This window comes from Rhizobium quercicola (assembly GCF_021168455.1).
Taxonomy (GTDB): Bacteria; Pseudomonadota; Alphaproteobacteria; order Rhizobiales; family Rhizobiaceae; genus Ferranicluibacter; species Ferranicluibacter quercicola.
Map to the genome: position 1 here is coordinate 1 of NZ_JAJOZR010000007.1, position 55,376 is coordinate 55,376.

At 60.1% G+C, this 55,376-nt stretch carries 57 protein-coding genes, 1 tRNA gene and 2 pseudogenes (1 of these 60 running past the window's edge); 13 read left to right on the forward strand and 47 right to left on the reverse strand.

Translation table 11 applies throughout. The annotated features are described in order from the left end of the window. Positions 1-135: 135 nt before the first annotated feature. A pseudogene (locus LRX75_RS23410) lies at positions 136-738 on the forward strand (DUF6236 family protein); the annotation flags it as partial. 138 nt (positions 739-876) lie between these two features. On the opposite strand, the gene LRX75_RS11660 reads toward LRX75_RS23410, so the two are convergent. The 15 genes from LRX75_RS11660 to LRX75_RS11730 all read right to left on the reverse strand — a co-directional run bounded on the left by LRX75_RS11660 (position 877) and on the right by LRX75_RS11730 (position 16,009). Then, positions 877-1,839 carry an SDH family Clp fold serine proteinase gene (locus tag LRX75_RS11660; RefSeq protein WP_231814544.1) on the reverse strand — a complete coding sequence of 321 codons (963 nt, stop codon included), beginning with the start codon at positions 1,837-1,839 and terminating at the stop codon, positions 877-879. 483 nt (positions 1,840-2,322) lie between these two features. After that, entirely contained in the window at positions 2,323-2,766 is a 444-nt protein-coding gene (locus LRX75_RS11665; protein WP_231814546.1) for a hypothetical protein, read from the reverse strand. After that, complete coding sequence (locus tag LRX75_RS11670; RefSeq protein ID WP_231814548.1) at positions 2,763-3,044, reverse strand: hypothetical protein; 282 nt, start codon at positions 3,042-3,044, stop codon at positions 2,763-2,765. Before LRX75_RS11670 ends, LRX75_RS11665 begins: the two co-directional genes overlap by 4 nt. Before the next feature lie 117 nt (positions 3,045-3,161). Then, complete coding sequence (locus LRX75_RS11675) at positions 3,162-3,407, reverse strand: hypothetical protein (protein ID WP_231814550.1); 246 nt, start codon at positions 3,405-3,407, stop codon at positions 3,162-3,164. Beyond that, positions 3,404-3,736, reverse strand: coding sequence for a hypothetical protein (locus LRX75_RS11680; protein WP_231814552.1), 333 nt, complete (start codon positions 3,734-3,736; stop codon positions 3,404-3,406). Before LRX75_RS11680 ends, LRX75_RS11675 begins: the two co-directional genes overlap by 4 nt. Then, a complete protein-coding gene (locus LRX75_RS11685; RefSeq protein WP_231814554.1) occupies positions 3,733-4,569 on the reverse strand; it encodes a glycoside hydrolase family 108 protein in 837 nt (278 codons plus the stop codon). The genes LRX75_RS11680 and LRX75_RS11685 overlap by 4 nt, the downstream gene beginning before the upstream one ends. Positions 4,570-4,699: 130 nt before the next feature. Further along, positions 4,700-5,272 (reverse strand): DUF4376 domain-containing protein, encoded by a 573-nt coding sequence (locus tag LRX75_RS11690; protein ID WP_231814556.1) that lies wholly within the window; start codon positions 5,270-5,272, stop codon positions 4,700-4,702. Position 5,273: 1 nt separating this feature from the next. Then, on the reverse strand, positions 5,274-6,071 hold the full coding sequence (locus LRX75_RS11695; RefSeq protein ID WP_231814558.1) for a gp53-like domain-containing protein: 798 nt from the start codon (positions 6,069-6,071) through the stop codon (positions 5,274-5,276). A gap of 12 nt (positions 6,072-6,083) precedes the next feature. Continuing rightward, complete coding sequence (locus tag LRX75_RS11700; protein ID WP_231814560.1) at positions 6,084-8,315, reverse strand: SGNH/GDSL hydrolase family protein; 2,232 nt, start codon at positions 8,313-8,315, stop codon at positions 6,084-6,086. Positions 8,316-8,384: 69 nt separating this feature from the next. Beyond that, positions 8,385-8,807, reverse strand: a complete 423-nt coding sequence (locus tag LRX75_RS11705) for a hypothetical protein (protein ID WP_231814562.1) — start codon at positions 8,805-8,807, stop codon at positions 8,385-8,387. Then, the gene (locus tag LRX75_RS11710; protein ID WP_231814564.1) at positions 8,804-11,035 is read right to left on the reverse strand and encodes a phage tail protein; all 2,232 of its coding nucleotides are present in this window, start codon (positions 11,033-11,035) and stop codon (positions 8,804-8,806) included. Before LRX75_RS11710 ends, LRX75_RS11705 begins: the two co-directional genes overlap by 4 nt. After that, on the reverse strand, positions 11,032-11,448 hold the full coding sequence (locus LRX75_RS11715; RefSeq protein WP_231814566.1) for a DUF6950 family protein: 417 nt from the start codon (positions 11,446-11,448) through the stop codon (positions 11,032-11,034). The genes LRX75_RS11710 and LRX75_RS11715 overlap by 4 nt, the downstream gene beginning before the upstream one ends. A 21-nt stretch (positions 11,449-11,469) precedes the next feature. Further along, complete coding sequence (locus LRX75_RS11720) at positions 11,470-12,072, reverse strand: hypothetical protein (RefSeq protein WP_231814568.1); 603 nt, start codon at positions 12,070-12,072, stop codon at positions 11,470-11,472. Next, positions 12,072-12,818 (reverse strand): hypothetical protein, encoded by a 747-nt coding sequence (locus LRX75_RS11725; RefSeq protein WP_231814570.1) that lies wholly within the window; start codon positions 12,816-12,818, stop codon positions 12,072-12,074. Before LRX75_RS11725 ends, LRX75_RS11720 begins: the two co-directional genes overlap by 1 nt. Positions 12,819-12,820: 2 nt before the next feature. Continuing rightward, a complete protein-coding gene (locus tag LRX75_RS11730; protein ID WP_231814572.1) occupies positions 12,821-16,009 on the reverse strand; it encodes a phage tail length tape measure family protein in 3,189 nt (1,062 codons plus the stop codon). 59 nt (positions 16,010-16,068) lie between these two features. Here LRX75_RS11730 and LRX75_RS11735 point away from each other — a divergent pair, with 59 nt between their 5' ends. Then, positions 16,069-16,275, forward strand: coding sequence for a hypothetical protein (locus LRX75_RS11735; RefSeq protein ID WP_231814574.1), 207 nt, complete (start codon positions 16,069-16,071; stop codon positions 16,273-16,275). Positions 16,276-16,465: 190 nt separating this feature from the next. Here LRX75_RS11735 and LRX75_RS11740 read toward each other — a convergent pair whose 3' ends face one another. The 16 genes from LRX75_RS11740 to LRX75_RS11815 all read right to left on the reverse strand — a co-directional run bounded on the left by LRX75_RS11740 (position 16,466) and on the right by LRX75_RS11815 (position 26,167). Further along, the gene (locus LRX75_RS11740; protein ID WP_231814576.1) at positions 16,466-16,825 is read right to left on the reverse strand and encodes a hypothetical protein; all 360 of its coding nucleotides are present in this window, start codon (positions 16,823-16,825) and stop codon (positions 16,466-16,468) included. A gap of 3 nt (positions 16,826-16,828) precedes the next feature. Further along, complete coding sequence (locus tag LRX75_RS11745) at positions 16,829-17,260, reverse strand: phage tail tube protein (protein WP_231814578.1); 432 nt, start codon at positions 17,258-17,260, stop codon at positions 16,829-16,831. A gap of 61 nt (positions 17,261-17,321) precedes the next feature. Continuing rightward, positions 17,322-17,726, reverse strand: a complete 405-nt coding sequence (locus tag LRX75_RS11750) for a DUF3168 domain-containing protein (RefSeq protein WP_231814580.1) — start codon at positions 17,724-17,726, stop codon at positions 17,322-17,324. Next, positions 17,726-18,214 carry an HK97 gp10 family phage protein gene (locus LRX75_RS11755; protein ID WP_420851188.1) on the reverse strand — a complete coding sequence of 163 codons (489 nt, stop codon included), beginning with the start codon at positions 18,212-18,214 and terminating at the stop codon, positions 17,726-17,728. The genes LRX75_RS11750 and LRX75_RS11755 overlap by 1 nt, the downstream gene beginning before the upstream one ends. Next, positions 18,211-18,564 (reverse strand): head-tail adaptor protein, encoded by a 354-nt coding sequence (locus LRX75_RS11760; RefSeq protein WP_231814584.1) that lies wholly within the window; start codon positions 18,562-18,564, stop codon positions 18,211-18,213. The genes LRX75_RS11755 and LRX75_RS11760 overlap by 4 nt, the downstream gene beginning before the upstream one ends. Next, a complete protein-coding gene (locus LRX75_RS11765) occupies positions 18,548-18,724 on the reverse strand; it encodes a hypothetical protein (RefSeq protein WP_231814586.1) in 177 nt (58 codons plus the stop codon). Before LRX75_RS11765 ends, LRX75_RS11760 begins: the two co-directional genes overlap by 17 nt. Further along, positions 18,706-19,068 carry a head-tail connector protein gene (locus tag LRX75_RS11770; RefSeq protein ID WP_231814588.1) on the reverse strand — a complete coding sequence of 121 codons (363 nt, stop codon included), beginning with the start codon at positions 19,066-19,068 and terminating at the stop codon, positions 18,706-18,708. Before LRX75_RS11770 ends, LRX75_RS11765 begins: the two co-directional genes overlap by 19 nt. A gap of 23 nt (positions 19,069-19,091) precedes the next feature. After that, on the reverse strand, positions 19,092-19,379 hold the full coding sequence (locus LRX75_RS11775) for a hypothetical protein (protein WP_231814590.1): 288 nt from the start codon (positions 19,377-19,379) through the stop codon (positions 19,092-19,094). A 1-nt stretch (position 19,380) separates the two neighbouring features. Next, positions 19,381-19,680: a spike base protein, RCAP_Rcc01079 family gene (locus tag LRX75_RS11780; RefSeq protein ID WP_231814592.1), complete on the reverse strand. Its 300-nt coding sequence runs from the start codon at positions 19,678-19,680 to the stop codon at positions 19,381-19,383. Between the two features lie 50 nt (positions 19,681-19,730). After that, on the reverse strand, positions 19,731-20,930 hold the full coding sequence (locus LRX75_RS11785) for a phage major capsid protein (protein WP_231814593.1): 1,200 nt from the start codon (positions 20,928-20,930) through the stop codon (positions 19,731-19,733). A gap of 9 nt (positions 20,931-20,939) precedes the next feature. Continuing rightward, positions 20,940-22,061, reverse strand: a complete 1,122-nt coding sequence (locus LRX75_RS11790) for a S49 family peptidase (RefSeq protein ID WP_231814594.1) — start codon at positions 22,059-22,061, stop codon at positions 20,940-20,942. Positions 22,062-22,104: 43 nt separating this feature from the next. Then, the gene (locus tag LRX75_RS11795; RefSeq protein ID WP_231814596.1) at positions 22,105-22,281 is read right to left on the reverse strand and encodes a hypothetical protein; all 177 of its coding nucleotides are present in this window, start codon (positions 22,279-22,281) and stop codon (positions 22,105-22,107) included. Next, the gene (locus LRX75_RS11800) at positions 22,274-23,494 is read right to left on the reverse strand and encodes a phage portal protein (RefSeq protein WP_231814598.1); all 1,221 of its coding nucleotides are present in this window, start codon (positions 23,492-23,494) and stop codon (positions 22,274-22,276) included. Before LRX75_RS11800 ends, LRX75_RS11795 begins: the two co-directional genes overlap by 8 nt. Next, a complete protein-coding gene (locus tag LRX75_RS11805; RefSeq protein WP_231814600.1) occupies positions 23,494-25,389 on the reverse strand; it encodes a terminase large subunit in 1,896 nt (631 codons plus the stop codon). Before LRX75_RS11805 ends, LRX75_RS11800 begins: the two co-directional genes overlap by 1 nt. Then, positions 25,355-25,720, reverse strand: coding sequence for a hypothetical protein (locus LRX75_RS11810; RefSeq protein ID WP_231814602.1), 366 nt, complete (start codon positions 25,718-25,720; stop codon positions 25,355-25,357). The genes LRX75_RS11805 and LRX75_RS11810 overlap by 35 nt, the downstream gene beginning before the upstream one ends. Before the next feature lie 159 nt (positions 25,721-25,879). Beyond that, entirely contained in the window at positions 25,880-26,167 is a 288-nt protein-coding gene (locus tag LRX75_RS11815; RefSeq protein WP_231814604.1) for an HNH endonuclease signature motif containing protein, read from the reverse strand. A gap of 104 nt (positions 26,168-26,271) precedes the next feature. Here LRX75_RS11815 and LRX75_RS11820 point away from each other — a divergent pair, with 104 nt between their 5' ends. Further along, complete coding sequence (locus tag LRX75_RS11820; protein ID WP_231814606.1) at positions 26,272-27,075, forward strand: hypothetical protein; 804 nt, start codon at positions 26,272-26,274, stop codon at positions 27,073-27,075. Positions 27,076-27,436: 361 nt separating this feature from the next. On the opposite strand, the gene LRX75_RS11825 is transcribed toward LRX75_RS11820, so the two are convergent. The 7 genes from LRX75_RS11825 to LRX75_RS11855 all read right to left on the reverse strand — a co-directional run bounded on the left by LRX75_RS11825 (position 27,437) and on the right by LRX75_RS11855 (position 34,325). Further along, complete coding sequence (locus LRX75_RS11825) at positions 27,437-28,588, reverse strand: hypothetical protein (protein ID WP_231814608.1); 1,152 nt, start codon at positions 28,586-28,588, stop codon at positions 27,437-27,439. Next, positions 28,575-28,985, reverse strand: a complete 411-nt coding sequence (locus LRX75_RS11830) for a hypothetical protein (protein ID WP_231814610.1) — start codon at positions 28,983-28,985, stop codon at positions 28,575-28,577. Before LRX75_RS11830 ends, LRX75_RS11825 begins: the two co-directional genes overlap by 14 nt. 257 nt (positions 28,986-29,242) lie before the next feature. Continuing rightward, positions 29,243-31,486, reverse strand: a complete 2,244-nt coding sequence (locus LRX75_RS11835; RefSeq protein WP_231814612.1) for an AAA family ATPase — start codon at positions 31,484-31,486, stop codon at positions 29,243-29,245. After that, positions 31,464-31,739, reverse strand: a complete 276-nt coding sequence (locus tag LRX75_RS11840; RefSeq protein ID WP_231814614.1) for a hypothetical protein — start codon at positions 31,737-31,739, stop codon at positions 31,464-31,466. The genes LRX75_RS11835 and LRX75_RS11840 overlap by 23 nt, the downstream gene beginning before the upstream one ends. Further along, complete coding sequence (locus LRX75_RS11845; RefSeq protein ID WP_231814616.1) at positions 31,739-32,173, reverse strand: hypothetical protein; 435 nt, start codon at positions 32,171-32,173, stop codon at positions 31,739-31,741. The genes LRX75_RS11840 and LRX75_RS11845 overlap by 1 nt, the downstream gene beginning before the upstream one ends. 133 nt (positions 32,174-32,306) lie before the next feature. Further along, the gene (locus LRX75_RS11850) at positions 32,307-32,516 is read right to left on the reverse strand and encodes a helix-turn-helix transcriptional regulator (protein WP_338110309.1); all 210 of its coding nucleotides are present in this window, start codon (positions 32,514-32,516) and stop codon (positions 32,307-32,309) included. 627 nt (positions 32,517-33,143) lie between these two features. Next, positions 33,144-34,325 (reverse strand): tyrosine-type recombinase/integrase, encoded by a 1,182-nt coding sequence (locus LRX75_RS11855; protein ID WP_231814618.1) that lies wholly within the window; start codon positions 34,323-34,325, stop codon positions 33,144-33,146. Between the two features lie 388 nt (positions 34,326-34,713). Between LRX75_RS11855 and LRX75_RS11860 the strand changes: the two genes are divergently transcribed. Both LRX75_RS11860 and LRX75_RS11865 read left to right on the forward strand, forming a co-directional pair. Then, a tRNA-Cys gene (locus LRX75_RS11860) sits at positions 34,714-34,787 on the forward strand. Positions 34,788-35,544: 757 nt separating this feature from the next. After that, positions 35,545-35,877, forward strand: coding sequence for a hypothetical protein (locus LRX75_RS11865; protein WP_231814620.1), 333 nt, complete (start codon positions 35,545-35,547; stop codon positions 35,875-35,877). A 105-nt stretch (positions 35,878-35,982) separates the two neighbouring features. Here the strand turns inward: LRX75_RS11865 and LRX75_RS23300 are convergent, their stop codons facing one another. From LRX75_RS23300 to LRX75_RS11880, 4 genes are all read right to left on the reverse strand, one after another. Beyond that, complete coding sequence (locus LRX75_RS23300; RefSeq protein WP_269456177.1) at positions 35,983-36,105, reverse strand: hypothetical protein; 123 nt, start codon at positions 36,103-36,105, stop codon at positions 35,983-35,985. 61 nt (positions 36,106-36,166) lie between these two features. After that, positions 36,167-36,406, reverse strand: a complete 240-nt coding sequence (locus LRX75_RS11870) for a hypothetical protein (RefSeq protein WP_231814622.1) — start codon at positions 36,404-36,406, stop codon at positions 36,167-36,169. A gap of 320 nt (positions 36,407-36,726) precedes the next feature. Beyond that, positions 36,727-37,443: a transcriptional repressor LexA gene (lexA, locus tag LRX75_RS11875; protein WP_231814624.1), complete on the reverse strand. Its 717-nt coding sequence runs from the start codon at positions 37,441-37,443 to the stop codon at positions 36,727-36,729. 273 nt (positions 37,444-37,716) lie between these two features. After that, positions 37,717-38,259, reverse strand: a complete 543-nt coding sequence (locus LRX75_RS11880) for a single-stranded DNA-binding protein (RefSeq protein WP_231814626.1) — start codon at positions 38,257-38,259, stop codon at positions 37,717-37,719. 285 nt (positions 38,260-38,544) lie between these two features. On the opposite strand from LRX75_RS11880, the gene uvrA reads away from it, so the two are divergent. Beyond that, positions 38,545-41,466 (forward strand): excinuclease ABC subunit UvrA, encoded by a 2,922-nt coding sequence (gene uvrA / locus LRX75_RS11885; RefSeq protein ID WP_231814628.1) that lies wholly within the window; start codon positions 38,545-38,547, stop codon positions 41,464-41,466. A gap of 39 nt (positions 41,467-41,505) precedes the next feature. Next, a complete protein-coding gene (locus LRX75_RS11890; protein WP_231814630.1) occupies positions 41,506-42,303 on the forward strand; it encodes a DUF72 domain-containing protein in 798 nt (265 codons plus the stop codon). A gap of 162 nt (positions 42,304-42,465) precedes the next feature. Here the strand turns inward: LRX75_RS11890 and LRX75_RS11895 are convergent, their stop codons facing one another. Further along, positions 42,466-43,953 carry an NAD(P)H-hydrate dehydratase gene (locus LRX75_RS11895; protein ID WP_231814632.1) on the reverse strand — a complete coding sequence of 496 codons (1,488 nt, stop codon included), beginning with the start codon at positions 43,951-43,953 and terminating at the stop codon, positions 42,466-42,468. A 366-nt stretch (positions 43,954-44,319) separates the two neighbouring features. On the opposite strand from LRX75_RS11895, the gene LRX75_RS11900 reads away from it, so the two are divergent. From LRX75_RS11900 to hspQ, 3 genes are all read left to right on the forward strand, one after another. Next, entirely contained in the window at positions 44,320-44,658 is a 339-nt protein-coding gene (locus tag LRX75_RS11900; RefSeq protein WP_092933760.1) for a P-II family nitrogen regulator, read from the forward strand. A gap of 58 nt (positions 44,659-44,716) precedes the next feature. After that, complete coding sequence (gene glnA, locus LRX75_RS11905) at positions 44,717-46,126, forward strand: type I glutamate--ammonia ligase (RefSeq protein WP_092983739.1); 1,410 nt, start codon at positions 44,717-44,719, stop codon at positions 46,124-46,126. Positions 46,127-46,321: 195 nt separating this feature from the next. Continuing rightward, complete coding sequence (gene hspQ, locus LRX75_RS11910) at positions 46,322-46,651, forward strand: heat shock protein HspQ (RefSeq protein WP_062474500.1); 330 nt, start codon at positions 46,322-46,324, stop codon at positions 46,649-46,651. Positions 46,652-46,735: 84 nt separating this feature from the next. Here hspQ and LRX75_RS11915 read toward each other — a convergent pair whose 3' ends face one another. After that, the gene (locus LRX75_RS11915) at positions 46,736-47,365 is read right to left on the reverse strand and encodes an invasion associated locus B family protein (RefSeq protein ID WP_113151668.1); all 630 of its coding nucleotides are present in this window, start codon (positions 47,363-47,365) and stop codon (positions 46,736-46,738) included. A gap of 503 nt (positions 47,366-47,868) precedes the next feature. On the opposite strand from LRX75_RS11915, the pseudogene LRX75_RS11920 reads away from it, so the two are divergent. Then, positions 47,869-49,668: pseudogene (locus tag LRX75_RS11920) on the forward strand (extracellular solute-binding protein); the annotation flags it as partial. Between the two features lie 74 nt (positions 49,669-49,742). Further along, complete coding sequence (locus LRX75_RS11925; RefSeq protein WP_231814634.1) at positions 49,743-50,408, forward strand: DsbA family oxidoreductase; 666 nt, start codon at positions 49,743-49,745, stop codon at positions 50,406-50,408. A gap of 15 nt (positions 50,409-50,423) precedes the next feature. Here LRX75_RS11925 and LRX75_RS11930 read toward each other — a convergent pair whose 3' ends face one another. The 3 genes from LRX75_RS11930 to LRX75_RS11940 form a co-directional block, all read right to left on the reverse strand. After that, entirely contained in the window at positions 50,424-51,032 is a 609-nt protein-coding gene (locus tag LRX75_RS11930; protein ID WP_231814636.1) for a hypothetical protein, read from the reverse strand. Positions 51,033-51,121: 89 nt separating this feature from the next. Continuing rightward, positions 51,122-54,625 (reverse strand): transcription-repair coupling factor, encoded by a 3,504-nt coding sequence (gene mfd, locus LRX75_RS11935; RefSeq protein ID WP_231814638.1) that lies wholly within the window; start codon positions 54,623-54,625, stop codon positions 51,122-51,124. After that, entirely contained in the window at positions 54,622-54,942 is a 321-nt protein-coding gene (locus LRX75_RS11940) for an FAD assembly factor SdhE (RefSeq protein ID WP_113151673.1), read from the reverse strand. The genes mfd and LRX75_RS11940 overlap by 4 nt, the downstream gene beginning before the upstream one ends. 155 nt (positions 54,943-55,097) lie before the next feature. Here LRX75_RS11940 and recG point away from each other — a divergent pair, with 155 nt between their 5' ends. Continuing rightward, positions 55,098-55,376, forward strand: partial view of an ATP-dependent DNA helicase RecG gene (gene recG, locus LRX75_RS11945; RefSeq protein ID WP_231814640.1) — the beginning only. Its footprint extends 1,827 nt past the window's final position; the window shows 279 of its 2,106 coding nt (coding positions 1-279); the start codon lies at positions 55,098-55,100; its stop codon lies beyond the right edge, outside the window.

Consider the following 55,376-nt stretch of genomic DNA (forward strand, 5'->3'; position numbering starts at 1 on the left):
GACCGCCGAACGATCGAGGAGGCTTGGCGCGAGGTCGGAAGCCTCCTCACTCACTTCAGCCCAACAGAATGCGCCGCGTACCTGCGACACGCAGGGTATGGTGCAATAACAGCCTGACAGACTCTAGTTAAGGCATACACTCAAGTGTTTGAAGATCTTAGCGCCAAAGAGCCAGGAAGGTGGGCGATGGCCCACGGTGAAAATTCGCTGGTGCTACATGGACGTGAAGGCTTGAAGAAGCCTGGCACCGCTATTGAACTCTACCACGCAGTGCCAGTACCGGATCGGGACGTACCCTTAGGGGAAATACTCAAATTTAAAAGATCACGTCGTGATGAGCTCGTGACCCTAAGAGCCCATCTAGATAGCCTTGCTTCCGTGATTTCCACATCGCCTGACCCGGCGCAGGAGTTAAACTCTCAGATTAAGTTGATCGACGCTGCTTGCGCAGACGTCCTACGCGTCAGCAGCGAATGGCGGTTCCCTGTCCGAATGTCTTCTCTAAAGGCAAACGTTGAGTTGCGCCCAATGGTGACTGGGGCGGGGGGTGTTGCCGCCGCTCTCGGTGCACAATATCAAGGCCTGCCATTAGCAACCCAGATTATTAGCGGCGTCATTGGCGCAGCTATGGCAACGGCACCTGCCCTCAAGATTTCAGCCGATCTTGGATGGGCTGGCTTGAGAAAACCCCAGACACCGTTCCGATACGTATCCGCATACCATAACGAGCTCTTTTAGTTTCTACGAATATACCCGAGCAGGCTTAAACCCATCCTTTGCCCTAGGGGCAGCCGCAGAAGCTAGCCCCTTTCTGTCGAACGGTCGCCCCACCCCGTGGAACAAAACGCGCGGGGTGGCTTCGAGCCCTGACGTAACTCAATCGCTATCTACGCTAGGGGGAAGATAGGCGCCTTGAGGCTGCACCATCGGGACAAAATTAACCGCGACTTGTTTCACTAAGGCCCGGCCCATATGGTTTTCAACTATTTTGAGGGCAGCTGTATTTGACAGCGTATGCATATAACAATGATGTATTGTCAACACTAGATCTTGCAACGTTTGGTCGCTCTCCAGCTCCTCAATCTTCAAGCCCAGCTCTGCGCACCTTTTAGCAGGAATGTGCGTGTTGTGTGCTTTGCCAATATTGTTGGCAAATACATCTATGATATTTTCGACCGCAGTATCTTGCTCGGGTTTAGCCAGACTACTGAGCATATTGTCTCTAAGAGTCTCATCTAGAAATTGATTAGAATCCTCAATTGCCAATTCGCATCGCTCGAGGAACGAAGGCGTAATTTTTGAGAGTATGGGATTCCAAAAAAGAGATGCCCCTGGGTTTGCCAATATCTCTGTTTTGGCTCGCTTGACCTCGGCTAATAAGTTTGCTGCTGCAACCGAACCAAACTGAGGATCCACTGGACCTAAACTTGAGTGCTTGCCCATAACAATTGATTTGCAAGAACAAGCGATCATAGTTCCAGCGGACATTGCGAGCTGAGGGACGATAGCGCGCATATCGCTACCAAACATACTCCTCAGGTAGTCCACCAGCGAAAGGGTCGCATGAGCGTCCCCACCTGGGGTGTGAAGAATGAGGTCAAGTCCTTTGCTTCGATCGAGTTCATTGATGCAGAGCATGAACGCGTTCTTGTCTTCGTCGTTGACTTCAATACCCTCAGCTCGCTTATTGAGAAATCCCGAATAGTAAGCAATTACATTTCGATCAGTGTGGTCGAATAGTTTTTGAAGATAACGACGGCGTATTACATCATGCGGAAATACCGTGGCAGTCGCCTGCTCAATCGCAATTTCGTTAAGAACGTGACTCCAGTTTGGCATAGATGCTAGTTCCACCATTGTCAGGCACGGAGTACGTGCCATAGGTTGCAATGGTCGGCATGTATGGCAGCTCTCCAGGCATGCGTAAATCCTCAATATTGGCATTATCCGGACTGGGGGTAATATGACCCTGTGAAATCATGTCCCTGAACATTTCCGTAACTGCGAGGTGTCGTTGCATGCTTGCGTTCTCCCGTTTTTGACGCGCCCTGCCGCCGCTAGTGAGCGCTGTTTTCTATACCTCGTGGCTTGCTCGTACCTCAACGAACGAATGAAATCCATCCTCGTTCCTTTCGATCATAGCAGTTGTAATCCTAACAAAGTGATGCTGGGGCGAATCTTGGTTTACAATCAATCAGCCACCGTGTTTGCGTCATAACGGTGCCTTGGGGAAAACTTGAGCAAGCTTGCTCGATTTTGACAAAGGAACAGCAAAAAACCCACGTGCCATCGAATCACTTACGTGAGCCTTGGCCGCACACCCTACCCGACAATCTCAAACTCGACCGGCGGCGAAACCACCGTCGTCGGGCCGACAAGCTTTTGGAGAGGATTGCAGGTGTAGTCCAAGACCACCTCATAGCGAGCAGGACCAAGCGCCGCAGAGGATGGGATGGTAATCGAGCGGCGGTAAGTCTCGCGACCCGCCGTCAGATCGGCGCCAACGGTGTATTGCGGCACGGAATGCCGCTGACCTGCCGCGTCGTACAGCCAGCGCTTGGCGACAACCGGGCAGATGCGCGTCCGGACAACCTTGTATTCCACCTCGATAGTGCCGCCACGCTTGACGGTAGGCGTGACCGCGTGGGCGTCCTGATACGAAATCGGTGCTTCGCGATCGACCACCATCACGGCGATATTGAACGAGCTGACCGCAGTAACCGCGGCGATGACGCCCGCGGCAAAACCATAAAGAATACGCTTCATGCTGACGGCACTCCCTTGATCCAAACCCAGACCTTCAGAACGTTTTCGTAGAGCGCGACCGTGGCGATGAAGATCGCGACCGCGCCGTAAATAAGCCAGCGCAGAAATCGTGTGACGGTACGCAGGTCGCGCACCATCTTGAATCCTTCCCGCACATCCTCGGCTGGCATTTTGACGACTTCTTTGAGGGTCTTGAGCTCGTCTTCGCGGAGGTCGGCCAGCCAGCTTCGCGTGTCTTCCGAGAGCTCGACGAGGCGGCCGGGGACGTTTTCGGTCATGGCTTGACCCCGCAGAGCTTCGCGAGCTTTTCGTTTTCCGTCAGGATCTGGCGCTGCGTCTCCGGCGTTAAGGAGTCGACGACCGACGGCCTGATTGCTCGCGCGACATCGCAGTAATTACCGCTTGCCGTCGCGCATCCAGTCATCAAGACGGCGCTCGACAGCACGATCATCAAGACCGTTGACTTCATTTTCGACTTCCTTGGATTGCGTTCTGGCGCGCGCGTTGGCTTTTTGCTGCTCGGCTTCAGCGTCTTGGCGACCATCAGAGCGGCCATACAGAAACGCTGAGATGATGATGCCAAGCACGACGCCAGCCGCTGCGACGTAGCCCTGCAGGCGGGCCGATAGGGTGGCGATCATTGCGCAAGCTCCACAGTTGTGTTTGTCTGGATTGACGCAACCGGAGCCTCGCCATGTTTGAGACCAAAGAGATCGGAATCCCCTGCCCTAAGTGCGACCACAAGACGAGCAAGAGCGTCGCCTGGATAAAGGCGAACGATAAGCTCACCTGCGAAGGGTGCGGCGCGACCATCAATGTCGAGGCGGAACAATTCATCGCCGGAATCGATGAGGCCGAGAAGGCCATCGCGAAAATGCGGAAATCTTTCGGCAAGATCGGAAAGCGCAGATAGGAGGTCTTGGCTTGCTGCCGTATCGAATAACAGCGAGATACTTTCCTTGGCGATCATGCCTCACTCCTCACACGCCGGACGAAGTACCAGACGCCAACGAGAACGCCCGCTACAAGCGCGATAGCAAGCGCCCACTGCAATGGCCCGCTGCCAGCGGCAATCGCGCCACCGGCCGACAGTAAGCCGCCTAGAGGGCCCCAGGCTTCAGGCTTCTTAAGGATCTCCGGCAAGCCAGTGCTCTTGGTGTCAGCCTTTGCCGAAGCCTCGGCTGGAGCCTCCACAGCAATCGGAGCCGGACCCTTTGTGGCCGTAAGGCGCAGGGCATTGCCCACGACACCCGGCTGGTCTTTCCACTTCTTCAGCGGATCCTTGCCGGTCACGCGGATCGTCCAGCCGCGTCCGTTCGGGCCGAAGCCCGTTGCGCCGCCTAGGCTGCGCAGATACTTCATGCGCTCGTCGCAGTAGGCGATAATCAGCATACGAACGCCGCCGGGATAAGCGTCAACCGCCGCAAGCGTCTGCTCACCGATGTGGCCGTCGATCTTGCCCTTGTAGACATTCGCAGCCGCAAGCACGTCCTGCAGTTTCTTGATCGCGGTCACGGGGCCGGAATTCACGCCGAAATCGAACGCCGCATAGTCCAAGCCAGCGGGCAGCAGATCGCCGCCCGACTGGGTCCAGTAGGACTTCTGGTAAATCGCGATGGCCTCAGCCAGCGTCATCGCCTTAACCTGGGCGGCAGTCACGGACTTTAGCCCGCGGTGGGCCGCCAGCGTCTTGTGCGTGATGCCGTACTTGGTCGGGCCGCCGCTGTCCGTCTTGGCATTCGAATAGCCGCCCTCGTGACCGAACATAAGGTCGAGGGCGACGGAAAGGGTTTCCCGCGCCATGGCGTTCTCCTGGTGGTGTGGTGGTGGTGTGGTTATGGACGGCCGACCTGGCCACGGCGCTGCAGCTCGGATTGGATATCCAAGGTGGTCGGCGTGGCGATGTGCTTTGAGATTGTCCGGAGGCTACGTGTCAGACGCCCCAGAGAGCGTCGTCGGATATGTCCAGCGTCTCGCCATCAGCGAGGCGGTCCTTCAGCGAGCGTCCGACCATCGTCAGACGCCCAACGTGAGACATGGCGGCGCGGCCGAAACCGATCATGTCGACGACATCCATCGGCACGATCGTGTTGTCGGCCGCAATCCAGCCGAAGTCGCTGTCGCCGCCCTGCCAGCGCAGATCGCCGGGTTCAGCACCCTGCATTAACGCCAGCGCCGCACCGGTGGCTGCGCCATTGATGTTGCGTAGGTCTTGCTCTCGCGCCTGGTAGAGATTGCCGCCGAAGGTGAACCCGGCTGCGATGCGCCGGTCTCGTTCCGCGTCGATGTCTACAGAAGTCAGCATGACGACCGGCTCGAACGGCTGGATCTGGCCATTGATCAGCTTGCGGCGCCCCGGGTTGGAAATTAGCTCGGCGTGCTGGTCCTCAGTAATTTGAACCGCTGCGGCAGGAATGGTCGAGCCATCAGAGCCACGCTTCCCGTGCAGCTCCTCATCGTAAAAACCGGCAGGAAACTCGTCAGCCAGAATAACAAATATTGCCATCTTAGAACCCTACCGCGACAAAGAGGATGAAGGAGGATGCGCCACTGACGACGCCGCCGCTCGTCTTTCGCACCTCGCCGACGAAGCTGCCGGCGGCGACATCTCGAACGCAGACGCTGAGCGTTTCTGTTGCCGCAATCGTAGCCTGGGGCGTTGCGACGACAGCAGCACACAGCGTCGGAAAGGTTGTCGGGAAAGGGAGCGTCGCGTCCCCATTAACGGTAGCGTAGCCCCATTGGACAATCAGTCCATTAGGCAACTTCGTGCGCCCTGGCGTCGTGTAGCTGATGCTTGACAGACTGTCCGTCCATACGCCGCCAAGCCAAGCAGGATTGCCGCTGGTGAAACCAAGAAATTTTCCATCCTGTCCATCTGCCGGCACCCCTGCCCCCGGAGCACCCGGAGTTGGCATTGTGCTTTGCAGCGTCTGGCTGGCGTTAATTGCCGTCACGACAGCTTTGAACGCGCTCGACATGCCCCACTGCGTATCGGCCGTCCAGTTGGGCGACTGGTAGCTGTAAAGATCGTTGTTCGCGTTCGTCGGGTCCGCGAACACGACAGCCGCCACATAGGGATCACGGCTGCTGTCCGCGTTCATGTTGGCGCGGGTCTGGTAGCCGTAGACCGTGGTCAGCCACCGGCCGCGCCGACTGATGCGCAGCGCGAGACGAGGAAGAGATCCTCCGGAAAAAGACTCCAGCTCCGCGTCGACTGACACGTTATCAGGGTCGTCACGAAACCCTTGCGTCTCCCACTGCAGGAGGAGGCGGCGGGCAATATTGAGGTTCTGGGGGAGCAAGGTCGCCTCCTGTCAGATGATGGATGTGAGGGCGGCGGCGGTAAACAGCCCGCGGAATTTTAGTTCCGTGAAGCCGGGATGGTTCGAGGTGTTGGCCTCGCAGGCCGTCGTCGTGGAAAGGCCCATGGCGCCCTCGCGGCCCGTGCCGGAGAACAGCGTCGGATCGACGTAGGCAACACCCTCGTCGTCGCAGGCGCGGATGCCCTCCTGCACCTGGAACAGCCACCAGTCCTGCGTCGTGCCCCCAAACTTGTTCGGCAGAGGGCAGAGATGCACGATGACGATGATGCCGGCCGCCTTGAACGCCTGGATCAGGCTGCGCATTTTGGAATAATAATCGACATCGAGACGCTGGTTCATGCCGAAGTGGATCTCGACTACGTGCGGCTTCAGCGCAATCGCTGCATTGAGGCGCTGCGGATTAAGCGCGTTCGGCTTGCCGTCGCCCGTCGTTCCCGTATCAACGAGCGTGCCGCCGATCGACATGTTGACGACATCGAACATGCAGCCGTAGTGCTTCTCCAACTGCTCCAGCATCCACCAGTGCGAAGCGATCTTGGCGTGACCATTGACGCCATTCGGGCCGTCAAAGCGCGGCACGAGAGCCCGCGCGTCGGCGCCATAGCCGAACAGATACTCGATCCGATCGCGGTTGGTGCCGTTCGGAACCAGCCAGTCGGCCGTCTCTCCGTTGGAGATCGCCTGAATGCTATCGCCATACGTCATGTAGCGAATGGCGGAGCTCGACCGCATAAGGCCGAGGAACGGGCCAAGCCGGTTTCGGAACATGGCCGCCCACGCCGCAAACCGGTCTTCCTCACCACGACGAACAAAACCATTCCAGTCGTTCGTCGGAATGAACTCGACGCCGGCGCCGGTGACAAAGAAATAACCGAGGCGCGCAAAGCCGGTGTTATCCGGACGGAACATGGAGGCATCGCCAGATCGCTCCGGGCCGGCATATGTCAGGATATCCCCCGTGACAGGAGAGAGCGACACGACGTCATAGCGGAAGTTGTTCGCGTTCGAGAGCTTCGCGATGCCCAGCTCGACGAAGCCGCCGCGCGTGTTCGCCAGCGGATCGGGCCAGAGGTCGATCGAGGGCTTGGGCATGATGAAGCGCCAGGCGCCGTTGACCGTGTCGGCCTGAAAAAGCTTGGGCGGGCCATCAAGCGCAACACGGTACGGGTTCGCGCGAACGCCGTTCCCCGCCCCCGGGTTGCCGTCTAAGAATGTCGCTTCCATGATGGCGTGCGCCAGCATGCCACCCGACACGACTTCACCGCCGGCCGTAATCGACGGATCGCTGGAGTAGAGGCCACGCTGCCAGAGCGGGTTGACGTCGGCATTCACCGGGGTCGCTCCGTAGGCAATGCCCTTGATGTCAACGAAGGCGCCGGCAGCATTGCGCGCGTAGAGCTGCGAGAAGTAGATGAAGCCGGGAGACCACCGCTGCTGTTGGTTTGCGTAGCGGACAACAGCGGCCTGGAACTGATCGGTCGTGCCGGGGTCCTTCAACACATCCTTGATCGGAGACCATGTGATCGGCTGCAGTGTCCTGTCGCCAGAGAGCACGCCCGGAAAGACGACGCCTGTCGGGCTGCCATTGCCGTTCGCAAGCGGCCGGCGGACGACCCGCATGCCGATCTCGGTCGCCGAGGGGTCGACGCGGATCCATCCGACGAAGCAGCCGGGGTTGAACTCGCGCTCGAACGTGTCACCGACCGCATAGGTCTTGATGCCGCCGGGCTCGTGCACTCCGCCGAAATACTTCTGATCCCGCTTCAAGCCGGTGACCATCTTGTACCGGACAGCCTTCTGACCGGCGAGCGCGGGGATCTTGTCGTTCACTCCGGCGACAGAGACTTCCAGCGCATCGATGTCGCCCTCCGCCTGCGTCAAACGGTTGTCGAAATTCTCGATCACGCTGATCCAGCGCCATTTGCTGGTCGGTGCATACCAAGCGTAGTTGCCCCGGTTCGGGACCGTTCCGCCAAGGACTGTATCGGTGTGCGTTCCAGCGTCAGGGCCCTCGACGCGACCCGGCTGACCATTGCGCGTGCCGACCTTGGTCTGCAGTTCGGCCCAATCCCACGCGAGCACGAGACCTGCGGTTGCTCCAACAAGAGCGCTTTCGATCGCGGGCGCGAGCTCGTTCCGGATGCGCGGCTTGCTTGGCTGCGTCGGGTTCCCGAGAGGGCCGTCTTCCCAGATCGACTTGATGATGTCGGCAAGATAGCCCATGCGGCTGTTCTCCATGCGAAAGCGACCCGCCAGAGGCAGGGTGCAATAGGTTCAGATTTGTTCGGTTGGTCAGGCCGCCGGAGGACGGAAGCCGCGAAGGCGAATAGGCATTGAAAGCTGCCCGGCGACGGCCAAGGTGGGCAGCGCATAGCTCACGTCCACAACACCCTTGGATGACACAAAGCCGGTTGACTGCAGAACGAGACTGCCGAGCGTCACGCCACCGATTGTCGGGCGCCCCCACGGATGCACCTGCACGAGGTCGCCGAGTTCAGCCTTGGCGGCGGCGACGGGGAGGCGCTGCGTGGATGGAGCCAGCGCAACGGTGAGCGCCTGCGTGACGGTAACGTAATATTCCCAGACGAGGTCTGCAGCCTTCATGGATTTGTCGACGGCAGCCGCCAAATCCTGCGCGGCTTTAGCCGCTGTCTTTGCATCGGCGGCGACCTTATCAGCCGCCGCCACCATTGCTCTTTCGTCAGTTTGCGTCATGGAACAACCCTGTCGATAAAGGATGTCGGGCCAGCCACGCCAGAAGCGTTTTCAGGCTGCACCCAAAGACGACGGGTTGCACCAGCCGCAGAGACGGGCTGGACATAGCGAACATCCCCCGGAGCTGCGGCTAGCTTGTTGATAAGCGTTGCGGCCGCAAACGTTTGCGACGTAGTGCCAACCTTGAAGGTCAGGTAGGTTGTGCGGCCTTGCGATGCGGTTGTGTTTGCCGCTCGAGCGCTAAATGTCGGCGCTGTGAAGTCCAGCGCCTCGGCGGCATCTGGCGCAGTTCCGTCCACCGTTGATGTCACCGTCGCGGTCAACGACCAGTCGCCCGTATTCTTCGACGTCTTGTAGGCGGCCTGAACCTCAATGAGCTTGCCAGACGGCACGACAGTGGTGTTCAGTTTGATAAAGCCACCGGCAGGTGTCGCGTCGGGATATTCCTGATCGATCCATTCGCCGGGATTGCCAGAGCCATCGTCCGCAAGCCTGTAGCGCGTTATCGGGATGAGACTATCGTCATCCGGGTCGATGATGTCCACCCGGATATACACGCTCGATCCATTCGATTTCGCCCGCACCAAATTGATGACGGGCGTAGCCAAGCCATCCTTGTTCTGCTTTGGCGGGATAGGCGGCTGCATTCCCTCGTCTGTCGCGGGCGCCCAGAAATCGATATTCTCAGGGTGCGCCTTAATATCCATTGAAAACCCGCCCTTAGTCAGGGCAAGCACAGATCGTCTGTTTTCGACAATCGTGCCGTTTAGCTTTGGAATGAGGAAAGGCGTATCCAGCCTTACCCACCGGCTGTATGCCGCGTTGATTCCGGAATGACGGACATCAATTGAGCCGTTTACTTTCTGCTGAATGCGAAGCCATTCGCGCTTTGCCAGACGGCGAGCCTGCCGCCACTGCTGAACCCATGTGTATTCAGCCTCCTGCGGAAGAACGCGGCCCGCCTTCAGCTGCGCGGCCGTGTCCTCAAAATAGTCCGTGTCAGCCGTCGCATAATCGATCGCAGGATACGTGAATTTCGGGATAAGGCGATTGACCTCATCTTCAAACAGCACGTCGTACTGGATTGAATGTCCGCTAATATCGGCATCGGACAGCGTCGAGCACCGGCTTTCGCGGAACTTACCGACGGTAAGGATGCGGGCGCCATCGCCGCGGACAACCAAATGCCCGTCGCAAGTAGCCAGGATGGCGTTTAGACCAGCCTTCGGGCTGTTCTCAGCCGTGTCCCAGCCGTTGCACTCATAGCGCTTTTCCGTGCCGCCGCCATTGAGCGGAACGTCTTCGTCGCAGATATCCGCCTCTTCCTTCCAAAGGTCGATGACCGGAAGGATGGCTTTCGTGTAATCCGCGCGCTCTCCAAATTCACTAAAGCAAAGATGCCAAGCCAAAATAAGCGCGGAGTTTTTCGTGAACGTCCACGTCGCCGGATTCGTTGGGCTCTGCGCTGGATTGCGGAAATCCCAGCACTTGGCGCCGTCGATCTCAGCCGTCAGGTTAGGGACGCCGTAAGGAAAACGCTGCTGCTGTTTCGTGGCCTTTGTCGCGCGAGCGATCATGGCCATGGAGGCCTGGCCAATGCCAAGGTGATCCGGCGTCCAAAGCCTTTCCGCGAGCGGCTTTTCCGCAAAGCGGTCAATGATGTTCTGGTAAGGCAGGTCCGCCAAGCTCTCGGAGCCTAGCCGCCTGAATATGTAAACGCCGTCCGCGTAGGGGTTGCTATCCCCCATCCGCTGGCCAGTGCTATCAAGTTCGGCAAGCTCGACGACATCGTCGTGCAGCCAGAACTTCTTGAAAGCGGAAACCGGGTGTCCGGCGACTGCCTGAACTGCGAACAGCTTGTTGCCGGCCGACTCCCAAAGCATGAAAGCGCCGGATAGCCTATTGGTGCCCACGCACCACTGACGGTAGGGAACGGCCTGCGTCTTTGGCGCCTTGCCGTCCTCCGGCTTTGGAGGTTTCGGCGCCATCAGCATCTGCAGGCCGAACGTCAGCGCAGTGGTCGCGATTGCCGAAGCAATCGAAGCGGTCGTGATTGTCGTGCCGGCGACTACGCCGGTAAAGCCCGCCGCAACAAACAGTGGCGTAAAAATGGGATCGTATGACGGCGGAGGAGTCTTCAAGCTTGTGCTCGAATGCCAGTCCATCTCCGTAACGCGCCTGTAGACCTCGTAGGAGGGCATGTCCTCGTAATGCGTGCGCAGGCTCATGCAATTCTCCAGGCAGCGCTATGCGTCGCCTGCTTTGCAACAGGGCCGCGCGCCGACATCGCCAGCCACAGGGGGCCGAAGCGGATGGCGGGGATCTGTTTTTGAGTGATGCCAGCGACGTCAAAGCCGACAGGTGCGGAGATGAGACCGATGTCGCCGGGCTGCGGGCTCTCGGTGCGATCAATGCCTACGCGGGCAAGCCCGTCGTCGATCATCCGCTCAATGCCGCCCAGTGAAGCGATAATGGCGTTCGCCTCTTCGCGCGTTGAATAGGTGCCAATAAAACCGGAAATCGGATCCTTGCCGGTAGCGATCTCAATCCACCGCGCGCAAAACGTCGTGCAGTCGTGACCGCCCATTCCTCCCCACACCCATCGGTGCGGGAGAGCCGCATATTCCGTCAGCAATGTCATGGGATCACCGTGTTGTGGCGACTAGTCGTACTGCGGCCAGACTGGCTGGACGCCGCGCGCTAGGCGCGCCGTGCCGTCGCAGAACTTGTCGGTAGGGTAGATCGCCTTCTGGTGGGCGCTCGACCAAAGCGAACGCGAGGGGCGCGACCGCGTTTCGTTTCCAGACGCAACAGCCAGCGAGAGCGTCAAGCTCGAGCCCTGCCCCGACTGAACCGCCGGTCTCGATTCACCGACGTGCGATGCGGTCCCGCACCAAAGCGGAATGATGCTGCTCATTGGCTGGAAATACTGGTCTAGCGTCGTTATGCCCATGTGAACTTCGGCGCCACGGACGGGAGGAAGACTGTCGATCATTTTCGAGCCGGTCTCCGGATCAATGCCCGTGACCGTGAACTCGACGCTGTCCGACGTGCCGTTGACAAGGATCTCCAGCGTCGGAATGCCCTGAAGCCTGCCGCCGCCGAGATATACTGTGCCAGTCGGGTCGATGCTGTCGAAGCCGATCGGCATGTCGTTGACGCCGAACCACAAATGAAGCGGCGGGTCCGTACCGACCCGCATGAATATGCCGAGTTGATGGCTTCCGCGGAGCTCTTCAATGATGTTGTCTGGAACCCAGCCCATCAAAACGCCTCGGTAAATTGAATGGATTGCTGCGTGACGAAGAACGCCTCGACGACGGACGGAAGCGTGAATCCGGCAGGGAACTTTGCGACAAAGCGCGGCCGTGCGAACTCGACGCGCGTGCCTGCCGGGACGGCTTCACGAAGCGCAGGACCGATCGCGAGGCGGTATTCTTGGTAAGAGCCCGCGCTGTCGCCGCCGTTGGCAAACTCCTCGACGATTTCCCAAAACCGATAAGCGCGCCACCCCTTCGTCGGGTGGCAGATCGAAAACCATTCCGACCAGTCCAGCCGCCGCGGCATGCCGTAAATCTTCATCTTAACGATGCCTGCATTCAGCGCCGCCGCCTCCGTGATCTCCCCCCACACCGTCGCCTGGCTGTAACCGGACGTGTCGGAAAAGAACATGCCGTCCGAATGCGGAATGCCGCCTATGCTGTGCGACGGGAGCCCGCCAATGACCGGGAACGGACCAAACCAGTCCGTAATGATTGGGACATTCACAAAGCGGAAGGAGCCGTTTAGCCGCGCACCAAGCTGATTGATGTAGCGGTACTGCTCTTTGTCCTTGATCTTACAATCTTCATAGGTGGCGGTAACAACGCCGCCACCCGTCATTTCCATCGTGATGCCTTCGCCAAGACCGTTGCGTCCGCCATCAAGGGATGAGCCCTGAACATCAAACGTGGTCTTGAGCGGCGCCAGAAAGTTCGCCTCAAGCGTAGGCACGTTCAAATATCGGGCCATTGTTACCCCTTCTGGCTGGCGTACTTATTCTGGATAGCGCCGAAGCCGCCGCGCTGCTGTGCAACGCGATCTGCCGCCATGGCCTCCTGCACGCCTTGGCGCGTCAGTTCCTTGATGTGCAGATCGCCGGAAGCGCCGTTCACAGTGACGAAAATGCCCTGCGATTGCGGACGATAGGAATCCATCGCCTGACGTCGGCTAAGGCGGGGTGCGCGCGGAGCATCAACAAGGCCGCCAGCAGCGTAGCCGCGAAGGCGCTCAAGGTTCGGAACGCCAAGGCGCCGAACCGACTCCGCGTCAAAGACATATTCGCCTTTGTGGACGATGCCAGCAGGGGTCATCTTTCCGCCTGGTCCCGTGTAGCCGCCGACGTCGTACATGCCGATCCCGCCGCTGGCCGCAAGCGTTGCCTGCGCGCCGTTCGGAACGAAGTTCGGCATGAACAGCTTGGACAGCCAACTCATTCCTCCGCCTGCGGCTGGCGCAGACGGGAAGGCGTTGGCGAGGCTACCAAGCCCCTGCGTGGCGGCTCCAGACGACTGGGCGACCTTTGCAAGTGCGCCTGCAGCCTCCGTCGATCGACGAACCTGCACCTGCATGGCGTCTTCCCACGTGCTGGCAACGGAGTTACCGCTGTTGCCAGACAACATCTGAAGCTGCTGCTTTCCGTCCATCATACGCGATGCGCCCGTCGCAAAGCCGACATGGCCGCCAGCCTCACCCGCGCCAAAGCCGTTCGTTTTCAGAAGCACGTCACCCCGCTGCGCAAGGCCGGGCGCGATTTTGCTGCCCCAGTTCTGGAACGAGTTCGCCGTCAACGAGCCTGAGCCTTTTACGCCGACCTGTTCAAGCGATGAGTTGACGAAGCCCGCGCACCACGCCGTTTGCGCAGCGTTGATGTCCACGCCGCCCTTCTTGAGGAAAGCGTTGATGTTGCCGGGCGATTTCTCGCTCTGGCCGAGCAAGCTGCCCGCCAGATCGACGGCGCTACCGCCACGCGCGACGGCGCCAGCTGGTGCGGCCGCGGATGTGAATGCGCCAGCAACACTGCTTGCCGCGCCTGCAGCACCAGTCGGCCCTGCACCCGGCATAAGAAGCGACGCCAAACCATTCCCGATCTGAGAGAACAGGCTGTCCAGCGTCTTTTGCATCTGGTTGGCTGCAGCAGTCTTGAGCGCGTCGGTGAATGCTTCGCCGATATCCTTGCCGCCGGAAACGACTTGGGACGAGAAGTCCGAAAGGAACGCCGACGTCGTGTTGGCGATTTCCTCGCGGTTGATCTGGTTGCGAAGTGCCTGGCCCGTAGCGCTGTTCGGATCCTGCGGAAGGCCATATTCCTTCTGCGTCTGGACGATGTTCTGGTCAATCTTCGACATGCCGGCCAAGCGGTTGGCGTCGAACATATCCTGCTTGAGTTTGGCCTCAGCCAAAGCCTCGGAATATTTCTTGTATGCCGCGACCTTTTCTTCGATCGCAGCTTTCTGTTTTGCGCTAAGCGAACGGCCTTTGTCTTCTGCCTGCTGCAGGAGGTCTAGCCGAAAGCGCGCCGCCTCTGTGGCTGTGCCGTACTGTCCCGTCAGGTCGATCTCGAGCTGAAGTTGCGAGATGCGATCGTCAGCCGATTTGATCAGATCGCGGTAGGCGTTACGGGCGCGCTCCGCAGCAGTCTCCGCCTTCTTGGTTGCGGCGTCGACTTTGGCTGGAGCATCATCGAGCGATGACGGCTTTTGACCGGGCGCCGGCACGTTGAGTGTGCGGCCATTCGCATCGGTGACCGTAGGATTCTGGCTGTCGATGCGGTTTCTAGCAGCCTCCCGAGCAGCGAACGCGTCGTCGCGCTCTTCCCGGGTGCCGGCTTTCTGCATGGCCTGCGCATAGGCCCGATCGACTTGCTCTAGATCGGTCAAAGCGGGGATAGCGATCCCTCGCAAATCCGACAGAGATTTTGCGAAAGCATCTACACGAGATGCCTCGCGAGCGGCGGCCTGCCCTACTCCCGAGATGACTCCAACCAACGGCTCGAGCTTTGACTGAGCATCCAGGCCGTCTTTGGCAGCCTGGCGGATCTCCTTCAGGAGCTCCTTAATGTTTTCAGGCGTTCCGGTCTGGTTCTCAATCGCGATCAGGGAGTCGACGAAGGCCCGGATGTTAGGGCTGCCGTCTGCAACTGATTTATCCAGCGCGGCAATGGCCGACTGGATTTGTGAGATCGTGTATGTCGCGCCCTGAAAGTCCGAGGCGGGAAGGCTGAGAATGGACCCCTTGGACGTCTTTGCCGTCTCGGCAATTAGCGTCTTATAAAGGTCAATCGCATCCTTCGTGTCTTGCTTGACGAGGTTCTTGCTCTCGGCTGAATACTCGCGGATACCTTCCGCAGCTTCTGGCCAAGCCTCACGGATCCTGCGGATTAGGTCGGTGTGGTTCTTCAGCGCCTCTGCGCTTTTGTCCGCCTCCGTCTCGGAACTTGCGAAATATTGGATGGCGGCGGCCGAGGCAGCAACTAGGCCGATTGTAACCAGCGAGACAGGCGACACGATTGAGGCAAAGGCCGCGCCGAGTGCGGAACCAAGCCCCGCGCCGCTCGACTTGAGATCTGTAAACACCGCGGACAGCTGCGTGCCCTGCTGAAGTGCAATTTGCAACGGCGACATCCCGCCCATTGCGGTAACGCCAATGTCCTGAAACTGAGCGGCAATGTTTGAGGTGTAGGGGTTTGCGCCTCCACCCCGCTGAGCCGGAGTATCCGCCAAGGCTGCATTACGGCCCTTGATAGCCGCCGTCGATGCCAGAGCGGCCTGACGCTCCTTCGTGATGGCCGCCGTCATCTCCGTCGCGGAAATCGCGCCAAGAGAATGCGCCCGCCGGATATCGTTTACCGACTGCTTGTAATTGTTAATCGTCGAGAAGAGCGGGTTGTACTTGGCTCGAAGGCGCTCAAGCTCTTTGCCCTGATCGGCAAGCGCCCCGCTCCACTCCTTGGCGCCCTGCGTTCCAATGCCCACCATCTTGTCGATGCGAGCCTGTAGAGCGGATGTCATCGACTTGTCGATGCCCTTGCCCATGCCTTCGAACTGCTTCTCGACCTTGCTGGACGAGGACGCGATATCAGCCTCGAGCCTTTTCAAGCTTCGGCGAACCGTGGCCAGGTCCGTGCTAATCGAGATGATCAGGTCATCGGAATTGTCAGCCATCGGCAAGTGTCCTAGCATACGAAAAAGCCCGCAGGAGTTGCGGGCCTTGGGAGGTGAGTATGGATGGCTGGCTAAAGGCGTTGATCGCGACAGCTTGCGTCGTGATAGTTCTCGGTGGCGGCTATTACGCCATCAAAGAGAACGCGAACGCGACAGCGAGGGCTGCCGAAGAGAAAGAGCGGACCATTCGCAATGGCTGCAACGCAGCCAAATCGAATAGCAGCCTCACCGCATTGCAAGAATATTGCCGCGATAAAGGCTACTAACCACCATGCTTCTCCATAAGAGCCCGCATTTCGCGCTCAGATGGCGGCCCACTGCCGTCTTCACTGCCATCGTCGTTATGCGCTTCGATCGCCTCAAAGAACTCGACCAGCGTAGCCGCCCAGAAATCAGGCGGACGCCAGCCGATCTTGTGTGCCGTCCGCAGCCACTGTCGTAACTGCTGCTCGGTACTTAGGTCTTCGCCGCTTCGGTCTTTGTTTCCGTTGCGGCGCTTTCGTTTCCCTTTTCTCCTGCCTCATCGAGATGGGCGGAAATCAGATCGTTGAAGGCGACCGAGCAGTCGGCAAAGTGGCGCAACTGGATCTTCTCCAGCGCCGCGGCCTTGTTGCCCTTGATGGTGAGGAACTGAATGGCGGCCAAGGTCGCGCCAATTTCGACGCCGGCCAGCCGCTGCCAGAGATCCGACAACGACTTGCACTGGAGCGCGGCTGAAACGGCGGCAAGGCCGTTCATCGTACCGGCAAGCACCAGATCAACGTCGTCGATCTTGAGGGCGACTTCGCCGCGCGCAAGGTTTACGGGTTCAGCCATGCTTTAAGCCTCCGCGACGAAGACCGGAGGAGCCGCGGGAACGAAGGACGCGGTGAACTCCATGGAATTCTCAACATCGCCGCTCAGCTCGTAATCCGTGACGAAATACGGGCCGGAGAAAGTGCCGACGCCGGGCACGATGATCTTTGCGTTGAAAACTTCCGCGCCAACGATCTTGGTGTTGAATGCCTTCTGCGCCGCGCTCGAGACGTATCGGCCGGAGCCGGAAAACGTCTTCTTGGAAATGCCAGGACGGCTGGTGCCCTCAACCGGGCCGCCGGGGTTCGTGCACGATGGGATCGTGGTATCGATCTCGTTCGCGGACATGCTGAAACTGCGAGTGGTCAGGCCGCAAAGGTTCGTGAAAACCTCAGTGCCTGCGCCGTCGCCGATCTGAATGAGTAGGGTCCGGCCCAACTGTTGTCCGTCTGCCATGGGATCTCCTTCGCCGGCGCGGCCGGACGTTAACGTGGTGGTTTTGGTATGGTGATGGCCGCTACGCGGCCTTGTCGTAGCGAGCCAAGAACTCGACGACCGCATGACTGGTGATGCCGTCCGGATCTCGGAAAACGCGCGTCTGTCGATGCATGATCGAGATAAAGCGGTTCGTGCTGAGCGTCATGGGCGCCAAATGCAGCGCCTCGACCATGGCGTCGGCGATGCGGCGAACTTCCGGAAAGCCGACCGCGCGCGACCATGCGTGCATGGTCAGGTAGATGTCTCCGCCCTCAAGGCAGGTGGCATCGCGGCGGAGCGTCTGAGCCTCGCCGATGTTGATGTATGGAAACGATGGAGCCGTAGGCGGCTGGTCGTAGATGCGTCTGCTGAAGCCTGTCACTGTCGCGTCAGCCTTCAGCAGACGAACGACTTCGCCTTGCACTTCGAGTTCGGGTGAGGCCATTACTTTTTCATCGCCTCCCGCACTGCTTTATTTATGGCCGCGTTCAATCGCTTCTTCGCCTGCGGCTTCGCGGCCCGCCAGTTAGGGAAGATGTGCGGCTGCGCTGGTGTGCCGGGATGCATGCCCGTGGGATTGTCTGCGGCAGCTTTCTTTCCGGCAACCGTTCCACCGCCTTTTGCGGTGCTGTGCGGCGCAGTGCCAAACTCCAAAAAGCGCCAAATAAACGACGCGAACAAGCCGACCGCGTCCTTATCCTTGCTGGCCTGGATACCAACCTGCTCCTGCGCCGGTCGATTACGAATGAAATCTGCGTCAAACGAGTGCATGTATTCGAGCGTGGCGCCGGTTGGCGCCTTCTGCTCCATCTCGGCGGCGAAATCCTCCATGATGGCGATCTTCGCGTCCGCGGCATACTTTTCGACGTTGGGAGCCAGGGCGTTCAGCCGCTTCATCAACGCCTCGCGCCCTTGCACTTTCGCCTTAATCACGTCGCCACCCCGTCATCAACCATGAACTCTATCCAGGCATTCCTGCCGTCTGGATTAGAGGCGGTTCGAATGTTGAATTCCCGCGCCGGGTTGCGAGCATCGACAATACGCCAGTCGGATGTAACCGACCGCGTGCGCTCGTTGGAGCGAACCCAGACAGTGTAAGGCTGGACGCCCGTCAACCGGCTGGCTTGCACGGCCTCGCCACCTGCGCGTGCGACAAGCTGCGCGGGCTCGGTGAAGACGGTTTCCCACCCGCCTTGCTCATTTCCGTAATCGTCAAGGACAACCGAACGAGTTTGAAAATCCAGCCTCTCGCGCATAGCCCCCGATTTAGGCTTCTGCGCCATCTTCCGGCTCCTCCAGCACGCTGTCATCCGTGACAGCAGCGCCCTTGGCTACGGCCTCCTCGCCGCAAATCCGGCGCACGTTTTTGGACGTGCCGGCCTTATAAGCGATGGTGAAACCCGGCTGCGCCCAGTCAAAATCTTCTACAAAACGTACGTGCATGTTTCATCCTCCAAGGATGGGCGCCAGACGCGCCAAGGGGCCAGAAGCCGTCGTACTGTCGGCTGAAGCACGGCCTCGCCAGCGTCCTTCTCTGGGGCCTCACGGCGCTCGTACAGATCAGACAAAACAAGCAGGACCGCAGCCACGATCGGAGGCGTCACGATAATCGTGAACCCATCGGCGTCAGGATCTGGCAGCGGCTGGCCCGTGGGGAGGACCGGCCTATCTATATATTCCAGAACGATCGATTCCGCCGCGGCAAGATAGACGCCGATCTCGGCGTCCTCATCCTCGTGAAAGATGCGCAGGTGCTTGCGCGCGAGCTCAATATCAACCAGCGCCATAAGCCACCGTCCCGCCCCTTGGGCTATTCTTCAACCAGTTCGACGAGGCCGTTGGCCTTCAGGTCGGCATAGCGCTGACGGCTAACCGAAAACGGCTCGCTGGCCGGTCCCTTATCGCCTTCAACACCCTCAAAACTGCGAACAGCCTTGACCAAAAACTTGTTTGCGTCATCGGTCTTGGCCTCGACTGGCTTGGCGTCAGACGTCGACATCAGCGGCTTTTCCGTGTAGCCGACCTCAGCCGACTTCATGGCAGGCGCCTCTGCCTTTTCGGACACCTTCAAGACGCTTTCTTCTTTCTTCGCGACCATGTCAGCCCTCCAGCGTTGCGACCGCGCCGGTCGTGCCGGTTGCGAACACACGGCGAACCTGATGCGGGATGATGAAGCCGACCGGAGCAGCCGTCACTGTGATCGTGTCAGCGTCAGCGTTCTGCGACGGAAGGTACTTGATGTTGCCGGCGGTAATGACGACCAGACCAGCCGCATATGCAGCAAGGTCGACCGTGTCACTGGCCACAACCGTCACGCCCTTTGGGTGGCGGGCAGCTTTGCGACGACCGGAAATGTATGGATTGCCCGTGGACGGGTCTTTCGTCTTGTCGTAGGCCATGAAGCCCTCCTATTGGTTGGAATGGGGCGCCCGAAGACGCCCCTTAAGGCTTAGGCCGAGACGGCGCCGGTGACGAACGCTTCCGGACGGTAAACCGCCAGACCAAGACGCTCCTCGGCGCGAATACTTGCGAGGTTCCGCTCGAAATCATCGACGTTCTCTGTCGACAGAAGTACTTCGATTTCCATACGGTCGAAGATCTGCGCGGCCATGGAAAAGGCGCCGGTCAGGAACGTACCAAGTGTCTGGGACTGCGTTTCGACAATCGGAAGATTCCACAGTCGAGGAGACGTGCCGTTCTGCGGGTTCGCGATGATGTAGCGCCCCTCATTGTCTTTGGTCAGTTCGATGGCTGCCCAGTCGATCGGATTAAGGACGAAACCGGTTGCCGGATATTCAGCTAGAACAACCTGCAGCATGGCTAGCCGCAGTCGGTCAATCGGGGTCGCATCCTGCGGAACGAAGGCCGGCGCAAAAGCAGTTGCCTGCGGCTGCACGCCGAGGATGTTCTGGCCAGTGCCGTCGCCCTTGAGAAGTTGCGCTTCTTCCTTGAACTGCAGACCGTAGCGAGCGCGGCCATCGATATAGCTCTTCAGGGCGACTGCGTCGTCAAGGATCTGGCGAGAAGCCTTGAAAAGATGCGCGATCGTGCGGACAGGAGCGTTCGCCATGTTGAAAGTGATATCGCTGTAAGGCTTGGAATTTGTCTCAGCAACCGGAGCCGCGTTGTTCGTGAAGCCCGTTTCCTTGACATACTCGATGTTATTCGAACTGGTCTGACCGGGCATCAGAAGGTCGCGGATCGTCATGCGACGGTTTGGCGGCGCAATGATGCCCGGAACACGCTGTCCTGGCACCAGCGAAGTGCCATTGGATCGGCCGACGCCGACAGTACCGTCCGCGGTGGTAATGGCAGCGCGATCTGCGCGAATGCTCATCTTGCCACGCGTCGAGCTGGTCATTTCGCCAGATTTGAACGCATCAGAATCAACCACGATGTCGCCGAGCGACTTCTGCTCGTCTTCGCCGAATTCGCGTTCGCGTGCGGCATGCTTTTCCAGATCGCCAAGGCGGGTCGTCATAGCGCCGAGTTCGGAAAGTGCCTTGTCGGTCTTGTCCTTCAGCTCAGCGGAGACCGTGCCATTCTTTTCGAGCTTCGACGTGAAGTCGGTCGCAAGATTGCCGACCTGATCCTTGATGGAGGCAAGCGAAGCGCTGAGCTCGCCAATCTTTTCTGCTAGTTCGGCCATAAGAGGCTCCTATCGTTTGATGAGTGGTGTTTTTGCTTCGGCCAAGAGCCGGTCTAGGGCTGCCAAAGCAGCAGCATCCGTCTCGTCATCAGGAGCCCCCTGATCATTCTTGAGGTAGAGCCGAGCGGCCCGCTCTGCCTCTGAGTTTGAAAAGCCAACAAGACCCTTGAGGCCGTTTTCAAACTCACGTTTCGTGATCGGCTCGCCCGCCGCCATCTTTGCGGCAAGCAGCGAAGCCGACTCTACACGCGCCTGGTTGTTCGCCTTCACGCGCCGCACATATGCCGGCTGCGTTTCGGCGCCGAAGCGCTCGAGCGTTTCTTCCAGAGTGGCAACGCGATCAACCATGCCGCGATCTAGGAGCTCTTCCGAATAGAAGACCCTGCCGCGGCCGTAACCGTCCTGCACCTTACTGAGTGCGACGCCGCGCCCTTCAGCGACGGCAAACAGAAACTTGTTGTACGAGCGATCGACGCCGGCCTTGATGTAAGCAAGCGTTTCCTTGCTCAGCGGCCCCGTCTCATTCCCCTCGACCTTTTCTGGCGTCGAGGAGATGTACGTGCGCTTGATGCCTCGCTGCTCAAGGGCGGCCGAGACGTCATCGTGCGCCGTGTAGACGCCGATTGATCCAGCACGTCCCGAAGGCGTGACAACGATTTCGTCGGCCGCAGACGCTACCCAGTAGGCCGCGCTTGCCGCCAAGCTGTTGACCTGCGCGATAATCGGCTTCTCGCCACCACGAAGCTTGCGAATTTCCGTCGCGAGTTCTTCTGTGCCGGGCACAGTGCCGCCGGGGCTATCGACGTCCAGCACGACAGCCTTCACGTCTTCATTGGACAGCGCCGAATACAGCGCCTTTTTGATGCCCGCGTAGGACGATCCGCCGCTCATGGCGGAAAACATATCCATTTTCTGCGCCAGAACCCCGTAAACAGGGATAATAGCGACTTTTCCGTCGGTTTGAGCGATTTCTAGGGCTCGAGCTTCATCGACGGCGGCCGCGAATTCGCTCGAAAACAGCTTCTCACCCTCGGCTCGCGCGACCAAAACATCAGCCAAAACGCCCAGTTTTTCGCGCTGAATCGCCCAGGGTTCGGCCAGAAAGGCCGAAATCAGGTGTTCAAATTTCATAATTTGTCCTTATGCAGCGCGTGCTGCGGGCGTTTCGGGCTAGTTAGGCCGACGCGCGGATGGTTAGCGGCACCCGATCATCGTCGCCGTGCTGTGAAAGCATGCCGCGGATAATGGATTCGGCCGATTCTGCGCTCATCGCCGCAATTTCAACTTGCGTCGCCTTAGCCCAGCCGCCCGGCTTGAAGCCGGTGACCTTGTAGATTGCAAAATCAGACATTGCCGCCGCTCCCGTTTTGGTTGTTGGTATCCTTGCCGAGCATATCCAGCGGCGTCATTGTGCCATTGACGATCGAACGATTGCCCCCGTCGATCGGCGCCTTATTCTCGTAGGCTCGGGCCTCGTCGATCGTGTAAATGCCGGACCCGACCATCTTCGACAGGAACTCAGCTCGCGCTTGGCTATCGCCTCTAAGGATTCCTTCGAGACCGAACCGAATTTTGAACTTCTTGCGTGTTTCGCTGGTCAGCAGGTCGCGATAGACGGCAGATTCAATGCTGCGCACCATCGGACCAAGGCAGGTCTTCGTAAACTGCAGGATCAACTGTTCGATCCCGCTACCCCACGTCGTTGTGCCATTGGCTGCGTGGCCAATCATCACGGGCGGAACGCCAAAGATGCGGCAGATCTGCTCGACGCTGTACTGGCGCGTCTCCAGCATCTGCGCGTCTTTTGGATCAATCGTCAGCTGCTGATATTTCAGGCCAGCCTCAAGAACGGCGATCTTGCCTGAACGGTCAGACCCCGCAAACTGGCCAAGCACGTCACCGAGCTGCTTGCGCTGCTCTGGCTTGAGGATTTGGTCAGACGAAAGAACGCCCGCGACCTGAAAGCCGTTCGCGAACATCTTGCCCGCGACACGCTCGCCCGCCAGCGCATTGCCTACCGCATTCCGCACCACCCCGATCGGGGACATGCCGCGATCACAACCCGGCAAGACCGCGCCACGGACGTGGAACATCTTGTCTTCGGGAATGCGGCGTTTCTTGCCGTCTTCCGTCACCTCGTAGTAGCGCGTGTTGCGCTTATCGCGGCAGACATCAACCTTCAGCGGAGGCAGCGGATTAAGCGCCACCAGCCGCGTTCCGATCATCTTCTTTTCGGCGAAGAAGTTCCCGTCCAGGCACAGGCAAAACGCGACCATCGCCCAGAAGTCCGACGCGGTGTCGTCCATGTTGGGCATATCGTGCAACAGGCTGTAGAGTTCGGATTCCGTATCGACCGTCACGCCATCGGCCTTGTAGACAAGGCAGGGCAGCATGATGAATGCATTCCGGATAAGGTTGACGCAGGCCCATACAGCGTCAAGCTGTAGTGACGTTTCAATCGTTACCGTCTCGCCCGATGTCGTCCCGAGCCCGAAGAACCCGCGCCAGAATTCGCCGTCGGTGAGCTTGATGGGCACGCCGCGCCATCTCTCGAAGAGGCCCATTAGATCACCATTACCATGTTGTTGATGAAGTCGCCGATGTCGGGACCGGCAATGGTCTTGTCTGCCGCTGCGCCTGCGCACATGGCGAGCGCTACCGCGGAATCGATGCGGACGGACGCACGGGTTTTTACGAACCACCTGTTTCCGTGAGGGTCGGGAGGGTGATTGAAGGTCGAGCCCATCATCGCCGTCATCAGCACCGGATTAGTCTGAAGCCGGATACGATCGTCGATGATCAGGTTTTCGAGTTCGGTCACAGACCCGGGCATCCAGAGCCCCAGTGGCGCTTTCTCCCCGGCCGCCTTGGCAGCCTCGACCTTTTCTGGCGATGGCCTTGCTCTGATCTTCCCGCCTTGGGGGTGCGGCAGTTGCTCGGCAGTCACGCCGAAAACGTCGAGCTCATCCTTAAACGCTGCGTAGGCGTAGTTGTCATAGGCGATCGACTGGATGTCGTAGAGGCGGTCAAGCTCTGCCACACGAGCAGCAACGATATCGAAGCGAATTCGCGGCCCATCCGGCGCTTGCAGGTAGCCGTCGCGGACCCAGATGTCGTAAGGCTGCTTGTCGGCAGTCGTACGAGCCGCAAGCGTGTCACCAGGCGTCCACGCCTCTATCCACGCATTGTAGGTCGGAAGGGTCGCAGTAGTACCGTCCGCCCGCTGTATTTCGCGCTTTCCTGTCGGCACCATGCATGCGACGACAGTCATGTCTTTCGTGCCGGACAGATCGATACCTAGGAAAAGTGGCTTGCCCTCGTGATGCGAAATGTCGAAAGGCTCCATGACCTTGTCGATGGTCGCTCGCGGCATCCAAGCCTTGTCCGCATCAGTCCAAACACAGAAGTGCAGGCGTAGAACGTTGTTCAGCTTGCCAGGAACGTTGCGGGCTTCAGCGACAACACCTGCAAGATATTCAGGCGTCAAAATCGTACCGAGAAGCGGGTTGGCTTTGATCCAGCAAGAGGGGTCCGTCATCGGGTCGTCGTTCTTGTCGAGACTGCAGACGTAAGCGAATACGCTATCGCTGCCTTCCCACGTCCCGCCCACGTAGGTGAAGTCGTCGTCGGGCGTCTGTGTGCCGGCCAAGACCTTGACCGCGCGATCGCGCTCCTCCCAGCAGACCGAATTACGATCCGAGCCCGAGTTCGTGATCATCAGCAAGAGCGGATTCTGACGGAACTTGAACCCCCGCTGCAGCATCTCCATGATGCTGCGATCCGGATGCTCGTGCACTTCATCGCAAAGCGCAAAATGGGGACGAGGACCAGAGCCCGTCTTGCCGGCCTCCTTGGAGATCGGACGGAAAAAGGATCCCGACTTGTGATGGGCAATGTTGAATTCTTTGCCCAGGCCGCCGCTGAACTTCAGCCGCTTGGCCAAAGCCGGGGCCTGACGCACCATTTTGCAGGCATCCTGAAACAGGATCTGTGCCTGGTCCTTTTTCGCCGCGGCGGCGTAGCATTGTGCCCCAGCCTCGCCGTCGGCAGTCAGCCCGTAAAGACCAATTCCACCCGCGAAAGGTGACTTGCCGTTGCCCTTGCCTTCTTCGATATAGACAGTTCGAAACCGGCGCGTCCCGTCCGCCTTCTTCCAGCCGAAGATCGAGCCGATCTTGAATGCCTGCGACGCATGAAGAAGGAACGGCTTTCCATCAAACTGGCCTTCACTCAGGCGCAGCCTCTCCTCGAAAAACCGAAACACCCGCGTAGCGGCATCGTCATCCCAACGCAGCCCGCGATCGTGGCCATGCTGGACATCTGCAAAATGGCGTCGGCATGCGTTCCGGACATGAGGTCCAGCGACGATCGTGCCATCAAGCACCGCTGCCGCGTAGGCACTAACGCGCGCCAGAGCTGGCTGATCAGTCGAGGAGATCATCCTTTTCGTCGTCAGCATCAGGCACCGCAATCTTCGAGGCATCTGCCGGCGTCGCACCCATCTGGCCAAGGCATTGCCGGAGAAGGTTCATCGCTTGCACACCCACATCTTGTCCGGCCATGATCCGCCCCTGGATATTCGCGGCCATGCCAACGAGCATCCGGTGCGAACCCGTGAGCCAGGGAATTTCAGTTTGAAAAAGGAGCCACGCTGATTTTGCCTTCGTGGCCTCAGTGTCGACTAGCCACTTAGGTGGCGGTCCTAACGGGTCGCTCTGCGCTGGCTCTTTCCGGCCTTTGAACCGGCCCGCATTGACTTGATCGCGCCCTTCGAGCTTGGCTTTGGCCAAGGGGCTTCGTGGCTTGGCCATATCGGCACCTCGGGGTCATATTTTCAATTGCAGATGCACACGCGATGCAGGGCCACAGGTAGCGCCCTCCGGCCGATCCTCGACTTCAAAGGCACCCCTACATTAGGCACGTCTGCTATTCTGGGCAGTGGGGTCTGGTCAGACCGGCCAGCCGGCTGCGTCGAAGCGGATCACCTCTTTGCCGCGCTCGATCTCGCGCTTGATGCGGTCATGGCAAGGGGCGCATAGGCTCTGAAGATTGTCAGGGTCGAAGAAAAGCTCCTCGCTGCCCTTATGTGCCGTGATGTGGTCGACGACGTTCGCCGCCGTCACATCCTCAGCCTCAAGACAGAAGCGGCAGAGGGGTTCAAGGGTCAGCTGTTGTGTGCGCATGCGCTTCCAGCGCGCGGTATCGTAGAGCTTTCTCCACGGTCGCGTGTCGGTCATGGGTCCGTCGAGAAATAGCTGACCATCGCCCGCCCTTGCGCTCTGCCTCACTTTCAGCAACCTGCGCAGGTAGACGCATCGCCAATGTTGGTCGGAGGACCCATATGAGTAAACCCACCGGAAAAGACATTATCCTTAGGCCAGAGCAGTATTTAGTAGAACAAGGAAAATCACTGGATGATCGGCTGCAGAGCGTACGTCTACCGGTAGGAACCGAAGAGATCATTGCAGCGGGAAGAGCCAAGCGCGTCATCAGAGACCGAGCTCTTGGCCTCTTCAAGATTGGAGAGATCGTCAAGGAGGTTCTGGATTGGAACGAAAACGTAGATCAAGAAATCAGGGACGCGAAGAAAGCGTTGCTTCTGTCCAATTATCTCGAACGGACTGATGAAAATACTGACGCAATCGCTGACCTCAAAAATCTCCTACTAAGCGCCCCTGGAAATACTCTCTTTAATAAGATACTGCAAATCCTTGATGCCAATCCGCCCGACCCGCTCTTAGTGGAGCATTTGGCGACTGCTCTCGAGCATATCGTTGAGACTGATTTTGAGTCCTTGTTTGAGGAGCACAAATATGCCCTTGCACAGATCGGTCAGCTAACCCCGCAGGCTCTTGCAATTTTGGCTGATCGGAAATCTTGGCCGCTTATTGAGCTAAACACTAGCACTTCTACAGGCAGCCGGGTCACTTCAGACTGGCTTTTCGAGTTTACGTCAGCATATGCCGATAGCAAAAAAATCATCGATCCAAAATACCAAGCTCGCATTAGGTTTTCTATTAACGAATTGACGACCACCCGGATGATGGAAGCACATCTAGTTGAGAACGGCCTCACTAAATGTACTGTCACACAAATGGGGCAGATGCTTATCCCATATATCTCGAAGCCCCATAATGCTGATTAAGTTCTTAAGTATCGTTGTAGCTAACACCCGTTTTCGCAGAAGAAATCTTACGATACTATCGTGCCTGCATTATTTTGATACTCGAACATTTGCAGATCGGCATCCATGACCTGTAAAAACGAAGGCTGGAGGGAGCGCGGCTTATAGTTGAACTAAGCACCAAGCGCACTCAACCTCCAGCAGGACCGCTGCGGCGCCGAGGAGACGGAGCGGGCAGCGATGGGGTATGGGGCAGGCCTGGCGTCGCTGCGAGGTCAAAGCGTCCGCGCGATTTCAGCGCCCCAATAAAAAGGGGCCGCCGAAGCGACCCCGAGAATAAAGCTCTCAATTAATACGAAGCGACGCCCCCGTTTGCCGGACATCAAGCCGCAAGTTTTTGCGCGGTCAGCTCAGTTTCCATTCGTGCCGTCTCGTCGAACGCGATAAGGGCGTCGATCGCGGCATCAATTAGAGCGGGTCCCCGCTTCTCCGCATAGGATGGTCCCTGCCCCATCGAGACCCCGATCTCTTTGGCCGTCGCATCGCCTATGGCTAGATCAAGGACCTGCGCATGCTTGCCGAGATGGTGACGTAGGTAGTGGACAAACATTTGCCCTTCGACCTCGCGCAGGGTCGCAGGCTCACCGCCCGCCGCAGCGGAGATCTCGCCAAGGGGTTTCGGGCGCTTGATACCGCCGATCCACGACCCAAGGACAAGCGCGTCTGGGCATCGGCTTGCAGAGGTGGGCAACCGATCAAACGGCACCGACCCGTCCACGCCCAGCGACTGCAGTAGCGCCCGCCCCTCCGCAACACCGAACCGGCCGGCTCTGTCCTTTGCGCTTGGCTCCTCACGAGGTAGCGGCTCGATGCTGCAAGCGATCGCAGGTTCGCCCGATAGCGGCTTGCGGTAACCTTCGGCTTTCAATGGCGAGACGGCTCCCTTCAGCCTCAAGTACGACCACACGGTAGCCGCTGTGCGCTCAGCTGACACACCGCCTTTCGGCCCGCCTGGGCGCTCCACCGGCTTGAGCGGGCGTCCCTTGGCTGTTTCACCCCAGACGATCAGCTTGCCGTCGCGGAACAGCAGGTTGCCCAGCTGTGTGTCCGATCCACCATTGCGGTTGCGAGACGTGTGCGGGACGACATCAGCCTTCTGGTAGACGTTGGCCATCCGTCCGGTGTCTGGCCACGTCTCGCGGTCGGTGACAGTCCACCCGATAGCCGCAAGCAGTTCGCCCTCGCTGGGCCGGATCTCGGCTCGAGCCTCAGTTTCATTGCCATCGGTGTCGGGCTGCGATGGCTGGACAGCTTCTGGGAAGTTGACATCTCGCCAATGGCGAAGCGCGCGAACACGCCGTTCGTCGCCGCGGTATGCCAGCCGCTCGAGGGTCGGCCATGCTAGCACGTTAGGAGCCGGCTTGTTGTCGTTGGCCGGGGTGATGGCTTTGGTAGCTGGTCGCTTTTTCTCGGCAGGCGCCGTATGCGCGGCCAAGAGGGCCGAAAGCTGGGTAAGATCTTTAGACGAAGTCATTGTTTATCCACTTCGGTTTTGGGTCTGGAATCTGGTCGATCGCGTTCGACAGTGCATTGGGTACTCCGTCCGAGTCCTCAGCCAGGATTGCCGCCTTGCCCCTTGCCAGCCTAAAGGCCGCAAGCCTCTCCCTTTCGGCTTCTCCACGAGTCACGCAAAGCGACAAGTCGTAATGCGCGCGGCTCCTGATTTCATCGCGTTCACGCTCGAGGCCGCTCACCCTTATTTGCAAGGTTTCAATAACCCGATTTGCATCCGCTAAGTGCCGACGGTAGTGATCACTACGGGCCTTTAAATCAGCGGGGGCGCAGCTGTCGGCAACCAGCGTGAGCGTGGCGTTCCTCGCCTTGGCCGTCTCTCGGCGGGAGGATTGCTCTGCGGTTCGGATCCGGCTCATGGCCGGGGCTCGTTTGGTGGCGAGGAAATGATCATGCTGTTCTCCTTCTCGCTACGGGGAGACGTGTTGAAACAGTCTCCCCCTTTAGGGGGTAAAAAATGGAAACCCGGAAACGTGAACGATTTCAATGGCCTACATGGTTTCCGGAAATTCCGGAAACGCCGGAAACGGAAACCATAAGTCATTGTTTTTATTGAATTTCCGGTTTCCGGATTTCCGGAAACGGCTGGAATTCCGGAATTAGTGGAAACGCATATTCATCGGGAAGCACCCTTCCGAAAATTCCCCAAGCCGATTGCGAACTGCCCTCCAGGCACGTCCAGCCACTTCGTCGCCGTCCCCGTTGCAAGACATGAAACGACTGCTCCGGACTCCAAAAGACCCTCAACAAGCTTTTCCAACCGATGCCGCGAGAGTCCTTTTAGCTCGCCCGATAGGCGATCCTTCATTTCGAATACCCCCGTCGCCCCAGTCTTGGTGAAGGGTTGGCCGTTTGCTGCCGCGCCTTCGATTGCGATCGTCATTGCAGCGAGTAAGTCGGCTTGTACTGGCGCCCTTGCACCGAGTCCGGCAGTCGCGTCGATCAGGAGTCCGAACTCATTTCGAACGTAGGTGCTGACGATGCGCCGAGCAGCGCCATTCGCCTTTACGATGCCGCCGAGCACCACTTTCCCCGGCATAAACGGGACGCCGAGCTCCTTGCAGACCTTCCTTGCCCTCGCCTCTTCTGCGGGCCACATGGCGTAGGCAACGCGAAGGCCATCGACGATCGCCGTGCTGCCGCGGATCGCGTCACGGGCGTCCCCTAGCGTTTCTATTGGCTTTTGGACCTTACGCATGTGATGGGCTACAAGAACGGTGGCGCCGGTCTCTGCTGCCAACTTGGAAAGTGACGTACAGACGAACTGTCCGGCCGCCGGGTCCTCGTTCAGCGCTAGGTGTGCGAAACTGGCAAGCGGATCGAAGGTCACCAGTCTTAGATCATTGATGCTTTTTAACTGATCGCAGATTCTCTTGAAGTCGTCGGTCTCCTGCAGCCCGTTCTTGCGATCATCGCGCCAGAACGCACGCGCACCTCCGGCCGAAGGTAGGGGGACGACAATCATTTTGCTTGCAGCCGAGCTAGACCGGTAATCCCGTTCATCCAGCGCCGCAACGCGACGGTGGACCTCGTTCTGGTCATCCTCGCTGGTGATCATCACGGACGTTCCCTCGGCCACCACTCGACCACCGAAGACCGGGGGTGCGAGCGGTGACGACCCGAACGAGACGCGCCGATGGAGTTCGAGGATGGCGTATGACTTCCCGGTGTCCCCCATGGCAGACACCATGCCCGGAACCGCGAGAGGGAATGCGCCTTCGACGAGGTGCTGGACGGCTGGAGCCGTTCCAACAAATCGGTCGACAGTCCAGTCAAAGATGCTCAAAACAGGGGGCTTGTTGTCGTTGGCCGCGACCAGCGGCGGCTTACTCGCAACACGATCAAGGAAGCCGGACACGGAAACGGATAGTTGCTCGCGCTCTTCAATGAGCGGTACCGCAAACTTTCCCCATAGTCTCCGAAAGTCTGACGTCGCACGATCTTCCGTGGGATATCGGGTGAGCCAGTCGCCCGGCGCATTAAGGAATAAAAACAGCGCCACCTCTGGCGAATGGCCGTCGAATGCCAACTGCTCGACTACGCGCGCCGCGTGGTTCGAGCGGTCGCCAACGTCACAGGCGGCCAGCAACCCCGCCGCCCGGTCACCCGCACGCACGCTGCCACTTACCGGAAGCTCGCCCATAGAGAATGAAGACGCCTCCCTGACTTCGCCGGCCCAAGGTTCAAGCGCTGTTCGAAGATCTTCTACCGATACGAAGTCGCCCTGCCACTCCTCAAGCACGAAGACGCGCGCCGGGTCCGCTGAGCGACCTCGCTCTAGCTTTTTCCGGTTGGGAAAATTGAGCGTGCCGGAAATTCGCCAAACGTGCGCAATATCCGCGGTTCCATGGTCAGAGCCTGTCGCGCGCTTGAGTGCGGCCGCAAGCGGCTTGGCCTCTGCCGGCGCAACCGGTCGATCGAAAAGGACGAACGGTTGCCGATTGCCGGGCGAAGTTTCAAGGACGAGGTGCGGATCAATCGGCATGCTGCCGTCGTGCCCTGTGTCCGCGTCGAGATCGACAACGAGCCCCAAGAGAGCCAGGATGTCGCTTTCTGTTCCCCGCTTGCCGCGTTCGAGGTCGGGCCGCATGACCTGCAGACCTGCGAACACATTCACATTGGGAGTTTCGGCATGGCATAGGATGGCTTCCACCATACCATTGACATCGCCAACGCGATGATGAGTGACAACACCCGGCACGTCTTTGTCTCCGGCGGGGTTCGCGTAAAAGGTAGACACGACAAGAAGGCCCGCCAGCCCCGCGCTTAATTTATGCAGCATTTCGACGTGACCGCGAACGGCATCTTCGTCAAACGACGGCTTGGCCAGATAGGGATCAATTGCGGGAATACGCGCCATGGCGGTTCTGTGCCCTTTCAAGTTCCGTTGCAGCGAGTTCGGCGATCTTGTCGGAGAGCGCGGGCGAGAATGTCGCTAGGCGGCGCCCTCCGTTTGCGGATGGCGCGTAAACGAGAAGACGCCCGTCGGGCGCCTCCATAAGTCGGAGACCGAACAATCTAACGTCGTTCGAAAACTCGAGGTCGAACGTTGCGAGGGCGCGCACCGCTTTGCCGGGATGCGGGGTGGTGCGCTGGATTTCGGTAATGCGCATCAGACGGCAACCGCCGATTCAGGAACCGGATTATGCTCCTCGAAGAACGTCCGCCATGCCTCGAGGGTCTCGAACTGGTAGCCCTCGTCGTCGAAGACCTTGCCGGATGGTTCCACGATCGCGACGTATTCCATCATATCGTCTTCAGTGTAGCCTTGGAAAAGAGGCCAGTTGCCGGAATCGGTATGGCGCCAAGCGATGACGGTGCGCTCAACATATCGCCGTCCGTCAGCGGACTTCAGGGCGTAGATCGCGCGAAAGCCGGGCAATGCCGGCAATATCGTGTGGAAACACGGATAGAGTTCGTCGTGCGGATCCCCAGACACGTCCGACCCGTCCGACATGTGGAACCGCGTTTCATGGCTGAAAGTTCGGTAGGACAAGACGTGGTCAGAATTGACGTACCTGCCGTCTTTAAGGGCGATAATGGTCATGCGTTCTCCTCCGCCGGCCAGGGGCCGGACGCTGTTGTGGTGTTGGGGTTGTGGTTAGCTGTATCGATGACTAACCGTTGACGAACGACGATCGTCAAGGGCGCGCCTGTAGACGCTGGCATCAGTTGTGAGTTTAAGCGATCTCGCGCTTAGAAATCTGAGCGTCAATCCACGCTTCGACCTCCGCCCTTACATAAGCCAAACGCTTCTCACTAATCTGCACCGGTGCTGGGAAACGACCTTCTTTCGCCATCAATGCGAGCAGAACGCGAGACAGCGTGGTAGCCGCTGAGGCCTCCTTCGGTGCCATCAACCTAGGTGCATTGTCGTTTGCGTGATTCATATTGCCCTCCGCATTTCCATAAATGCAATATACGCATTTATCGACGAAACTTCAATACCGTATTGCGCGCATTAATGAGAATATGTAAGATTGAGCCATTATCAGGAGTGCAAAAATGGCATCGCAAAAAGAGCTCGTGGCGATCACGGCAGAGAATATGGGCGTCCCCGTTGAGACTGTGACCGTCACGGATCGCTTGCTAGCTGAAGCAGGGCTTCGCACCCGGGCGCTCAGGGGGCGAGGTTTCACCCCGATGACTTACGCCGACGCAGCGCACCTAATAATCGCAACCGCCCTCGGGTCTGCACCGAAAGACGCTGTTCAGCAGGTCCTTGAATATGGACGGCTGCCGGCTACACGCGTGCGGGAGGACGCTTCAATTGCTGATGATGCCCTCGGGGGCGAGTTCGGTGAAGCGCTGGCTAATGTCATCGAATCGGTAGCCGCTTCGCGAAAAGAGTTCAGCGCTCATGAGGACTCAGCAGACTATATGGCGATGAAGGTTAGAATGTATGGTCCTGAAGCCCGCGCTGAGATCGAGCTCATTAGAGCAGGAGCACCTAGTACGTTCCAGTTCGGTCCGCCTCATAAAGGCATAGGGGACCTGCGGCGTATGGTGGAATTCAGTCAAGTCACGCTAGGTTTTGTTGGCGAGGCGATTGCAGACGGGCTTCCGACATAGGCAGCCCAATCGTTCATGAGTGCCTTGCGCTTTGCTAACGCGTCCCCGCGGCGGTAAGCTTGTTCGACTGCGTTGCCTACCGTATGCGCAAGGGCGGCTTCGGCAACATCACGTGGGTGCACAGTTGAGTCTCCAGCCCAGTCGCGGAAGCTGGACCGAAGCCCGTGCAGGGTTGCATCGCCCGCACCTGCCGCACGGAATGCCTTAGTCATTGCAGTGTCGGAGATCGCGGATCCCGACTTGCCGCCCTCAAAAATTAAGTCGCCAGTAGCGAGCTTTCGTTGGCCTTCGAGCAGCTCGACGGCCCGGTCTGTCAATGGCACGCGATGCTCACGCCCCGCCTTCATACGTTCGGCGGGCACGGTCCAAAGGCGTTCTTCGAAGTCAATTTCCCCCCAGACAGCGCCCCTCACCTCCCCGGTCCTGGCTGCCGTTAAGCAGGTGAACTCGACGGCACGAGCCGAAACGCCCGAGGCTTCCCGCAGACGCGCAAGAACGGCTGGCAGCGCTTTGTAGGCAAGCGCCTCATGATGACCTCTGGTAAGCTTACTGCGGGCAGGCAGAAGTTCTTTCAGGCCGCCGCGCCAGTCCGCTGGATTGTCGCCTACAAATAAGTTCCGAGCCCTTGCGTGGTCGATGACGGCCTTAATTCGCATCCGGGTTCGATCTGCAGTTTCAGGAACCTTGGTCCAGATTGGTTTTAAGGTCTCAACGACATCATCCCGCGTGATGCTGGCGATGGGCTTTGCGTGGAGCGGCTTGGCATACTCTCGAAGCGTCATAAGCCACTGCGCTCGATGCTTGTCATTTCTGAACGAGCCCTCTTTTACGGCCAGAACGTCATCCATGACGTCTTTAAACGTTTTGCTTTTGGCCAGATCCTCTCCTCGGGCTAGCCGATCGCGGATAGTGTCGGCCTTCTCTCGAGCAAGCGCGACCGATACCGGCGCAGTCCCTTGGCCGTGGCCGCCTAATCCAAGCTCCGTCCGCTTGCCGTCGCGCTTGAATATGAAAACCCACTGCCGGCTTCCCTCGTTGCGGACGCGCAGGTAGAGGCCGTCCCCATCGGAATGGATGCCCGGCTTTAGGGTTCGAATCCGTGTTTCAGAAAGTTTGTTGCGCGCCATTCCAGTTCCCGATGTCATAACTTCGGTACGGAAAATACGGCAATTATGGACTTTTACAAGCCAATCAGTGCAACAGTTTCAATACGTTACGAAAATTGGCGGTCACCTCTTCCGCCATTGCCGTCATGGTCCGATCTTCTCGCTCCCCTCGGTCGCGAAAATCGCACACCCCGATATGCTTGCTGCCGCCAGCCAACCAAATCTCGGCGATAGCAAGGCACCCGTTCTGCCGAGGTTATCCGAATGCGATAGCTCGTATACGGGACCTCCGACTCGAGACGCCATGTTCCCCGGACCTAAGAAAAGTGCCGAAATCGGGCAGGACCTCTTGCGCTTCGTCTAGGATGATTCTAAACGCTGGCCACGGTTCGCTTGTTCGATCCGATGAGGCCTCGTGGCGGAGTGGTGACGCAGAGGACTGCAAATCCTTGCACCCCGGTTCAATTCCGGGCGAGGCCTCCAATCTACCGATATATTCATAAGTCGTTGAAACACTAATCTAATTTATGAGATTTCTGGTTGCTGCGCACAATGAACGTGCTCTGTCTCTCGATTTTCGGCGCGCTTTTCACCGTCAATGTTGAAAGCGACAGGTTATGTCGAGCGCTGCCGAGACACCTCCCCTGCCGATACTGACCTCCGACACGTCGCAACCTCGCGTCATGCAAGCGGACCGTTGCTAGAGCGCAGCTTTTGCCGGTGAGACGCGATAAGTCTTGCTGGACCGTTGTCCCTTGTCCCACTCTGCAACGCCTCCCGATGACACACACGGTAGACGCCGCGTTTGCGTTCTGGCACAAGGGCCTCGGACGCGACTGCCGTTAACGTAAGAACGGGGTCGGGCGACAGATTGACGTCACGTCGCTGCCACGAGATCACGGCGGCCGTCCCGTTCACACCTTTCCAATGTCGGTCGGTAGCTTGACCGATTCACGTCATAGATTGTCAGGCGAATCCGACGCGCAGGCACGGCTCTCAACATGGCGTGTTGCCCTGCTGGATGACGCCGACACGGGACGCGGAAATGACGATCGCGCCCGCCTCGATCCCGTTTCACGAACGCCTTGTAACAAGATCCGACGTGGCAGAACACCATTCCTGTAAAACGCGCTTGCGACTCATCGAAACGTCCAAAATCCGATTGAGTACCGCAGGAGACTCAGTAATATCCGTTCCGCGCCACGGAATTTGCGCGATCATAGATTTATCGGGGGAAACAATGAAATTCGTTACGGCAGGCGCAGTCATCATCGGAGCGGTCTTCTTTTGCGGGACAGCACAGGCCGAAGATCTCGTCTTTACACTGAAGAACGGTACGAATTCCGTTTTGACACGCTTCTACACATCACCCGTCGGTGTCAGTGATTGGGAGGGCGATGTGTTCGGTGAGCAGGTTCTCAATCCGGGCGAAACGATCGAACTCACGATCGCGGACGGCCGAGACGTTTGCAACTACGATATGCGTTTCGAATTCGAAGAGGGTTCAAACCTCGCGACGACCGAAGACAAGCAGAACCTCTGCGAGATGGGGTCCTACACGATTCACGAGTGAGACTCTGGAAGCGCGGGACGGTGGAAGCGCTCACATGGAAACGGCGCCGATATCGTCCTTCGCAGCCAGAAATCCTCTGTATCAGCGAGCCGAGACGTCTGCGCGTCAGAGCGAGCTGGCTGCTCCAACAGTCGTCAACGGAACACTGTTGCCGAGATCGTTATTCGCATATTTGAAAACAAGGATGCTGAGGATGGATGCAAGCATCCCGACAAAAATCATGCGCATGGTATAATCCTTCGCGCTGAGCGCGCGTTTTCGATAAGAGGCGTTGTTGACCCGACGCTGATTAGGCGAAATCACCGATCCGGCCATGCTGCAGCAAAACGCGCACCGGATTGACCTCACCAACGGCCGTATTGGTCGACCGTGCGAGGGCCAAGGTTCCTGCGTGAGATGCAGCAAGCCGCTCTGCCAGAGCGCACGCCTCGTCTGCCGTACCGACACGCATCAGATCATCGCTTTGCACGAGCTCTCCCGTATGATCGTCGAAGACGATCACTTCGAAGCTGTTCAATGTTCCAGGCATGTCGGCTCCATCACGTTCGCCCGGTAAACGCCGACCTACCTACACGGTTCCATATGTTTGAGACGGTACGACCAACAAATGCGCGCTAACGTGGAGCGATGCAACATCGTCGGCTGAAAACACAGCAAACGAAAAAGCCTTGCTGCAGATTTGCTGCAGGTCTGACGTCGAACGCAAGAACAGACGACCAAACCCGTCTGCTGATCACACAACGCCGAAGGATTCTGCGGGCCTAAACCAGCGGAATCCTCCGGCGCCCAAACGTATGGACAGCGCCCACTTCTGAAACCTTATACGGAGACGCGCCGACCCCTCCCCGATTATTGGTAGCGGCGGATCAGGCCGACGAGCTTGCCCTGTACCTTCACACGCTCCGGGCCGAAAATTCGCGTCTCGTACGCCGGGTTGGCAGCCTCGAGCGCGACGGACGCGCCCTTGCGGCGAAACCGCTTCAGGGTCGCTTCCTCGTCATCCACGAGCGCAACGACGATCTCGCCGGGGCTGGCGCTATTGGCATTGCGAATGATCACGGTGTCGCCGTCCAGAATGCCCGCTTCGATCATCGAGTCGCCGCGCACTTCCAAGGCGTAGTGCTCGCCATTGCCGATCATGAAGGCGGGTACGGCGATGTCGTGCGTGTTGTTCTGAATGGCGGATATCGGCACACCCGCAGCGATGCGTCCCATCACCGGAACCGATACGCTGTTGTCGTTGCCGACCTCCGCCGTCGTCTTGGCGGCCGGTTCGACGGCCGCGTTTCCACGACTTCCCTGAATGACGCTCGGCGAGAATCCCCGCTTCGGCGGGGTCGCGGACAGATATGCCTCCGGCAGCTTGATCACCTCGAGCGCGCGGGCCCGGTTCGGCAGACGCCGGATGAAGCCGCGCTCCTCGAGCGCCGTGATCAGCCGGTGAATGCCGGACTTGGACGCGAGCTCCAGAGCATCCTTCATTTCATCGAAAGACGGGGGAACGCCCGATTCCTTCATGCGCTCATGAATGAAAATCAACAGTTCCTGTTGCTTGCGGGTCAGCATGATCAATCGACTCCAGAGTCACGAAACAAAGCAAGAACAGTGTTATATGTTCCTCATGTGTTCTGCAAGTGGCATTCTGGCCAAACCACAGCCGCCATGAGCCCGTTTCTCAGCATTCGCCCGGGCGTTGCTTTTCGCACGCCATCGTCAGCCTGAACTGTTGTCGAGAGATGTCCGTGTCCGGTCCTGTAACAGCAACGCCGCCATGAGCTTGCTCATGACGGCGTAGAAGACGAGACGACATTGTATCGGCTTGCAGCAGACCTTTGACGATCAAAATGGGATATCGTCGTCCAGGTCGCGGGAAAAGCCGCCGCCAGGTCCGCCGGTGCTGCCGCCCGATCGGGCGCCCGAGGACTGGGCCGGGCGATCGTAATCATCGCCATAGTTCGATCCGCCGCTTCCGCCGCCATAGTCCGAGCCGCCTCGACTTCCGCCGCCACCGCCGCCACTACCACCGCCATCGCGGCCGTCGAGCATCGTCAGCGTCGAGTTGAAGCCCTGCAACACCACTTCCGTGGAGTAACGGTCGTTGCCGTCCTTGTCCTGCCATTTGCGGGTCTGCAGCGCGCCCTCGAGGTATAGCTTGGCGCCCTTTTTGACATACTGCTCAACGACCTTGCACAGGCCTTCGTTGAAGACGACGACGGTGTGCCACTCGGTCTTCTCGCGCCGCTCGCCGGAGTTCCGGTCGCGCCAGCTTTCGGAGGTCGCGATGCGCAGGTTGGCGATCGGCTTGCCGTCCTGTGTCCGCCGGATCTCAGGGTCTGCCCCGACATTGCCGATGAGGATCACCTTGTTTACGCTACCAGCCATCTCTTTGTCCTGTCTCCTGAAAGCGGCCTTACGATCCGCACTGTGCCGCAAGCCTACGCTGTTGAGCGCGGCATTTCGCCCTCGCCTCGCGGCAATCCACAACAGTTTGCAAATTTGTTCTTTATTTGTTCTAGGTCTTGACTATGATGCTGTCAAGCGAGGCCACCACCGGCGCCAGAAGAGAGGCCGCCGGCCGGACGGAATTGCGGTTTCCCGAAAACGCGCCTCGACATATGAAGTAATGATCTTAAGTAAGGGCTTCGTCCCCATTCAGAGCGTCCGACCATGAGCGAATTCAAGACCATTTCGATCCGCGGTGCGCGGGAACACAATCTGAAGGGCGTCGATCTCGACCTTCCGCGCAACAAGCTGATCGTGATGACGGGCCTGTCCGGGTCGGGAAAATCGTCGCTGGCCTTCGATACCATCTATGCGGAGGGGCAGCGGCGCTATGTCGAAAGCCTCTCGGCCTACGCGCGTCAGTTCCTCGAGATGATGCAGAAGCCGGATGTCGATCTGATCGAAGGCCTTTCGCCCGCCATCTCGATCGAGCAGAAGACGACATCGAAGAATCCGCGCTCGACCGTGGGAACGGTCACCGAGATCTACGACTATATGCGCCTTCTGTTCGCGCGTGTCGGCGTGCCCTACTCGCCGGCGACGGGCCTGCCGATCGAAAGCCAGACCGTCAGCCAGATGGTCGATCGCGTTCTGGCGATGGACGAGGGGGCCCGGCTCTACATTCTCGCGCCGATGATCCGGGGGCGAAAGGGAGAGTACAAGAAGGAACTCGCGGAGCTCATGAAAAAGGGCTTCCAGCGCGTGAAGGTGGACGGCCAGTTCTACGAGATCGCCGATGTGCCCGCCCTCGACAAGAAATACAAACACGACATTGATGTGGTCGTGGATCGCCTGGTCGTACGGGGCGATATCGCCGCGAGGCTTGCCGACAGTCTGGAGACCTCGCTCCGGCTTGCCGACGGCTTGGCGATTGCGGAGTTTGCCGACAAGCCCCTGCCCGAGAAGGAGACGTCGGCCGGCGGCTCGGCCAACAAGTCGCTGAACGAGACGCACGAGCGTGTGCTGTTTTCGGAAAAGTTCGCCTGCCCTGTCTCCGGCTTCACGATTTCGGAGATCGAGCCGCGTCTGTTTTCATTCAACAATCCCTTCGGCGCCTGCCCCACCTGCGACGGCCTCGGCAGCCAGCAGAAGATCGACGAGGCATTGATCGTGCCGGAGCATGATCGGACGCTGAAGAACGGGGCGATTGCGCCCTGGGCCAAATCCTCGTCGCCCTACTACAATCAAACGCTGGAAGCGCTCGGCAAGGCTTTCGGCTTCAAGCTGAGCAACACCTGGGCTGAGCTTTCGGACGCGGCGAAGAAGGCGATCCTGCGCGGCACGGACGACAAGATCGTCTTTCAATACGCGGACGGCGCGCGCTCTTACAACACCACCAAGACATTTGAAGGCATCGTTCCCAATCTCGAGCGGCGGTGGAAGGAAACCGAGTCGGCCTGGGCGCGCGAGGAAATCGAGCGCTATATGTCGGCGGCCCCCTGCCCCGCCTGCAAGGGCTTCCGGCTGAAGCCCGAGGCGCTGGCCGTTAAGATCGATCGCCTTCACATCGGCGAGGTCACGAACATGTCGATCCGCGTCGCGCGCGACTGGTTCGAAGATCTTCCCGCCCGCCTCACGGAAAAGCAGAACGAGATCGCCGTCCGTATCCTAAAGGAAATCCGCGACCGCCTGCGCTTCCTCAACGATGTCGGTCTCGATTATCTCAGCCTTTCGCGAAATTCCGGCACGCTGTCGGGCGGCGAGAGCCAGCGCATCCGGCTCGCCTCGCAGATCGGCTCCGGCCTGACGGGCGTGCTCTATGTGCTGGACGAGCCGTCGATCGGGCTGCACCAGCGCGACAACGCCCGCCTGCTCGACACGCTGCGGCACCTGCGCGATATCGGCAACACCGTCATCGTTGTCGAGCACGACGAGGATGCGATTCTGACGGCGGACTATGTCGTCGATATCGGCCCGGCGGCCGGCATCCATGGCGGGCAGGTCGTGGCGTCCGGCACGCCGCAGGAGATCATCGATCATCCGACATCGCTGACCGGCAAATATCTCTCCGGCGACCTTTCGGTCTCGGTACCGGCCGAGCGGCGCAAGCCGAAGAAGAAAAAGGAGCTGACGGTCGTCGGTGCGCGCGGCAACAATCTGAAGAACGTCACGGCATCCATTCCGCTCGGCGTCTTCACGGCGGTCACGGGCGTGTCCGGCGGCGGCAAGTCCACCTTTCTCATCGAGACCCTCTACAAGGCGGCCGCCCGCCGCGTGATGGGTGCGCGCGAGATCCCGGCCGATCACGACCGCATCGACGGCTTCGAACATATTGACAAGTGCATCGACATCGACCAGTCACCGATCGGCCGCACGCCGCGGTCGAACCCCGCCACCTATACCGGTGCCTTCACGCCCATCCGTGACTGGTTTTCCGGCCTGCCGGAGGCGAAGGCCCGCGGCTATCAGCCGGGACGCTTCTCCTTCAACGTGAAGGGCGGGCGCTGCGAGGCCTGCCAAGGCGACGGCGTCATCAAGATCGAGATGCACTTCCTGCCGGACGTCTATGTGACCTGCGACGTCTGCCATGGCAAACGCTACAATCGCGAGACGCTCGACGTCACCTTCAAGGGCAAATCGATCGCCGATGTGCTGGATATGACGGTGGAGGAAGGCGTCGAGTTCTTCGCGGCCGTCCCGGCCGTGCGCGACAAGCTGGTGACGCTCGACGAGGTCGGGCTCGGCTATATCAAAGTCGGGCAGCAGGCGAACACCCTGTCGGGCGGCGAAGCGCAGCGCGTGAAGCTCGCCAAGGAGTTGTCCAAGCGCTCGACCGGACGTACGCTCTATATTCTGGACGAGCCGACCACCGGCCTGCATTTCCACGACGTGGCAAAGCTGCTGGAATTGCTGCACGAGCTCGTCAACCAGGGCAATTCCGTCGTCGTGATCGAGCACAATCTGGAAGTCATCAAGACCGCGGACTGGATTCTCGACTTCGGTCCGGAAGGCGGCGATGGTGGCGGTCAGGTCGTGGCAGAGGGAACGCCGGAGCAGATCGTCCGGGAGAAACGGTCGCATACCGGCCATTTCCTGAAGGAACTGCTGGAGCGCCGCCCGGTTCGCAAGGCCGTGGCTGCGGAGTAAGGCGAACGGGCGAGGCCCGATCAAGAGGGGATGGGTGGCATGGGTAAGACGGGCACGATTCGTGTCGGCATCGGCGGCTGGACGTTCGATCCCTGGGAAGGAACCTTCTACCCGGAGGGTCTGGCGAAGAAGCGTCAGCTGGAGTTCGCCAGCAAGGCGCTGAAGGTCATCGAGGTGAACGGCACCTATTACAGCTCCCAGAAGCCCGCGACATTCGCAAAATGGGCGTCGGAGGTTCCGGACAATTTCGTCTTCACGCTGAAGGCGAGCCGATATGCGACGAACAAAAAGGTGCTGGCGGACGCCGGCGAGTCGATCACGCGCTTCCTGAACCAGGGTCTGTCGGAACTGGGCGCAAAGCTCGGACCGATCCTCTGGCAGTTCATGCCGACCAAGAAATTCGACGCTGCGGATTTCGAGGCCTTTCTCGGCCTTCTGCCGGAAACACAGGATGGGCTGGTGCTGCGCCATGCCGTGGAGGTTCGCCACAGTTCCTTTCAGGTTCCGGAGTTCGTCGAGATGGCCCGCCGGCACAACGTTGCCGTCGTTTGCGCGGATCACCAGGAATACCCGCTGATCGCCGACGTGACGGCCGACTTCGTCTACACCCGTCTGCAGACCGGCAGCGACGATGTCGAAACCTGCTATGACGAGAGGCGTCTCACGGACTGGGAAGCGCGTCTGCAGGCCTGGAGTGGTGGAGGTGTGGCAGACGGGCTACCCTTGCTGGCCGACCCGCTGCCGAAACAGCCGCGAGAGGTCTTCGCTTTTTTCATTCACGAGGGAAAAGTGAATGCCCCGAACGGCGCGATGGCGCTTCAGAAGCGGTTTGAATAGCAAAAGAAAACCGGCAAGCACCGCGTCTCCCGGTGAAGCGTCGCATGAGATTTTCTTGATAAGAAGCTGATTTCGAAATATTTTTTGAAGACAGATACTGTCTCAATATGAGGATGGTCTCTGTGCCTGGCGCCGGAAAGCGGACGCCGTAACGCGTGTTCGTCAAGACGCCTGCGGCAACGGCCGGATGGCACGAAGCAGATCTTCGGCCGTCATGCCCTCTCCGGCCTCGTGCCCCGCAGCGCCATGACGCCAGACGGCGCTCGCTGCCGCTTCGAAGGGCGGCATGCCCTGCGCCAGATGGGCGCCGACAATGCCTGCCAGCACATCGCCGGAGCCGGCTGTCGCGAGCCATGGCGGCGCATTGGCGTTGATCGCAACACGCCCATGCGGTTCCGCGATGACGGTGTCCGGACCCTTGAGGATGAGGACAGCGTTGCTCCGCGCGGCGGCCATGGTCGCGCGGTCGATCTTGGAAAGCGCCGTATCGCCGGCGAGGTCGGGAAAAAGCCGGGAAAACTCTCCGTCGTGCGGGGTGAGCACAAGGCGAACCGGGCCGCGGAACGCGTCGAACAGCGCCTGCGGATCCTCGCGAAAGGCGGTGATGCCGTCTGCGTCGAGCACCAGAGGTCGATCGCACAGCGCTGCGACAAAACGACGGACGCGCTCCGGTGCGCCAAAGCCGGGGCCGAGCACGAAAGCGTTCAGGCGGGTGTCCTCGATGAGGTCGGAGAGCATCGCGTCTGTGTCGACCGGCTTCAGCATGACCGCCGTCAGATGCGCGGCAAGGGTTGGCATGGCCTCCGTCGGTGCGACCATGGTGACCAGCCCGGCGCCGGCCGAAAGCCCGGCCGTCGCACTCATCCGGGCGGCGCCGCTGCTCGCCGCCGCCCCGGAGAACACGACGAGATGGCCGCGGCGATATTTATGAGCGCCAGGGTCGAGCGCCTTCACGGCGTCGCGCCAGAGCGCCGGCGTGTTCTCGACGAGGGGCGCCCGGTGCGACCGAATTATCCGGGCGGGAATGCCGATGTCGACAACCTCCAGCGCCCCGCACAATGTCCGACCGGGCAGGAGAAGATGTCCGGGCTTGCGTGCCATGAACGTCACCGTCTGCGCTGCCTGAAAACTATCCCCGAGCACCTGCCCGGACCGGCCATCGACGCCCGACGGCAGGTCGATCGCGATGACGGGCAGCGCCAGATCCGTTACCGCTCGCATCAGAGTCGCGAGCGCGCCCGAGACCGCGCGGGAAAGCCCGGCGCCGAACAGCCCGTCGATGACGACATCCCCGATCGCGGGGACATAGGCGCCGAGCGGCTGGCTGCGAAGCGGGACGGTGGCGAATGCGCGGGCAGCGTCTCCCGCAAGGCGTGCGCGATCGCCCATCAGGTAGACTGCAACGTCGGCACCGCTCCCGGTGAGGGCTTCGGCGGCGATCATCGCATCGCCGCCATTGTTGCCGACGCCGCAGAGGCAGACGAAGCGGGTCGCCGCGGGATAATGGCGCAGGGCCGACGCCGCGACGGCATAGCCGGCGGCTCGCATCAGCCCGAAGGACGAGAGGCCCGACGTGGCGGCGTCGCGATCCACCGCCGTCATGTCGGACGGCGTGAGAATCCACGATGCGATATCCGTCTCGACGCCCATCGTGCCACTCCCTCGGAAAACGTGATGCTCGTCTTACAGTGTAGGCGCGCAGGTCAGAAATCAAGCATCTCACAGGAATGCGTGTTGACCAATAACTGAGCATCTGCATATATTTGGCGCTCAAATATCATGCTGAAACGGACCGAATTCCTTCCGCAGTGCATCAAATTGCCGTAAACCGCTCTCAGTTCACAAGAAATAGGCATTCTCCTGCAATGATGGATCGGTTTGATGGCAACAGCTTCCGATCCGCGCATCTCCAAGGGAAATGCGTTGAGATTTTGAAGACATGGCATGCTAAATGCATATGGTGGGGCGAGCGGGGATTCCCCTGTTCCAACGGGAGAAGCGGAGAGACATTTTCTCATGAAAAAGGTCGAAGCGATCATCAAGCCATTCAAGCTGGATGAAGTGAAGGAGGCCCTTCAGGAAGTCGGGCTCCAGGGCATTACGGTAACGGAAGCCAAGGGTTTCGGACGGCAGAAGGGTCATACCGAACTGTACCGCGGCGCGGAATACGTCGTGGACTTTTTGCCGAAGGTGAAGGTCGAGGTGGTTCTCGCGGACGAGAATGCCGATGCGGTCATCGAGGCGATACGCAATGCCGCCCAGACCGGGCGGATCGGCGACGGCAAGATCTTCGTGTCGAATGTGGAAGAGGTCATCCGAATCCGCACGGGCGAAACCGGCGTCGACGCTATCTGATTTCATGCCGCCGCATTCGCGCGGCGGCTTATAACCGTCAGGGAAGGACATCTCCGATATGACGACTGCGAGCGACATCCTCAAGCAGATCAAGGAAAACGACGTCAAGTTCGTCGATCTCAGATTCACCGATCCCAAGGGCAAGCTTCAGCACGTGACCATGGATGTGTCCTGCGTCGATGAAGACATGTTCGTCGATGGCGTGATGTTCGATGGCTCCTCCATCGGTGGCTGGAAGGCGATCAACGAGTCCGACATGGTGCTGATGCCCGATGCGGCCACGGTGCATATGGACCCGTTCTTCGCCCAGTCGACCATGGTCGTCGTCTGCGACATTCTCGATCCGATCTCCGGCGAGGCCTACAATCGCGATCCGCGTGGCACCGCGAAGAAGGCGGAAGCCTACCTGAAGTCTTCCGGCATCGGCGACACCGTCTTCGTCGGCCCCGAGCCGGAATTCTTCATCTTCGACGACGTGCGCTACAAGGCCGATCCGTACAACACCGGCTTCAAGCTCGATTCGTCGGAACTGCCGTCGAATGACGACACGGCCTACGACACCGGCAACCTCGGCCACCGTCCGCGCGTCAAGGGCGGCTATTTCCCCGTGCCGCCGATCGACAGCTGCCAGGACATGCGGTCCGAAATGCTTACCGTGCTCTCCGAGATGGGCGTCACGGTGGAAAAGCAGCACCACGAGGTGGCGGCCGCCCAGCACGAGCTCGGCGTCAAGTTCGACACGCTGGTGCGCAGCGCCGACCAGATCCAGATCTACAAGTACGTCGTGCACCAGGTGGCCAACGCCTATGGCAAGACGGCGACATTCATGCCGAAGCCGATCTTCGGCGACAACGGCTCGGGCATGCACGTGCACCAGTCCATCTGGAAGGACGGCAAGCCGACCTTCGCCGGCGACGAATATGCCGGTCTTTCGGAAAACTGCCTGTTCTACATCGGCGGCATCATTCGCCACGCCAAGGCGATCAATGCCTTCACCAACCCGACGACCAACTCCTACAAGCGTCTGGTTCCCGGCTACGAGGCGCCGGTTCTGCTGGCCTACTCCGCGCGCAACCGCTCGGCCTCCTGCCGCATTCCGTTCGGTTCGGGCGCCAAGTCCAAGCGCGTGGAAGTCCGCTTCCCCGATCCGCTGGCAAACCCCTATCTGGCCTTCGCGTCCATGCTGATGGCCGGTCTCGACGGGATCCGCAACAAGATCCATCCCGGCAAGGCGATGGACAAGGATCTCTACGACCTGCCCGCCAAGGAGCTGAAGAAGATCCCGACGGTCTGCGGCTCGCTGCGCGAAGCCCTCGAAAATCTCGATCGTGACCGCAAGTTCCTCACTGCCGGTGGCGTGTTCGACGACGATCAGATCGATGCCTATATCGAGCTGAAGATGGCCGAGGTCATGCGCTACGATATGACGCCGCATCCGGTCGAGTTCGATATGTACTACTCGGCCTGATCTGCCGCGATGAAACGAAAAGGCCGGCGCCACCAGCGCCGGCCTTTTTCATGGCTTGAGGACCAGTTTTCCGGAGAGCCTTGCCTGCCGAGAAGGCAATGTGCTTTTCGGGGCATAACCGCCGCGCGTTCCCCGTTCGTCCCTTGATCTCGCGTCGTTTCCTCCCACATATTGAAGGAAAGGAATACGATCATGATGAAACAGAGAGATGCAAAGTTCCAGATTGGACAAGTGGTTCGCCACCGGCTCTTCCCGTTCCGCGGCGTGATCTTCGATGTCGATGCGGAGTACGCGAATACGGAGGAATGGTGGAACGCCATTCCGGCCGAAGTCCGGCCCGATCGCGATCAGCCCTTCTACCATCTTCTGGCAGAAAACGACGAGAGCGAGTATGTCGCCTACGTCTCCGAGCAGAACCTGATGTCCGACGAGACGGGAACGCCCGTCCGCCACTCCCAGGTCGAGACCTTCTTCGACCCGGAGACAATCGGCCAGTACAAGCCGAAGGCGGTCGTCACGCACTGACCGGCTGGCCGGATCGGCAAAAGCCTTAGACGAACGAAGCCCGGATCTCGCGATCCGGGCTTTTGCATGGAGCGATGGCCTGGGTCAGTTCTGCTTGGCAGCCTTCTGGGCTTCTTCCAGCTTCTTGCGGGCGTCTTCCGCCTTCTTCTGCATTTCTTCCTGCAGCAGGCGCTGGCGCTCCTGAAGCTTCGACTGCTCGATCGGCTCGCCATCGAACACGCCGGTGAAGCCTTCGAGCGACATCTTGATGGGGTTCGGTGCGCGCTGGAAGTTGATCGAGGTGAAGACCACCTCGCTGCCCTTCTTCAGGCTGGCAATCACGGCGTCGGTCAGAGGCGCTTCGGCTACGCACTTGTCGGGCATGCAGATGGCGTAGTCGAGCTTGATCGGCTTGCCGCCGTCGATCTGGACCTGGACGCCGGGCGGCAGCAGGCGCGCGGAGGGAACGGAGACCTGAAGGATCTTCCGGTTGACCTTGCCCTGCACGCTGATCAGGCCGGCTGCGGTGATGAGCTGGCCGTTATTGGCGGAGAGCAGGTTCTGCACGATGCAGACGTCGTTGTCTTCCTGCTTGGTGCAGACTTTGAACCAGCCCTGCGGCGGGCGCTGGGATGCCTGCTGCGCGAAAGAGGCCGACGGCATTGCAGCGACCGCGACGGCGCCGGCGAAAGCCGAAAGGGCGACTTTCTTGGTAAGGGTGGGCTTGAAGGTCATAACGATATCCGTCTCCTGAATTCCATCGTTTCTGCGGCTTGGGTGCAGCGCTCCTTGAGAGAGACGTGCAACATCACGTTCACTGCAGGATCGGTTGCGATCGTTCTGCGCGGGATCACGATCGATCCCGAGAACCACGCAAGCGAGCCCGCTCATCCCAATGTCGCTTGCTCATCCAGTGTCGGCTCGCTCGACCGTGGTCTGCTTGCTTGACGGGACGAGTGCTCGGCCGCCCGCTCCTCTGTTGGTCAATTGAGGCATTTACATGACCCGTCAAGTGGCGGTTCCCTCTCCTACAGCGTCACGCCCGCCTAATCCAGCCATGCCTGCGGAAAATAGCGGCTCGCGGCGCGAGATTTCGCAGAGAGGTCCACGCATGTCGGCCATTTCTAGGTCGGTCAGGTTCAAAAACCGGCTCGGCATGATAGGCTTGGCAGGAATCGTTTCTGGATCCGCTCGAACTCTTGCCGGGCCCGTCCGCATCGGAGAACCGCGTGCGCGCATTGTTTCTGGGCCTCGCCCTCTTCACGTCCCTGTCGGCCGCGAGCGTCGCTGTCGCTGAGCCCGTTCACGGCATTGCCATGCACGGGTCGCCGGCCCTGCCCGCCGACTTCAAGAATTTTCCCTATGTCGATCCGCAGGTGAAGAAGGGCGGACACATTTCCTATGGCGTCGTCGGCTCGTTCGACAACCTCAATCCCTTCATCCTGAAAAGCATGCGCACGACGGCCCGCGGCATGCTCGATCCGGAGTACGGCAACCTGATCTATGATTCGCTCATGACGCGCTCGCGCGACGAGGCGTTCTCGCTATACGGGCTGCTGGCCGAAACGGTGGAATGGGATGAGGACCGGACCTTCATCCAGTTCAATCTCAATCCGAAGGCCCACTGGTCCGATGGCCAGCCGGTCACGCCGGACGATGTCATCTTCACGTTCGAGATCTTCCGGGACAAGGGCCGCGTCCCCTTCGCGTCGCGGCTCGACAAGGTCGCCAAGATGGAAAAGGTCGGCGACCGCAGCGTTCGCTTCACCTTCAACGAGAAGAGCGACCGCGAATTTCCGCTTCTCATCGCCATGACGCCGATCCTGCCGAAGCACGCGACGCCGGTCGAGACCTTCGATCAGACGACCTTGACGTTCCCGATCGGGTCCGGCCCCTACAAGGTGGCGTCCGTCACGCCCGGCGAGCGGATCGTCTACGCCCGCGATCCGAACTATTGGGCAAAGGACCTGCCGTCCAAGATCGGGCAGGACAATTACGATCGCGTGTCCGTCGAGTATTTTCTCCAGGACAATTCGCTGTTCGAGGCCTTCAAGAAGGGCGAGATCGACATCTACCCGGAAGGCAGCCCCAATCGCTGGGCGCGCAGCTACAATTTCCCCGCGGTGCAGTCCGGCGAAGTCATCAAGGATACGTTCTCGCCGAAGACGCCCTCGGGCATGCTCGGATTCGTCTTCAACACCCGCCGGGCCATGTTCGACAACCCGAAACTCCGGCAGGGTCTCGCCCTCGTCTTCGATTTCGAGTGGGTCAACAAGAACCTCTATGACGGCGCCTACACGCGCACGCAGAGCTACTGGCAGAACTCCGGCCTCTCCTATCTCGGCCAGCCGGCCGACGACCGGGAACTGAGCCTGCTCGGCGATATCCGCAACCGGATCCTCCCCGGCGTGCTCGATGGCACCTACCGCCTGCCCGTCACCGACGCCTCCGGGCGGGATCGCAACGTGCTGCGCGAGGCGGTCACCTTGTTGCGCGAAGCCGGCTATACGATCCGTGACGGCCAGATGAAGAACGCCGACGGGCAGCAGCTCGCCTTCGAGATCATGACCCAGAACGAGGGTCAGGAAAAGATGGCGCTGGCCTATCAGCGCTTCCTGGCGGCGCTCGGCATTCGCGCAGGCGTCCGTACGGTCGATGATTCGCAGTACCAGCAGCGCAGCCAGTCGTTCGACTACGACATCATCATCAAGTCCTTCCCTTCCTCGCTCTCGCCGGGCATCGAGCAGCTCGGACGCTGGTCGTCGCAATCGCGCGACCGACAGGGCAGCGACAATTTCGCGGGCGTCGCCGACAAGGATATCGATACGCTGATCAACAACATCCTGCAGGCGCGGTCGCAGGAGGATTTCACCGCCGCCGTCCGCGCCCATGACAGGATGCTCGTCTCCAACTTCTACGCGGTGCCGCTCTATCACGTGGCGTCGCAATGGGTCGGCCGACACAAGCGCATCGGTCGGCCGAACACCGTTCCGCTCTACGGCTACAGCCTGCCCACCTGGTGGGATGTCGATGCGCAGACAGGCGCGTCACCGGCGCCGCCGCAGCCGGCTGGGCAGCCCGGCCAGCAGAGCCAGCAAGGGAAGTAACAAGCATGGAACACGTCACCATCGATGTCGTCTCGGATGTCGTCTGCCCCTGGTGCTATCTCGGCAAGGCGCGGCTGGACAAGGCCATCGCCGAGCTGGCGAACGAGGTCCTCGTCACCGTCAGCTGGCGCCCCTACCAGCTCAACCCGGATCTGCCGCCGGAAGGCGTGGATCACAAGGCGCACCTTGCGGCAAAACTCGGCGGAGACGCCGCCGTCGCCCGGGCACATGAGACCCTGACGGCGCTCGGACATGCAGACGGCGTGGCCTTCGACTTCGACGCCGTGAAGATCTCGCCGAACACGCTCGACGCGCACAGGCTGATCCGCTGGGCCCAGGCGGAAGGCGCCGACACGCAGGCCAGCGTCGTCTCCGGTCTGTTCCGCGCCAATTTCGAGGAGGGCCGCAATGTCGGCGACCGCGAAACGCTGATCGACATCGCCGAAGCCGGTGGCCTCGACCGCGCCGTCGTCAGCGCGCTGCTCGCCTCCGACGCCGACACGGCCGACGTCAAGACCGAGATCGACATGGCCCGCGACATGGGCGTGACGGGCGTTCCCTGCTTCATCATCGAGAGCAAATACGCCGTGATGGGCGCCCAGTCGGTCGAAGTGCTCACCGGCGCTTTGCGCGACATCGCCCAGATGAAGAATCAGGCAAACATCAACTGATATGGAGTGCCGGCCTCAGGTGGCGGTGATCCGGGCGATGGCCGCGGCATCGCCGGCCGAAGCCTGCTCGATCGCTTCCCTGCGCTTGTCCTGATCCTTGTCCTTCGAGCCGACGGAGGATCCGAAGTGGAAGCCGATCACGGTTGCGAATGCCGTCGAGAAAGCCCCGAGGATGATGTTAAAAACTGTCGAATTGGCCTCTGGGATGACCACGAAGGCCGTCATATAGACGAGGACGATAAATCCGCCCGTGATGCCGACGGACAGGACCGGATTCACCCAGACATGCCGCGCGTTGCGCGCCTGCTGTTCCAGATAGAAACGGCGCGCTTGCTCCAGCTTGTCGAACTCCGCGTCGAGACGTCGCAGCTTTTCGGACACCTCGTCCGAAGCCACGGGCGCCGGCCCCTTCTTTGCGATCAAGGCACCGATCTGTTCGACGAAACGCTCTCGGAGGGCGGGGTCCGTCTCGAAGCGATCGCGGACATCCGCGAGCGCCTCTTTCCCGGACGCCGATTTGAGAAAGGCAACCACATCGGCATCGAGCGTTCCGGATCGATCATCCGTCAGCGCCTTTTCGAGGCTCGGCACCATTGTCTTTGCAAGCACAAGCCACTCATCCATTGCCGCTCTCCCGCTTAACGAGAAGCAATGTCGCGCGACACCAATAGCGTGTCAATATCCTTATTCAGATATGTCTCACGAACACCACGTCATCCTTTTGCGATGCCCGCGAGTTGCGTCATCAGCATTGCGGCGCCGGCCAGTCGCTTCTCCGGCGTCGGATAATCGCGCTGGAAGAAGATACTCTGGTCCTGACGCACCTTGGCGAGCGTTCCCTGCTTGGCGATGTAGCCGACGAGGCCCGCGGGGTTGGGGAAATCGCGATTGCGGAAATGCACGACGACGCCCTTCGGTCCGGCGTCCAGCTTCTCGACATTCGCGGTCCGGCAGAGCGACTTGACGTAGACGATCTTCAGAAGGTGCTGAACCTCGATCGGCAAGGGCCCGAACCGGTCGATGAGTTCGGCGCCGAAGGCGTCGATATCGGCAAGCTCGGTGATTTCGCCGAGCCGGCGGTAGAGCATCAGGCGCAGATGCAGATCCGGCACGTACTCGTCCGGGATCATCACCGGCGTCCCGACCGAAATCTGCGGCGACCAGCCACTGTCGGTCACCTCTTCATCGCCCTTCAGTTCGGCAACCGCCTCTTCCAGCATCTGCTGGTAGAGCTCGAAACCGACCTCCTTGATATGACCGGACTGCTCGTCGCCGAGGAGGTTGCCCGCACCGCGAATGTCGAGGTCGTGGCTCGCGAGCTGGAAGCCGGCGCCGAGCGTATCGAGCGATTGCAGCACCTTGAGCCGCCGTTCGGCAGGCCCCGTCAGCGTCTTGTTGACCGGCAGCGTGAACAGCGCGAACGCCCGTACCTTCGACCGGCCGACGCGGCCGCGCAGCTGGTAGAGCTGCGCGAGACCGAACATATCGGCCCGGTGCACGATCAGCGTGTTGGCGCGGGGCACGTCGAGACCCGACTCCACGATCGTGGTCGACAGAAGCACATCGTACCGCCCTTCGTAGAAGGCGTTCATGATGTCCTCGAGCTCGGTCGCCGGCATCTGGCCATGGGCGATCGCGACTTTAAGTTCCGGAACATCGGATTGCAGGAAGGCCTGCACGTCGTCCAGATCGGCAAGCCGCGGGCAGACGTAGAAGCTCTGTCCGCCGCGATAATGCTCGCGCATCAGCGTCTCGCGGATCACGAGCCCGTCGAACGGCGAGATGAAGGTCCGCACGGCCATGCGATCGACCGGCGGCGTGGTGATCAGGGACAGCTCCCGCACGCCGGTCAGGGCCAGCTGCAGTGTCCGCGGGATCGGCGTTGCGGAAAGCGTCAGCACGTGCACGTCCGACTTCAGCTCCTTCAGGCGCTCCTTGTGCTTCACGCCGAAATGCTGCTCCTCGTCGATGATGAGAAGGCCGAGATTGGCGAAGTTGATGGCGCTGCCGAGCAGAGCGTGGGTGCCGACCACGATATCGGTCTTGCCCTCGGCCACCTCCTTCTTCGTCAACGCCAGCTCCTTGGAGCCGACGAGGCGCGAGGCCTGGGCCAGCCGGATCGGCAGGCCACGGAAGCGTTCCGTGAAGGACTTGAAGTGCTGGCGGGCGAGAAGCGTGGTGGGCACGACGACAGCGACCTGCACGCCGTTCATGGCCGCGATGAAGGCGGCGCGCAGCGCGACCTCGGTCTTGCCGAAGCCGACGTCGCCGCACACCAGCCGGTCCATCGGCCGCCCGGCACCGAGATCGTCCCGCACCGCCTCGATCGAGGTCATCTGGTCCTCGGTCTCGTCATAGGGGAAGCGCGCGGCAAATTCGTCGTAGATCCCTTCGGGCGTCGTCAGCACGGGGGCACGCCGGGTCAGACGCTGGGCCGCGATGCGGATGAGACCGCCGGCCATGTCCAGCAGCCGCTTCTTCAGCTTCGCCTTGCGGGCCTGCCACGCGACGCCGCCCAGCTTGTCGAGGATCGCATCGCTGCCCTCCGAGCCATAGCGCGAGAGAAGGTCGATGTTCTCGACCGGCAGATAGAGCTTGGCATCGTCGGCATAGACGAGTTCGAGGCAGGCATGCGGCGCGCCCGCCGCCTCGATGGTCCGCAGCCCCACGAACCGCCCGATCCCGTGCTCCGCGTGGACGACGATCGAGCCCTCGTCCAGACCGGCCACCTCGGCGATGAAGTCCGCGCCGCGCTTGCGGCGCTTGGAGCGGCGCACCATCCGGTCGCCGAGAATATCCTGCTCGCCGATGACGACGAGATCGCCGCTCTCGAAACCGCTCTCAAGGCTGAGGACGGCAGCCGCAGCCTCGCCGGCTTTCAGCTTGCCGACCTCGCCGAAGGACGCAACCGGCTTGATGTTGCCGAGCCCATGCTCCACCAGCACCTGGAGCAGCCGGTCGAGCGATCCCTCGGACCAGCCGGTGACGAGCACCTTGGCTCCCTTGGCGCGCTTGTCGGCGATGTATTTGACGGCCTGGTCGAAGACGTTGACGCGCTCGCCTTCCGGCGCGCTCTCGTTGGCGTTCTTTGCCCAGCGCACGCCGAGGCGCGCGTCGATGGTCACGACCTTGCGGCCCTCGCCCTCCGGTTCCGAGAAGGGCGACAGGCGAATGGCGTTGGCGCTGGCAAGGGCTGCGGAAAACTGGTCTGCGGTCAGGTAGAGTTGCTCCGGCGGCACCGGCTTGTAGGGCGTGCCCTGCGAGGCCTGATGCTTGCCCGCCCCCGAGTCGCGCCGCGCGTCGTAATAGTCGTGGACGAGCTTCGAGCGCTCGGCCGCGGCCTCCCGCACCACATGGTCCGTGACGATCCGGAAGCCCGGAAGGTAGTCGAACACGCTGTCGAGTGTGTCGTAGAATAACGGCAGCCAGTGTTCCATGCCGGCATAGCGCCGGCCTTCGGAGACCGCCTGGTACAGCGCATCGTCCCGGGTCGTCGCGCCGAACAGCGCCAGATAGCGCGTGCGGAAATGGCTGATCGTCTCCGGCGTCAGCGAAACTTCGCTCATCGGGTTGAGGTCCAGCGACCGCGCCTGCCCCGTCGTGCGCTGGCTTGCCGGGTCGAAGGACCGGATCGTCTCCAGCGTATCGCCGAAGAAGTCCAGCCGCACCGGCTCGGCATTGCCCGGGACGAACACATCGAGAATGCCGCCGCGCACGGCGAATTCACCGACCTCGCGCACCGTCGCCACGCGCTCGAAGCCGTTGCGCGACAGAAGGGCGGCCACGTCGTCCATGCGGATGTTCGCGCCCGGCCGGGCGGAAAAGGCGAGCCCCTCGATCACGTCTTTCGGCGCCATCTTCTGCAGCGCGGCGTTGACAGTGACCAGCACGATGGCTGGATGCGGCTTGCGGGCATGCGCGATCAGCGCGCTCAGCGCCGACAGACGCCGGGCGGAAACATCGGCGCTCGGCGAAACGCGGTCATACGGCAGACAGTCCCAGCCCGGAAGGGTCAGAACCGGAATATCGGGCGCGGCAAAGCCCAGCATCTGCTCGATATCGGCAAGCCGCTGCCCGTCGGACAGGATGTAGGCGACGGGACCTTCCGCACGCGCGATTTCGGCCAGCAGCAGCGGCTCGACGCCGGCCGGCACGGGCCCGATGGTGATCTCGCGCGCGACGCCTGCGATCTTCTTCTTGTCGAATCCGGCAATCATGCGGAGGGTCCTGTGGCCGCCGGCCCCGTCTGCGGCTCGAAATCCGGACGGTAGGCGGAAATGCGTGCGAAGAGCGGCGTGCGGAAATGGTCCGGCAGATCGCGTTCGCCCAGAATCCATTTCACGAGATCATTGTCTTCCTCGGCCATGATGCGCTCGAGTTCATCGAGATCGCTATCCGGCAGGTCGGCCAGCTCGTTGTCGGCAAATTGCCCGAAGACGAGATCCATCTCGCGCAATCCGCGATGCCACGCCCGGAAGAGGATCTTGCGGCGGCGCAGATCGAGATCGGCACTGGTGCGGGTGATGCCTGTCATGGACTGTCCCTCTTGCGGCGTGTGAGCGGTGCCGTGACCGTCGTTCGGGACGAGCCGAAATTGCGCCTTGCTGCCACGGTCCCGCCGCTCCTATAAACGCTGCACACCGACTTGTCAGCCTTGCCAAAGTCCGTTTCGTCAAGTGAAGTTCCCCGATGCGCCCTGCCCTTCTCGACCCGCTTTTCGCCTCGCTCGACACGCTGCCCGGCGTCGGCCCCAAAGTCGGCGAATTTCTTGCCCGACTGTTCAATCGAGACAGCGTCGAGGAGTGCCGGGTGGTGGACCTCCTCTTCCATGCGCCGCATTCCATCGTGGATCGTCGCCACCAGCCGGGCGTGATGAACGCGCTGGCGGGCGCCATCGTCACCATCAAGGGCCGGATCGATCGTCATCAGCCGCCGCCGCCCGGCCGCTCCTCCATGCCCTACCGCGTC

What these genes read in the sequence shown, in the direction of transcription:
- LRX75_RS11660 (WP_231814544.1), bottom strand. Translation starts at nt 1,839, where the DNA reads ATGCCAAACTGGAGTCACGTTCTTAACGAAATTGCGATTGAGCAGGCG.
- LRX75_RS11665 (WP_231814546.1), bottom strand. Translation starts at nt 2,766, where the DNA reads ATGAAGCGTATTCTTTATGGTTTTGCCGCGGGCGTCATCGCCGCGGTT.
- LRX75_RS11670 (WP_231814548.1), bottom strand. Translation starts at nt 3,044, where the DNA reads ATGACCGAAAACGTCCCCGGCCGCCTCGTCGAGCTCTCGGAAGACACG.
- LRX75_RS11675 (WP_231814550.1), bottom strand. Translation starts at nt 3,407, where the DNA reads ATGATCGCCACCCTATCGGCCCGCCTGCAGGGCTACGTCGCAGCGGCT.
- LRX75_RS11680 (WP_231814552.1), bottom strand. Translation starts at nt 3,736, where the DNA reads ATGATCGCCAAGGAAAGTATCTCGCTGTTATTCGATACGGCAGCAAGC.
- LRX75_RS11685 (WP_231814554.1), bottom strand. Translation starts at nt 4,569, where the DNA reads ATGGCGCGGGAAACCCTTTCCGTCGCCCTCGACCTTATGTTCGGTCAC.
- LRX75_RS11690 (WP_231814556.1), bottom strand. Translation starts at nt 5,272, where the DNA reads ATGGCAATATTTGTTATTCTGGCTGACGAGTTTCCTGCCGGTTTTTAC.
- LRX75_RS11700 (WP_231814560.1), bottom strand. Translation starts at nt 8,315, where the DNA reads ATGGGCTATCTTGCCGACATCATCAAGTCGATCTGGGAAGACGGCCCT.
- LRX75_RS11705 (WP_231814562.1), bottom strand. Translation starts at nt 8,807, where the DNA reads ATGACGCAAACTGACGAAAGAGCAATGGTGGCGGCGGCTGATAAGGTC.
- LRX75_RS11710 (WP_231814564.1), bottom strand. Translation starts at nt 11,035, where the DNA reads ATGAGCCTGCGCACGCATTACGAGGACATGCCCTCCTACGAGGTCTAC.
- LRX75_RS11715 (WP_231814566.1), bottom strand. Translation starts at nt 11,448, where the DNA reads ATGACATTGCTGACGGAATATGCGGCTCTCCCGCACCGATGGGTGTGG.
- LRX75_RS11720 (WP_231814568.1), bottom strand. Translation starts at nt 12,072, where the DNA reads ATGGGCTGGGTTCCAGACAACATCATTGAAGAGCTCCGCGGAAGCCAT.
- LRX75_RS11725 (WP_231814570.1), bottom strand. Translation starts at nt 12,818, where the DNA reads ATGGCCCGATATTTGAACGTGCCTACGCTTGAGGCGAACTTTCTGGCG.
- LRX75_RS11730 (WP_231814572.1), bottom strand. Translation starts at nt 16,009, where the DNA reads ATGGCTGACAATTCCGATGACCTGATCATCTCGATTAGCACGGACCTG.
- LRX75_RS11735 (WP_231814574.1), top strand. Translation starts at nt 16,069, where the DNA reads ATGGATGGCTGGCTAAAGGCGTTGATCGCGACAGCTTGCGTCGTGATA.
- LRX75_RS11740 (WP_231814576.1), bottom strand. Translation starts at nt 16,825, where the DNA reads ATGGCTGAACCCGTAAACCTTGCGCGCGGCGAAGTCGCCCTCAAGATC.
- LRX75_RS11745 (WP_231814578.1), bottom strand. Translation starts at nt 17,260, where the DNA reads ATGGCAGACGGACAACAGTTGGGCCGGACCCTACTCATTCAGATCGGC.
- LRX75_RS11750 (WP_231814580.1), bottom strand. Translation starts at nt 17,726, where the DNA reads ATGGCCTCACCCGAACTCGAAGTGCAAGGCGAAGTCGTTCGTCTGCTG.
- LRX75_RS11760 (WP_231814584.1), bottom strand. Translation starts at nt 18,564, where the DNA reads ATGGCGCAGAAGCCTAAATCGGGGGCTATGCGCGAGAGGCTGGATTTT.
- LRX75_RS11765 (WP_231814586.1), bottom strand. Translation starts at nt 18,724, where the DNA reads ATGCACGTACGTTTTGTAGAAGATTTTGACTGGGCGCAGCCGGGTTTC.
- LRX75_RS11770 (WP_231814588.1), bottom strand. Translation starts at nt 19,068, where the DNA reads ATGGCGCTGGTTGATATTGAGCTCGCGCGCAAGCACCTGCGCATCTTT.
- LRX75_RS11775 (WP_231814590.1), bottom strand. Translation starts at nt 19,379, where the DNA reads ATGGTCGCGAAGAAAGAAGAAAGCGTCTTGAAGGTGTCCGAAAAGGCA.
- LRX75_RS11780 (WP_231814592.1), bottom strand. Translation starts at nt 19,680, where the DNA reads ATGGCCTACGACAAGACGAAAGACCCGTCCACGGGCAATCCATACATT.
- LRX75_RS11785 (WP_231814593.1), bottom strand. Translation starts at nt 20,930, where the DNA reads ATGGCCGAACTAGCAGAAAAGATTGGCGAGCTCAGCGCTTCGCTTGCC.
- LRX75_RS11790 (WP_231814594.1), bottom strand. Translation starts at nt 22,061, where the DNA reads ATGAAATTTGAACACCTGATTTCGGCCTTTCTGGCCGAACCCTGGGCG.
- LRX75_RS11795 (WP_231814596.1), bottom strand. Translation starts at nt 22,281, where the DNA reads ATGTCTGATTTTGCAATCTACAAGGTCACCGGCTTCAAGCCGGGCGGC.
- LRX75_RS11800 (WP_231814598.1), bottom strand. Translation starts at nt 23,494, where the DNA reads ATGGGCCTCTTCGAGAGATGGCGCGGCGTGCCCATCAAGCTCACCGAC.
- LRX75_RS11805 (WP_231814600.1), bottom strand. Translation starts at nt 25,389, where the DNA reads ATGCTGACGACGAAAAGGATGATCTCCTCGACTGATCAGCCAGCTCTG.
- LRX75_RS11815 (WP_231814604.1), bottom strand. Translation starts at nt 26,167, where the DNA reads ATGACCGACACGCGACCGTGGAGAAAGCTCTACGATACCGCGCGCTGG.
- LRX75_RS11820 (WP_231814606.1), top strand. Translation starts at nt 26,272, where the DNA reads ATGAGTAAACCCACCGGAAAAGACATTATCCTTAGGCCAGAGCAGTAT.
- LRX75_RS11825 (WP_231814608.1), bottom strand. Translation starts at nt 28,588, where the DNA reads ATGACTTCGTCTAAAGATCTTACCCAGCTTTCGGCCCTCTTGGCCGCG.
- LRX75_RS11830 (WP_231814610.1), bottom strand. Translation starts at nt 28,985, where the DNA reads ATGAGCCGGATCCGAACCGCAGAGCAATCCTCCCGCCGAGAGACGGCC.
- LRX75_RS11835 (WP_231814612.1), bottom strand. Translation starts at nt 31,486, where the DNA reads ATGGCGCGTATTCCCGCAATTGATCCCTATCTGGCCAAGCCGTCGTTT.
- LRX75_RS11840 (WP_231814614.1), bottom strand. Translation starts at nt 31,739, where the DNA reads ATGCGCATTACCGAAATCCAGCGCACCACCCCGCATCCCGGCAAAGCG.
- LRX75_RS11845 (WP_231814616.1), bottom strand. Translation starts at nt 32,173, where the DNA reads ATGACCATTATCGCCCTTAAAGACGGCAGGTACGTCAATTCTGACCAC.
- LRX75_RS11850 (WP_338110309.1), bottom strand. Translation starts at nt 32,516, where the DNA reads ATGAATCACGCAAACGACAATGCACCTAGGTTGATGGCACCGAAGGAG.
- LRX75_RS11855 (WP_231814618.1), bottom strand. Translation starts at nt 34,325, where the DNA reads ATGGCGCGCAACAAACTTTCTGAAACACGGATTCGAACCCTAAAGCCG.
- LRX75_RS11865 (WP_231814620.1), top strand. Translation starts at nt 35,545, where the DNA reads ATGAAATTCGTTACGGCAGGCGCAGTCATCATCGGAGCGGTCTTCTTT.
- LRX75_RS23300 (WP_269456177.1), bottom strand. Translation starts at nt 36,105, where the DNA reads ATGCGCATGATTTTTGTCGGGATGCTTGCATCCATCCTCAGCATCCTT.
- LRX75_RS11870 (WP_231814622.1), bottom strand. Translation starts at nt 36,406, where the DNA reads ATGCCTGGAACATTGAACAGCTTCGAAGTGATCGTCTTCGACGATCAT.
- lexA (WP_231814624.1), bottom strand. Translation starts at nt 37,443, where the DNA reads ATGCTGACCCGCAAGCAACAGGAACTGTTGATTTTCATTCATGAGCGC.
- LRX75_RS11880 (WP_231814626.1), bottom strand. Translation starts at nt 38,259, where the DNA reads ATGGCTGGTAGCGTAAACAAGGTGATCCTCATCGGCAATGTCGGGGCA.
- uvrA (WP_231814628.1), top strand. Translation starts at nt 38,545, where the DNA reads ATGAGCGAATTCAAGACCATTTCGATCCGCGGTGCGCGGGAACACAAT.
- LRX75_RS11890 (WP_231814630.1), top strand. Translation starts at nt 41,506, where the DNA reads ATGGGTAAGACGGGCACGATTCGTGTCGGCATCGGCGGCTGGACGTTC.
- LRX75_RS11895 (WP_231814632.1), bottom strand. Translation starts at nt 43,953, where the DNA reads ATGGGCGTCGAGACGGATATCGCATCGTGGATTCTCACGCCGTCCGAC.
- LRX75_RS11900 (WP_092933760.1), top strand. Translation starts at nt 44,320, where the DNA reads ATGAAAAAGGTCGAAGCGATCATCAAGCCATTCAAGCTGGATGAAGTG.
- glnA (WP_092983739.1), top strand. Translation starts at nt 44,717, where the DNA reads ATGACGACTGCGAGCGACATCCTCAAGCAGATCAAGGAAAACGACGTC.
- hspQ (WP_062474500.1), top strand. Translation starts at nt 46,322, where the DNA reads ATGAAACAGAGAGATGCAAAGTTCCAGATTGGACAAGTGGTTCGCCAC.
- LRX75_RS11915 (WP_113151668.1), bottom strand. Translation starts at nt 47,365, where the DNA reads ATGACCTTCAAGCCCACCCTTACCAAGAAAGTCGCCCTTTCGGCTTTC.
- LRX75_RS11925 (WP_231814634.1), top strand. Translation starts at nt 49,743, where the DNA reads ATGGAACACGTCACCATCGATGTCGTCTCGGATGTCGTCTGCCCCTGG.
- LRX75_RS11930 (WP_231814636.1), bottom strand. Translation starts at nt 51,032, where the DNA reads ATGGATGAGTGGCTTGTGCTTGCAAAGACAATGGTGCCGAGCCTCGAA.
- mfd (WP_231814638.1), bottom strand. Translation starts at nt 54,625, where the DNA reads ATGATTGCCGGATTCGACAAGAAGAAGATCGCAGGCGTCGCGCGCGAG.
- LRX75_RS11940 (WP_113151673.1), bottom strand. Translation starts at nt 54,942, where the DNA reads ATGACAGGCATCACCCGCACCAGTGCCGATCTCGATCTGCGCCGCCGC.